Origin of the sequence: Roseococcus sp. SDR (assembly GCF_019083995.1) — a bacterium.
Taxonomy (GTDB): Bacteria; Pseudomonadota; Alphaproteobacteria; order Acetobacterales; family Acetobacteraceae; genus Roseococcus.
In genome coordinates, this window is sequence record NZ_JAHRCU010000003.1 from 273742 (window position 1) to 330098 (window position 56357).

The following is a 56357-nucleotide window of genomic DNA, read 5'->3' on the forward strand; positions in this document are numbered from 1 at the left end:
TGACTGTGGTCGAATTCCACTCGCTCACCTGCGGGAACTGCGCGCGCTTTCACAACGACATCTTCCCGCGGATCAAGGCCGAGTTCGTGGACACCGGCCTGGTGCGCTTCATCCTGCGTGACTTCCCGCTTGACCGCGTGGCGCTCGACGCCGCGGTCATGGTGCATTGCGCCGGCCCCGATCGCTTCGAGCCTCTGGTCGCGCTGGTCTATGCGCAGAAGGAAAACTGGGCGCATTCGCCCGATCCGCGCGCCGCGCTGCGGCGCTATGCGGGACTCGCTGGCGTCGGCGTCGCGCAGCTCGATGCCTGCTGGTCGGATGCGGGCTTTGCCCGCGCGGTTGTGCAGATGCGCCTGGAGGCGGAGCGGGATCATGGAGTGAGCGCGACGCCCTCCTTCCTGATCGGCGGCCGGCTGCACCGTGGCGTGCTGAGCTTTGATCAGTTCGCGAGCCTGGTTCGGCCGCTGCTGCCGGCGGGGGCACGCCGGTGATGTCGGTGCTGCGGGTGGTCCGGCGCACGCTGTGGGCTGCGGTGGGCTTTGTCGCGCTGGCGACCGTCACGGGCTGGGCTCTGGTGGATGGGCCGCTGGCACCGGCGCGCCCCGAGGTCGCGACCGGCCCCGCCTCGCTGAACATCGGCGGCCCCTTCGCGCTCACCGATCACCGCGGCCGCGCGGTGACCGAGCGCGACTTTGCCGGCCGCCCCGTGGCGGTCTTCTTCGGCTTCACCCACTGCCCGGACATCTGCCCGACCACGCTCGGCGAATTCGCCGACTACATGGCCGCTCTCGGCCCAGATGCCGACCGCATGCACTGGCTGTTCGTGACGGTGGACCCGGAGCGCGACACCACGGCGCATCTCGCCCGCTACCTGGAGCTGTTCGATCCTCGCGTGGTCGGCCTCACCGGCACCGAGGCGCAGGTGGCCGAGGCCGCGCGCCGCTTCCGCGTGTCCTACCGCCGCGTCCCGCTCGAAGGCGGGGGCTACACGATGGACCACACCGCGAGCGTCTTCCTGCTCAACGCCGCGGGCCGCTTCGCCGGAACCATCGACTTCCACGAGCCGGATGGGATCGCCATTGAGAAGCTTCGCGCGTTGCTGCGACGCCCGGGCAGCTGATGCTGGAACTGTCCGCCTTCGGGCTGCTCGTCGCCTTTGCCGGCGGCATGGTGTCCTTCCTCTCGCCCTGCGTCCTGCCGCTGGTGCCGGGCTACGTCGCGTGGGTGGCGGGCACCGACCTCGCCACGGCCCGCGCCGAGCGTTGGCGGGCGCTCAGGCTCTCGCTGTTCTTCGTGGCCGGCTTCTCGCTCGTTTTTGTGCTCCTGGGACTGGGCGCGACCGCGCTCGGCGGGCTGTTGCGCCGCTGGTCGCACGAGCTGACGGTCGCCTCGGGCCTGTTGATCATGCTCATGGGCGTTGTGCAGATGGGGCTGCTGCGGGCTGCGCCGCTGATGCGCGATCTCCGTTTCCGCCCGCCGGCCGAGGGTGGCGGGCCAGGCTCCGCCGTGCTGATCGGTGCCGCCTTCGGGTTCGGCTGGACACCCTGCATCGGGCCGGTCCTGGCCGGGGTTCTGGCGGCCGCGGCGCTGACGCCGGGTGCGGGCGCGGGGCTTCTCGCGGCCTATGCGCTGGGTCTGGGGGTGCCGTTCCTGCTGGCGGCCTTCTACCTCCCGGCGGCCATGGCAAGGCTGCGCGGCCTCGGGCGGCTTGGGCGGGCGCTGCAACTTGCCTCCGGCGCCGCGATAGTTCTCTTCGGCCTGGCCATCGCCACGGGCGAACTGACACGCTTCGCCATCTGGTTCATGGCCACCTTCCCATGGCTTGCGAGCCTCGGATGACACGCCGCAGCACGCGCCTCCTCATCGCCGGCGCTGCCGCCCTGCTGGCGTTTCTCGTTGATCAGGCCACCAAGCTCTGGGCGCTGGAGGCACTCTGGCCGCCTTATCAGGTGGTGGTTGAGGTGCTGCCGGTCTGGAATCTGCGCCTCGGCTTCAACACCGGCGTCACCTTCGGGATGTTCCGCGACAGCGCCGCCGGCGCGGTCTGGGCGCTGGTGCTGGTGAAGCTCGGCGTCGTTGCCGTGCTGCTGCGATGGCTGTGGCGCGGCGAGAGGCGACTGGAGGCCTTTGCGCTCGGCCTCGTGATCGGCGGCGCGCTCGGCAATGTGCTCGACCGCGTGCGGATCGGCGCGGTGGTGGACTTCCTCGACTGGCATTACCGCGGCTGGCACTGGCCCACTTTCAACATGGCCGATGTCGCCATCGTCTGCGGCGTGGCGCTGCTGCTGTTCGCCAGCTTGCGCGGCACCACGCCACGGACGCCCTGACCGCGTCGCGCCATCGCCTAAGGGAGCGCGCGGAACCGCTGGCCCTAAGGCTCGCGCAGCCTCAAAAAAGCCGTCACCAGCAGAAAGCCGATCACTGCCACGCCAAAGGGCGTGCGCCACCAGGTGGTGCGGGCTCCGTTCTTCATGATCCTCGGCTTGGTTTTCTCACACTGGCAGGGCGCCGCGCATGCGCAGCCAGGGGGCGCGGCTGCCATCGGCGCGCCAGGCGATCACGTCGTAGGTGTCAGGCGCGCGCCCCGGTACCTCCATCCCCGGCGTGCCGATCGGCATCTCGGGCACCGCCAGGCCGACGATCCCGGCAGGCCGCTCGGCAAGGGCCCGGCGGATCGCCATTCCTGGGACGTGCCCCTCGATGGCGAGCCAGCCGGCCGCGCGCGCCGCGTGGCAGGAGAGCAAGTCGGCGGGCGTGCCAAGCATTCGTCTGAACGGCGCCACCGACGGGACCACGCGGTCGGTCACTGCGAAACCCTCGGCGCGGAGGTGATCCACCCAGCCGCCGCAGCAGCCGCAGTACGGGTCGCGCCAGACTTCCGCCAGCTCGCGCCGCTGCGCGATCGCAGACGACGCGAGCGCAGAGCACGCCACGACGAGTTTGAAGCGACGCTGCATTGCGTCACCGCGCCGGCAGGCGGACCAGGATCGCCCGCATCTGGGCGATCTCGCGCTCCTGGTCGCGGATGATGGATTCGGCCAGCGCCCGCACCTCAGGGTCTCGGCCGTGCTCCAGGACCACGCGCGCCATATCGATGGCCCCCTGGTGGTGCGGGATCATGCCGGCCACGAAGTCGCGGTCCGCAAGGCCGCTGAAGGCGATGTTCATGTCCCGGTGCATCTTCTCGTTGGCCGCGATGAAGGCGCGGGTGGAGGGGGAGGCGCTCGCGGGCGCCTGCGTGTGATTTTGGCCACCACGCCCCTGCATCATGCCGCCGCCGTGCCCAGGGCCGTTGTGGGGTTGCGCCTGTGCGAACATGTATGCTCCGACGCCGGCGAGACCCACAGCGGCGAAGGCGATCAAAGCAAAACGGCGCATGCTGCGCTCTCCTTTTTCAATGCAGCGTGACCCTGCCCCACGCGACGCGACAAAGCTTCTTTGTCCTGTGACAAATCATGTCGGGGCCCTGCGGCGTGCGGTCTCTTCGAGCGCGCGCGCCCTGAAACCCGCCCAGCCGTAGCGACCTACCCGACGCTGACAACAAATGCGCCATGATTCGGTCTGCCCCCCGCAGCGGCCCGCCGTAACCACCATGTCATCATTTGTTATGCTCCTGACGCCATGTGACAGCGGCTTCTGGGCATACCCACTGCACGGCAATTCGCCGGACAGAAGAGGAAAGCCAGACCATGTTCCGCAGCTTGATCGTCGCCGCCACGCTCGTCTCCGGGGCCGCCCTGGCGCAACCCGCCTACGACATCCGCTCGATCCCCGGCGGCGTCCAGGGCAATGCGCCCGCCCATGTACATGAGTCGGAAGACGGCACGCCGGTCATTCATCGCCCCGAGACCCCGGCGAACCGCGCCGTGACGGCCGGTCCCGGCAGCCTCCAGGGCGGCGGGGATGATGCGTCCGTGACCCGCACCGGCCCCGGCCGCGGCACGTTCGGCGGTGACCGCGCCGCGATCGTCATCGGCAATGAGGATGGCGGGCCCGTCATCATCCGCTGAGCCGATCGTCTCCCGCGGCAGGCATCGGCCTGCCGTGGCGGGGCGCGGCGGACGCAGCAGGCCGCGCCTCATCACCACGCTGCAAATCGGTCATAGGAGCGTTCAATGATCCGAGGAATCCTTCTGGCCGCTACCGCCGTCGCGGCGATCGGCGCCACGCCACAGGCACAAGCGCAATCCGGCGACGCGACCTGGCAGTTCCGCTGCCCGGCCGCCGGCACCGCCGTCGAGCAGTCGAGCGGCACCACGCTGCGCTTCCGTGGCCCGGCATCCACCAACCCGGGCGAATGCATAATGGCGGGCAACCAGCGCCGCTTCATGGGCTACTGGCGGGTGGACGAGGGCTTCTACAACGCGGCGGGGCCACGCCTTGCCTCGGCGTTCGCCAATGGCATCAACCTCGCCAACGTCCAGCCGCTGGAATTCACCTATTTCGGCATCAATCGTTCGAATGACAGCATCCAGATCATGGAGCGCTGGACTGCGGCGGCTGGAGGCGCCGTCACGACGCCGGCCAGCACCTTCGACACGGTCCGGGTGGACCGGTATTTCAACGTCGTCGGTTCATCCTTCCAGTACACCCAGTCGGTGTGGTTCGATCGCGCGACCAATGTGCCGGTCCGGGCCAACATCGAGCACCGGAACTTCGTTCAGGCACCGACGCTGGTGAACTGGGTGGCCTTCGACGTGACGCGCCCGCAAACCCCTTCACGTTGAGTGCAACCGGCGCGCGGGCCATTCATCCGCGCGCCTTCATCCCCGCAGCTTCACCCGCACCAGCAGCCCGCCGGCCGGCGCCTGCGCCAAGGTGAGGGAGCCGCCCTCGCCCGCGGCGAAGCGCTGCGCGATGGTCAGGCCCAGGCCCACGCCGCTGCCGCCGCGCGCGGCGTCGAGACGCACGAAGGGCGAGACCGCGCGCTCGAACTCGGTCGGGGGAATGCCGGTTCCGGCATCGGCGATGTCCGTCACCCAGCCATCCGCCGTGGCGGTCAGCGTGATCGTCACGGGCGGCGCGCCATGCTGGAACGCGTTGTTCAGCAGGTTGCTGAAGGCCCGCTTCGCCGCAAGGCGCCGCAACGGCAGCACGGCCTGCGCGGGGCCGTGATAGGTCACGTCATGCCCAGCATCGGCGGCGTCATCGGCCAAGGTTTGGAGGATGGCAGCAAGGTTCGTCGGCACCGTCGGTTCGGCGTCACGGCCTTCGCGGAAGTACTCCAGCGTGCGGCTGACCATGGCCTCCATTTCCGTGATGTCGGCCTCCATCCGCGTGCGTTCCTCGCCCTCATCCAGGAAGCTGGCCCGCAGCTTGAGCCGCGCTAGCGGCGTGCGCAGATCGTGACTGAGCGAGGCCAGTGCCTCCGTCCGGTCCTCGATCAGCCGCGCGATACGCCCCTGCATGGCATTGAAGGCGATAGCGGCATGTTGGACTTCCACCGGGCCGTCGGTGGCCAGCATCACGGGTCGCGGGTCCCGCCCCACGCGGTCCGCCGCCTCGGCCAGGCGGCGCAGCGGCCTTGTCATCCAGCGCACGACAGGCACAGCGACAAGGCCGATGCCGATGGCCATCGCCAGCATCGAGAACAGGCCGCCATTGTCGACCGCAAGGCGAGGGTGCTCATGCGGCGTGAGGGAGAACACGATCCAGCCGCCGCCACTGGCCGGAACAGCACCCAGAGCGACATCCCCCGCCTGGCCGGCCCGTGCCCCTTCACCCAGCCGTGCTACCAGCTCGGCGAGGGTCGCCTGCGGTGCTTCCGCAGCCGGAGGTGCCTGCTGGACCCAATGCAGTTGCAATCCAGGCAATGACAAGCCATGGACGGCCGCGTCGCGCTCTCGCCCGTCGCGCTCAACCGCCAACGCGCGCGCGGCCTGGATGCGTTCGGCGTGGCGCGCATCGACTGCGGCCATCTCGACGCCATGCAGGGCGTGTTCATGAATGACAACGCTGCCGACATGCAGCATCGTCAGGCCACCCAGCATCACCAAGAGAGTGCGGCCCGCCAGGCTCGCCGGCCAGAGCCGCCTCACTCGCGCGTCACCGGCGGCACAAAGACATAGCCGCTGCCGCGCACCGTCTTGATGATGGCTGGGCTCGTCTCATCCGGCTCGATCTTGCGGCGCAGGCGGCTGACCTGAACGTCGACGGCGCGATCGGAAGTGTCCACGCTCATGCGGCGCTTGGCCACCTCCATCAGTTGCTCCCGACTGAGCACTCGCTGCGGATGCTCCAGGAAAGCCAGGAGCAAGTCGTGCTCGGCGCCGGAGAGATCGACGATCACCCCGGCTGGCGAAGTGAGTTCACGCGCCTTGAGATCAAGCGACCATCCCGCGAAGATCAGCCGTCGTGCCTTCGCCACGCTGTCCCCGGGGTCCATCATCGTGCGGCGCAGCAAGGCGCGCACACGAGCGACGAATTCGCGCGGCGCGAACGGCTTTGCCACGTAATCATCGGCCCCGATCTCCAGACCCACCACGCGGTCCGTCTCATCGGCCCGCGCCGTCAGCATGATGATCGGGACCTGGCTCTGCGCGCGAAGCCGGCGGCAGAGGTCGAAGCCGGAGACGCCGGGCAGCATCACGTCCAACACCACCAGGTCCGGCGGCGTGATCGCGTCGTTAATCACCTCGAACATTTCCCGACCGTCCCTTGCGGTGGAGACGCGGAAACCGGCTTCGCGCAGCAGGCGCGCGACCAGGGCGCGCATCTCGCCATCATCCTCGACGATGAGGAGGTGCGCCTCCGGGTCGAGCAAGCGCTGGTCGCGCTCCTGAATCACGGGATCGCCGCGAAACGCACCGAACGCTGGGGCTGGCCGGGCAGTGTCAACGTTGCCACCACGCGCAGACCACGGGCGGGGATGTCGCCCCGACCCACCAGGTAGGCGTCACCGGCGCCAGGTTCCAGCCGCACCGTCTGCTGCCGTCCCTGCGCCTGCACGACGACGCTGCCAGTGGCGCCACGCGCGCTAGTCGGGCGGTCCTGCTCGTCGAGCACATAGATGCGGAGCTCGCCCGCCTGCACCACCAGCTCGACATGGCGGGTGCCGACCTCCCCGATGGTCCCGCCATTCGGGCCGGGCGCGTGGGTGTGCGCGTGGGGTTGGCCTTGTGCCAGGGCGGCGCCCGGCAGAGCGAGAAGACCTGTGATGATGAGGGTGCGTCGGTTCATGAGATGATCCTCCAGGGTTCAAAAGGTTTCGGGAACGGCGCCAGCCGGGGCGGCGTGGCGCGCCGCCTCCGCCTCCGCCCGCAGCCGCTCCAGTGCCGGGCGGCCGAAGCGGTGGAACAGGATGGGCGTGACGAAAGTGTCCAGCAGGGTGGCACTGACCAGCCCGCCCAGGATGGTGACGGCGACGGGATGCAGGATTTCCTTCCCCGGCGCGTCGGCACCGATGGTGAGCGGGATCAGCGCCAGCCCGGCGGACAACGCCGTCATCAGCACCGGCGTGAGCCGTTCGGCCGAGCCGCGCAGCACCAGCGCCAAGCCCCATTTCTCGCCCTCATGCAGGGCAAGATTAAGGTAGTGGCTGATCTTGAGGATGCCGTTGCGCGCGGCGATGCCGGTCAGTGTCACGAAGCCCACCAGCGTCGCCACCGAGAGCGGCTGCCCGGCGATCCAGATCGCCACCACCGCGCCGATCAGCGCCAGCGGCACGTTGCCCATGATGATGAGCGCCAGCGTCGCCGAGCGGTAGCGCGAATACAGCACGGTGAAGATCATCGCCATCGAGAGCAGCCCCAGCAGGCCGATGGTCTGCATCGCTTCCTCCTGCGCCTGGAAGGTGCCCTCCAGGCTGGTGGAATAGCCGGGCGGCAGCTCGATGCGCGCCAGCTCGGCGCGGATGCCGGCCACGGCCTGCGCCATGTCCACCCGGCCGTCGGTGTTGGCCTGCACCACGATGCGGCGACGCGCGCCCTCGCGCAGCACCTGGTTGGGGCCGTCCGCATCCTCGACGCGGGCCAGCATGCGCAGCGGCACACGGCCGCCGGGCGTCTCGATCAGCGCGTCGGCGAGCCGGTCCGTCGTGCGGTCGGTGTCGGCGAGGCGCATCACCAGGTCATAGCGGCGCGAGCCTTCGAGGATCTGACTCACCACCACGCCGCCTGTCAGCGCCTGCATCTTCTCCAGGATCGCCGCAGTCGAAACCCCGTAGAGCGAGGCGCGCTCGTGGTCGATGGCGATGCGCAGTTGCGGCACCCGCACCTGACGCTCCAGTTGCAGGTCCACAAGGCCCGGGACATTGGCGGCCAGGCGGACGCGGATGGTCTCGGCCAGGGCACGCAGCGTGTCGAGGTCGTCGCCGAACACCTTGAGCGCGATCTGCGCCTGCACGCCGGAGAGCATATGCTCCAACCGGTGGCTGATCGGCTGTCCGATGGAGACGGCGCCGGGCAGCACCGCTAGGCGGTCGCGCAGGTCGCCCAGCACCTCGGCGCGGGAGCGCGCGCTGGGGGCGAGGTCCACATCGAGTTCCGAGCGGTGCACGCCCTCGGCATGCTCATCCAGCTCGGCGCGGCCGGTGCGGCGGCCCACACCGCGCACCTCCGGCACCTGCCGCACGATGTTCTCCGCCGCGCGGCCGAGTTCGCTGGACTGGTTGAGCGAGATGCCGGGCTGGAAGGTCAGCGAGATGAGCACGGTGCCCTCGTTAAAGGGCGGCAGGAAGAGGCGCGGCAGGAAGGGCACCGAGGCCGCAGCCGCCAGAACCGCGGCGCCCGCCACGCCCAGTACCGCCCCGCGCCGCGCGAAGGCCCAGCGCAGCAGCCGGTCGTTCAGCGCCTTCAGCTTGCGCACAAGCCAGCCCTCATGCTGGCCCAGGTTCTTCATGCGCGGCAGCAGGAAGTAGCACAGTACGGGGGTGACGGTGATGGACACGATCAGCGACGCCAGGATCGCCACGATGTAGGCGATGCCGAGCGGAGCGAAGAGCCGCCCCTCGATGCCCGTCAGGGCAAACAGCGGCAGGAACACCAGGATGATGATGGCCGTGGCGTAGACGATGCCCGAGCGGACCTCCATGCTCGCCGCGGCGATCACCTGCAGGATGGGTGCAGGCTTTTCGGCGTGCCGGTTCTCGCCGAGCCTGCGAAACACGTTCTCCACATCCACCACCGCGTCATCCACCAATTCACCCACGGCGATGGCAATCCCGCCCAGCGTCATCGTGTTGATGGAGATGCCGATCCAAGAGAACACGATCACCGAGAGCAGGATGGAAAGCGGGATCGCCAACAGCGAGATCGCCGTGGTCCGCACATTCAGCAGGAAGGCAAACAGCACGATGGCGACGACCACTGCGGCCTCGGCCAGCACGACCTGGAGGTTGCGGATCGAGGTCTCGATGAAGTTGGCCTGGCGGAACTTCACCCGGTCCGCCCGCACGCCGCGCGGCATGGCGGATTGCAGGTCCGCCAGCGCCGCCTCGACCGCCCGGGTCAGACGAATGGTGTCGGCGCCGGGCTGCTTCTGGATGCCCAGGATGACGGCATTGCCGCCATCCACGCCGGCATCGCCACGGCGGAAGCGGGCGCCGAAATCCACCTCCGCCACCTGGCGAAGAAGGATGGCCTGCCCTTCGCGGAAGCCCACGGGCGCATTGCGCAAATCCTCCAGCGAGGTGGTGCGGCCCAGATTGCGGATCAGGAATTCGCGTCCCGACTGGTCCACGTACCCACCGCCGGCATTCGTACCGAACTGCCGCAGCGCCGCCTGCAGCGCCTCGAAGTCGATGTTGAGCGCGTTGAGCCTATGCAGGTCCGGCATCACGCGGAACTGCCGCACCTCGCCGCCGATCGGGATCACCTGGGAAACGCCGGCGATGGTCAGCAGCCGCGGTCGCATCACCCAATCGGCCAGCGTGCGCAATTCCATCGCGGAGACCGAGCCATCCGCCGGCGCGGTCATCGCCACCAGCATGATCTCGCCCATGATGGAGGAGACGGGCGCCATCACCGGCTGCACCCGCGGCGGCAATTGTCCGGCGATCTGCCCCAGGCGCTCATTCACCTGCTGGCGGGCGCGCCAGATATCCGCACCCCAGTCGAATTCGACGAACACGATGGACAGGCCGACCGAGGAGACAGAGCGCACGCGCGTGACGCCCGGCAGTCCGTTCACCGCCGTTTCGATGGGGAAGGAGACGAGCTGTTCCGCCTCCTCCGGCGCCATGCCCTCGGCCTCCGTCATCAGCACGACGGTGGGCTTGTTCAGATCGGGGAAGACATCCACCGGCATGCGCGTGAGCGTCCAGGCGCCGTAGACCGTGACGAGCATTGCCGCAACCAGCACGAAGAGCCGGTTGCGGAGCGAGAAGGTGACGAGGGTGTTGAACAACATGGCTCAGCGAACCTGGGCGATGAGGCCGGCACCCTGCGTCACCACCCGCCGCCCCGGCTCGATGCCGGCCGTGATGACGACACGCGCGCCATCCAGCGGCAGCACGCGCACCGGGCGCGGCGCGAAGCGCTCGGCGCCAGTGTGCTCGAACACCACGGGCGGCCCTTCGGCCGAGCGCACCACCGCCTCGGCCGGGACGACGATGCCCTGCACGTTGCGGCGGTTGCGCACCAGCACCACCACGGGCGCCCCGACCGCCACATCGGCCGGCGGGTTCACCACGCGGAAGTTGAGTGGGACGGCCTGCTGCCGCACGGTCAGGCCGCGCCCGGCGAATTCCAGTTCCACGCTGCGGCCATCTCCCAGCACCGCGCTGGCACCGGCGATGTTGTCGAGACTGGTGCGGTCGAAGGCCAGCGCTTCCACCCACATGCGCGCCGGGTCCACGATCTCGAAGACGGCCTGGGTGTTGTCCACCAGCTGGCCCAGCGCCGCACGCACCACCGACACCACGCCGGAGACCGGCGCGACCAGCGGCTCGCGGCCCGAGAGCGCTGGTTGGATCGCGGCGCGGCGTTGCCTTGCACCGCCCAACTCGGCCTGCGCCTCGGAAATCTCGCGCTCGGACACGCTGCCGCGCAGCGCCGTCAGACGGTTCACCCGGGCGGCGAGGATGGTGATCTGCGCGTCCAGCTCGGCCGCATTCTGCACCAGCGTGCCGCGCTCGGCCGCTGTGTAGCTGGGAGTCACGAAGGCCAGCACCTGGCCCCGTTCCACACGCTGCCCAAGGGTGGGCAGGCCACGCTCGCCCGGTTCAAGCCGGCCGGACTGGCTGGGCTGTACCCGGCCCGAGGCGTTGGGGTCGGGCACCAGCGTGCCGACGATCTGCGTGGTGGCCAGCGCCTCGCCCGCCGCCGTTACCTCGGTGCGGATGGTGAGAAGGCGCTGGGAGGGCTTGGGCATGAACACGGTGCCGTCATCCATGCGGCGCGGCGGCTCGGCCACGGTGGTCTGCGCCATGGCGGGCAGGGCCAGCAGCAGCATGGCCACAGACGCGGCAACCTTGGCGGGGCTCGTCACCCGCGCGACCGCGGGCTCCGGGGGCGCGATCGCCAGTTCCGGCTCTACCATCGCAGGCAGTGGGCGGGGTGCTGAAAGCCGGCCGATGACCAGACCAAGCACCAGCAAGCCCAGGCCGCCCGCCAGCAGCATCGGCGCCTCGCGCAGCGCCTCCATCCAGCCATGCCGCTCGGCCGCGGCGTTTACGGGTTCGGGGATGTCGAGATGGCCGGTCAGCAGGTCCATCTCCTCACCGGCGGTGATCGAGAAGATCAGGTCCACGCTGCCAGGCTGAGCGAGGCGGGGATGCCTCAGTGAGAACAGGCCGATCCCTTGGCGCTCGGCCTGGATCTCCTGGTCACCCACGGTGACGGTGACAGCGCCATCCACCGGCTCGTTGCCGACCCAGCGGTCGAGATACAGCAGCAGGACACCGCCGGGCTGCAGGATGCCGACGAGCTCGAAGCTCTCGCTGTCGGCGACGATGCGGGGAAGTGCTGCGCTTGCGGCGGCGGGCTCGTCGCCATGGTCATGGCCAGGCCCGGCCAGCGCGGGGGCGGTCAACATGGCAAGGCTGAGGACGAACGCGGTGAGGATGCGTCGCAGGATCACGGTTCGACTCCCAGAATCTGGTTGATGGTGGAGGCGGCGCGATCACGCTCCACCCGCGTGCGGCGGCGCGTGGCATCGGATTGCGCGAGCTGGGCACGGACGCGCGCCACCTCGATGAACGGCAAATTGCCGGCGCGGAACGCGGTCTCGATCAGTCCAGCCTGCTCGGCCAGCGCGCGGTGCCGCTGCTCGGTGATGGTGGTCAGCGCCTCGGCATCCGCGCGCTGCGCGCGGGCGCGGCGCTCGGCGGTCTCAAAGCCCCGGGCGATGGCCGCCAACTGGGCTTCGGCCGCTATGGCTTCGGCGCGCGCGGTCGCCACGCGTTCCTCGACCTGGGGGCCATAGGAGAAGGGGATGCGGATGCCGATCTGCGGACGATCCACCCAGCGCTCGCCGAAGGCGTCGCGCTCGCGCCGCCATCCCGCGAAGATCGTGGGACTCGCGCGGTCACGCACCTGGGCGAGCCGCTCCTCGGCGCGGGCAAGCAGCAGGCTGGTGGACGCAACGGCCGCCTGAGGCAGGTCGCGCAAGGCGGCGCCAGGGACGCTCGAGCGGGCAACGGGTTCGGCGGCAACCACGGTTGGATCCCGCCCGGTGAGGGCGCGGAAGGCCAGCGCCGCATCCCTCACTTGGCCCTCCGCGATCCGCAGCGCTCCCTCGGCGTCACGTGCTTCGGATTGCGCAACCAGAAGATCCGTGCGGGGCGCATTACCACCGGCCGTCTGCCGGGCCATATCTCGTTCCAGAACGCGCGCCGCGTTGAGCCGTGCGCGCGACGCCTCGCGCTCCGCCAAGGCCAGCGCCCAACCCCAGTAGGCATCGCGGACCTCGCCGGCAACAACAATGCGGGCTTGCCGGAGCCGTGCCTCCAACTGCTGTTCCTGAGCCGTCACGGTGCCACGAAGGGCGCGCGATTCTCCGGGGAGCCAAATCGGCGCGTCCAGGCCCAATTCGAACTCCTGGTAGCCCGTGCGCTGCGGATTGACCTGCGTACGCCAAGAAGGGGCGAACGTCGGCGCGCCGGGCAGCAGCGCCTCGGAGCCCCGCCGGCGCGCGGCGATCACGTCCCGTTGTGCGGTCAGCGCACGAATCTCAGCGTTAAGTTCGATGGCAGCGGTGAAGCCCGCACGCAAATCCGCGGCCTGGAGCGGTATCGGCACCAACAGAATTGCTGAAAGTGCAAATAGCAGCCTGCGCATGCCCACGTTCTCCTGCATGCACGGCTCGTGGCACGACGTTCATGTCGGTTGGCTGCAAGTTTGTGACAAAACATTGCAGCGATCCCGTTCTGGACCAGAGAAGGTTGGATTCCGGTTCCCACCGCTGCTCCAGTATCTCCCCGAACAACCATTCACCACGTATCAGACGGCGCCGTGAACCGCAGGTTTCCTGGCGTTTTGCAGCGACGGGTTGAGGGTTGGAGAACGCAACGAACCCGGAAAACTCTCTCCGGAGGCGCGAAAATCTCCGAAGCTTGGGGGTAGCCTGATTTAAGCCTCAAGCTTTAATCTGCTGAAAAGGCACAGCTTTGGCCTGATGTATCGGCGCTGCGTTCAGCCTGCGCATCTCCCACCGGACGCAGCTGGGGACCGAATCACGCGCGTATCCGTCAACCCCTTGAGGCGCCGCACGCGGCCATCCTCGGCCACCGTTATGCTCTCTTGTTTTGCCCAGGCTATGTCTTCGGGAAACGGCACACCCATATCGTCAGCCCCCATCGAGTGATCCAGGCGGAATTTTAGTGGGCCATCGCCGCCGCGCCTGCTCCTAAGCTGCTCTGCGACCTGGCCATTGGCAGCGTCTCCGGAGCGGGCGGGCGGTACCCGAGCGACGAGTGTGGCCGGACCCGATTGTAGTGCCGCCGCCACTCCTCGATCAGCACCTGCGCCTCGCAGAGCGTGTTGAACACCTCACCGTTCAGCAGTTCGTCCCGCAGCTTGCCGTTGAAGCTCTCGACGTACCCGTTCTCCCACGGGCTCGCCTTCTCGATGTACGCCGTCCTCGCCCCGACGCCGGCGACCCAGCCCTTCACCGCCTCAGCCACGAACTCCGGTCCCTGGTCCGAGCGGATGTGCGTCGGCGTCCCATGCTTCAGGAACAGGTCGGCAAGCACGTCGATCACGTCCGACGACGTCAGCCTCCGCGCCACCCGGATCGCCAGCGCCTCGCGCGTGTACTCGTCCACCACGCACAGCATCCGGATCTTCCGACCCTCCCGCGTCCGATCCTCGACGAATTCATACGCCCAGACGTGGTTGGCGTGTTCAGGCCGCAGCCCGCAGGAGCCGTTCGCCAGCCACAGCCTCCCACGCTTCGGCTGCCGCTGCGGCACCTTCAGCCCCTCGCAGCGCCAGATCCGCTCCACCCGCTTGCGGTTTACCGCCCAGCCCGCGGCCCGCAGCAGCGCCGCGATCCGCCGGTAGCCATACCGCCCATAGCGCTTCGCCAGATCGACGATGTCCGCCGTCAGCGCGGTCTCGTCGTCGGCACCCCGTGGCGCCTTCCGCTGCGTCGATCTGTGCTGCCCCAGCACCGCGCAGGCCTTCCGCTCCGACACGCCGAACTCGCGCACGACGTGCTCGACGCAGGCCCGCCGCCGCGCAGGGCTCACCACTTTCCCTGTGCGTCAGACGCAGTGCGTCTGACCCTTCAAGATCACCTTCTCGAGCGTCAGGTCCGACACCGCCTTCCGCAGACGCGCGTTCTCCCGCTCCAACTCCTTCAGCCGCTTCACCTGGTCCAGCTTCAGACCGCCGAACTCGCTACGCCACCGGTAGTACGTCGGCTCCGTGACCCCGATCGCCCGCACTGCCTCAGCCACCGACTTGCCCTGGCCAACCAGCACCTCGACCTGTCGGAGCTTCGCCACGATCTCCTCAGGCCTGTGCGCCTTGCCCATCGCCATCCCAGATACCCCTTTGCTGCCGCCGGACTACATGACCGACGGATCGCTTCCGGGGGGTCAGGTCACTATCGCTGCTCTGTCTGCGCTCTCTCTCTCATGAAGCGCCTGAGCCTCCGCTCAGCCGCGTCGCGTTGAGCCTCGTGGGATCAGACGGCCACGCAAGATGATCGCTTCATCAGGCAAAGCCGGCTCGGCGATACGGTCCACCAACAAATCAAGTCCTCGCCGCACCATCGCAACAATCGGCTGCTCAAAGCTTGTGATGTCATAGGCAGCGCGCGCTGCCTCGGGAATGCTGTCGAACCCGGCGACGGAGATATCGGTTGGAACGGTGAGGCCCGCCTTCCGGAGTGCGTCGACCACTCCCATGGCAATAACGTCGCTTACCGCGAACACACAATCGGGCCGCCGCTCTGGCGCCATCGCGGCGATCTCGTAGCCCGCAGCATGGCCGCCCTCATAGACGGAGCGGCCATCAAAGGTCGAGGTGATGCAGCCACCTGCAGTGACGAAACGCTCGATAAAGCCGCGCTCTCGGTCAATGCCGTTGGAACTTGCACCACCGGTGTGGATGACTGCAGCGCGGCGATGTCCACTCTCAAGGAGGTGCTGCGCGATGCTGGCGCCGCCCTCAGCGTTGTCGCAGGAGACAGAACTGGCGTGCAACCGCGGCACACGGTTGATCATCACGACGGGCACGCCGTTCGCCGCGCAGATCTCGGCCGCACGTGAAGACATGTCGGCAGAAGTGATGAGGCAGCCATCCATCTGGTACTGCAATAGCGCCTCAGTGGTGCGGTCCTCGATCGGGCCGGAGCCGGCATGCAGGATGAGGAAGCGCAGCCCCCGCTCAGCGCTTTGCGCCACCACCTCCTCCAGCAGCATGGCGTAGAAGGGGTTGCTGCTCGGACCTAACACCAAGCCGAGCAGGCCACTGCGCCCGGAGGATAGGGTCCGCGCCAGCGCATTGGGCATGTAGCCGGCATCCACCGCCAGACGGGCAATGCGCTCCCGCACGGAAAGGGAGATGCGCGGATCGCCTTTCAGCGCGCGAGAGACGGTGGAGGCCGAGACGCCCGCCTGCTGCGAGAGGGTGACGATCGTGGTGCGCGGGCGGCTTGACCGAAGCTCCATCCCGTCAAGCTAGCATGGACGCCGCCCCAGGTCATCCGAGATTGTGACGGCTGCCAGCGAACATGAACGTCTAACCTACTGCATAAATTAACAAAAAAACTGCGCAATCGTTTGCGCAATTTGTCTGGACAAGAAGCCAAGTCTCTCATAGCCTCAACGACAACAATGCTCCGAGGAAACCGACCCGAATGACTGAGATGCCACGCCAGATGGCCATGGTGGGCTTTATGCAAGCCCAGAACTGCTCGATCGCTCCGGGTTCGTGGCGCCACCCCGCGAATGCACTGGACTTCCTCACGCCTGACTATTTCCAGCGCATCGGCCGTGTACTGGAGGATGGCAAGTTCCACCTAGCGTTCTTCGACGACCGGCTGGCCATGCCGGATATCTACGGCCATGACCACCGCGAGGCAGTGGAGAACGGTATCCGCGTGGTCAAGATGGACCCGATTTCCATCCTGACGGCCATCGGCTGTGCCACGAAAAATCTCGGCCTCGGCGCAACCTATTCTACCACCTATTACGAGCCCTTCCACGTGGCGCGCCTCTTCGCCACGCTGGACCTGATGACGCGCGGGCGTTCCGCCTGGAACATCGTCACCTCGCTCAACGATTCCGAAGCGGCGAATTTCGGCCGCTCGGAGCATCTGGAGCACGATCTCCGCTATGATCGCGCCGATGAATTCGTCGAGTGCGTGATGGGCCACTGGGATAGCTGGGAGGAGGGCGCCATCATCGCCGACAAGGCGAGCGGCCGCTTCGCCGATGGCGCGCGCGTGCATGCGCTGAACTATGAGGGGAAGTATTTCCGCTCCAAGGGCCCGCTCTCAGTGCCACGCTCGCCACAGGGGCATCCGGTACTTATCCAGGCGGGGCAATCCGGCCGCGGCCGCCGCTTCGCCGGGCGCTGGGGCGAGTTGATCTTCGTGGTCTATCCGAACATCGAAGCGGGCCGGAAGCAGTATGCCGACCTCAAGGCGGCCGTGGCTGAAGCGGGGCGCGACCCTGAGAGGGTCTTCGTGGCGCCAGCCTGCTATGTCTGTGTAGGCGAGACGCGCGCCATCGCGGAAGCCAAGCGCGAGGCGATCCTGGAACTCTCCAGGCCGGTGGATGGCTTGGTGCTGCTCTCCGAGGTTACGAATTTCGACTTCGCCAGCAAGGACCTGGACAGCGAGTTCACGGACGAGGAACTCCAGAAAATGTCCTGGACGGGCTTCAAGGACCGCGTGGTCATGCTGAGCGGCAAGCCCAACCCCACCGTGCGGGACTTCGTGCATTTCTCCGGCCGCGGCACGATCAAGGAGTTCCCGAACTTCGTCGGCACACCAAAGGACGTGGCCGACCAGATGGAGGAATGGTTTACCACGCGCGCCTGCGACGGCTTCGTGCTGGCCGCGACCCACACGCCTGGCGCCTTTGAGGATTTTACGCGCTTCGTGGTGCCGGAACTCCAGCGGCGCGGCCTCTATCACAAGGACTACACTGGCCCGACGCTGCGGGAAAACCTGGGCCTGAAGCGCCCGAATGCGCGCGACTGGCGCATCTGAAGCAGGGAGGAACGACATGACGAAGCTCACCCGCCGCGCCGCCCTCGGCGCATCGCTCGCCCTGCCCACGCTCGCGCGCGCGCAGGATGTCTGGCCCTCGCGCAGCGTGCGCATCATCGTGCCCTATGCGGCCGGCGGCGGCACGGATGTGACGACGCGCGCCATCGCCGAGCAACTCACCGCCCGCTTCGGGCGCAGCTTCGTGGTGGAGAACAGGCCCGGCGCCAATGGCATCGTCGGTACCGAGGCCGTTGCCCGCAGCGCGCCGGATGGCTACACGCTGGGGGCGCAGACCAGCACGCATATCATGGCGCGGCAGTTGGGGCCCCTGCCCTATGACCCGGTGACCGACTTCACCCTGCTCTCCATCACTGCGCGCTATCCGATGGTGATGATGGCGAGCATGCGCGCACCCTTCCAGGATGTCGGCGGCCTCATCCGCGCCGCGCGCGCGCAGCCGGGTGGGGTGCCGCAGGGCACCTCTGACGCACAATCCTCCTTCGCCGCGCGGCAATTCGCGCTGCGCGCCGGGATCGAACTGAACGAGGTGCCCTATCGTGGCAGCGGCGCCTATCTGGCCGATCTCACGGCGGGGCATCTCCCGGTGGCCTGGGGCAGCCCGGCCACCGCGGCGGCGCTGGTCGCCTCCGGCCAGGTGCGCGTCATTGGCGTCACATCGCCGCAGCGTTCGCCCTACCTGCCGGACGTGCCCACGCTGACCGAGGCTGGGGTACCGCAGACGGACTTCGTGGGCTGGTTCGCCATCCTCGCGCCCGCCCGCCTGCCGACGACCATCGCCATGCAGCTCAACACGGCGATCAACGAGATCATCGCCACACCCGCCATGCGCGCTCGCTACGCCACGCTCGGCAACGAAGCGGCACCGATGGACCTCGAACAACTCGCGGCGCTGATGCGCGCGGATGACGCGAAATGGGAGCAGGCGACGCGGGACGGGCTGATCCGGCGCACGCCATGACCGAGCTCCGGATGCTCTCGACCAGCGGCATCCTCGGCTATGGCTATGCCGAGGAGTCGCTGCGCATCGGCATGGCGCGGGAGCCGCATGTGATCGGCGCCGATGGCGGCAGCACCGATCCCGGCCCGCATTACCTGGGTGCCGGCACCTCCTTCACCTCGCGCCTCTCGGTGAAGCGCGACCTGAAACTGATGCTGCTCGCCGCCATGGCGGCCAGGATCCCCTGCATCATCGGCACCGCCGGCGGCGCGGGGGGCGAGCCGCATCTGCAGGCCACGGCCGAGCTGGTGCGCGAGATCGCGCGCGAGGAGAAGCTCTCCTTCCGCATGGCGCTGATCCATGCCGAGCCCGAGCGCGCCATGCTGCGCGAGGCCGTCTCGGCCGGCCGGGTGAAGGCGCTGGCGAAGCTGCCGCCGCTCGATGCCGCCACGATCGACCGCGCCGAGCGGATCGTTGCCATGATGGGGCCCGAGCCGATCGCGAAGGCCCTGGATGGCGGCGCGCAGGTCATCCTCTGCGGCCGCAGCAGCGACCCCGCGCAATGGGCCGCCGTCGCGCTCCGGCACGGCATCCCGCCCGCCGTCGGTTGGTATGCCGGCAAGATGCTGGAATGCGGCGCCGAACCCGCCGTGCCCAAGGAGCCCGACTGCCTGCTGGTGACGCTCCGCGAGGACCATCTGGTCTGCGAGCCGCCCAACCCGATCCGCCGCTGCACGCCGCTCTCCGTGGCCAATTTCGCCCTGCATGAGAATGCAAGCCCGATCCACCACACCGAGCCGGGCGGGATGCTCGACACCTCCGACGTGACCTTCGAGCCGGTGAGCGACCGGGCGGTGAAGGTCAGCGGCATGCGCTGGGTGCCGGCCGCGCAATACACCGTGAAGCTGGAGGGCGTGGAGCGCGACGGCTACCGCGCCATCACCCTCTGCGGCACACGCGACCCGGTGCTGATCGGCCAGATCGACGAGTATCTCGCCACGCACCGCGCCAAGGTCGCGGCCAAGGCTGCGGCCTTCGGCGTGCCCCCCACGGCCTGGCGCATGGCCGTGCGGGTCTATGGCAAGGATGGCGTGATGGCGGGCTGGGAACCAACACCCGCCGTCACCGGCCATGAGCTGGGCTTCGTGATCGAGGTGGTGGCGGAGACGCAGGATGTGGCGGATGCGGTGCTCGCCATGGCGCGCACCTCGCTGCTGCACGCCGATTTCCCGGGGCGGCTCTGCAAGGAGGGGAACATGGCCTTCCCCTTCTCGCCCTCCGACATCGCACTCGGCCCGCTCTACCGCTTCAGCATCTTCCACACGCTGGCGCTGGAAGATCCCTGCGCGATCTTCCCCATCGAATACGAGAGCGTCTGACATGCCCCGCATCCGCGACATCGCGCAGGTCTGCAAGAGCAAGAATGCCGGGCCCTTCGTCGTCACGATCGACGTACTCTTCGAGGACCACGCGCTCTACCGCCGCGTGAAGGCGACGGGCGTGCTGAACGCGGCCCTCTTCGCGAAGCTCTACGGCGTGGCGGAGGAGGATGTGCTCTTCACCGCCTATGATGCGGCGGCCGCCTTCAAGGCGAGCCTGCCGCGCCTCGTGCCCGCCGGCGGCTTCGGCGACACGGATGTCTATGGGGCGCAGCAGCACGCGCCGCTGCTCGATGTCGAGATTCCGCTGAACGACGCGGCCTGAGCATGATCCGCCGCGCTGGTATCGCCCCGGCGGCCAATCACCTTCTCGACAGCCCCTAAAGCGAGCTGCCGCCGCACATCATGATCTGCTGCCCGGTGATGGCTCCACCTTGCGGGCCGAGCAGGAAACCCACCAGCGCCGCCACCTCGCCCGGCTCGATGTAGCGGCCGATGGGCGGCACCTTGGGAACGTCGCCCGCGCGCGCCGGGTCGCGCAACATGGGCGTGTCGGTGGAGGCGGGAGCGACGACATTCACCATGATGCGCCGGCCGATCAGCTCGCCCGCCCAGGCCCGCGCCATGGCCACCAGCGCCGCCTTGCCTGCCGCATACTGGCTGCGGCCGGCCACGCCCATCGCCGCACGGCTGCCCAGCAGCACGATGCGGCCGCCATCGGGCATGCGCGGCGCGAGGCGATCGGCCAGTTGGAAGGCCACCTCCACATGCAGGCGCCACAGCGTCTCCCCCACCGCAGCATCGAGCTGACCGAGCGGGGCCGCGCGCATCAGCCCCGCCGCATGCACGAGCGCGAAGGGGGCGAGGCCGTCGAGCGCCGCTTCGGTCGCGGCAGGGTCCAGCAGGTCCACCGCGCGGTGGCTGTAGCCCTCCGGCAGGGTCGCGGGTGCGGTGCGGCTGAGGCCGGTGACCTGCCACCCCTCGCGCAGCAGATGCGCGGTGATGGCAGCGCCGATGCCGGAGGTGGCGCCGGTCACGACGGCATGGGGCATTTCGGGGTCTCCTCGGGGCTTCGCGTTTGACAGGCGGTTGGCCAACGGGTTATCAACTTTGGCATCAACGAACAAGTGTTCGCATTCCGAACATTTCGTTCTCAGCAAACGCTTCCCAAGGGGGCATGAAGGGTGGACGGCGCCGCGCCGCCCGGGCGCGAGGAACGCCCCGGCGACAATCCGAAGAACCAGGTCCAGTCGGTGGCGAAAGCCTTCGCCGTGCTGCAGGCCTTCTCGCCCGGCATCGCCGAGCTGACCGTGGCCGAGGTCGCGGCTCGGGCGGGGCTGGATCGCGGCACCGCGTTCCGGCTGATCCACACCCTGCTGGGCCTCGGCTATCTCCGCCAGGCCGAAGGCCGCCGCTTCCGCCTGGCGCTGAAATGCCTGCAGCTCGGCCATGCTGCGCTGGCCGGGCATGGGCTGGGCGATCACGCGCTGCCCTTGCTGCAGGGGCTGGTCCCGCAGATCGCCGATGCCGGATCGCTCGGCGCGCTGGAGGCCGGCGAGGTCATCTATCTGGCGCGGGTCGAGGCGGGGCTGGATCGCTACGGCGTCGCGCGGCCGCCGGGCACGCGCGTCGGAGCCTATGCCACGGCGCTGGGCCAGGCGATCCTGGCCTGGCTGCCGCGCGAAGAGCAGGTTGCGCAGCTCGAGGCTGTGCCACGCATCAAGCTATCCGAACGGACGCTGACAGAGCTCGATGCGCTGCTGGAGCGGCTCGCGGCGGTGCGCGCGCAGGGCTATGCGCTGTCGGATGGCGAGAATGCCTATGGGCTCTGCACCGTGGCGGCCCCCGTGCTGGGGCCAGAGGGCACGCCGCTGGCCGGCGTCAGCCTGACCATCCGCGGTGGCCGCTTGCCGGCCGAGGCGTTCGCGGCGCTCGCCGCGCCGCGCGTGCAGACAGTGGCGACGGAGCTGGCCGCGGCAATACGCCTGTCGCAGGGCGCAATTGGCGTCGCGCGGGGCGCCCGATGAGCAAACCCATGCTGCGCCTGCTGGCCGACGACCTGACCGGCGCGCTCGACACCGCGGCCGAATTCTCGGCGCTGTGCGGGCCCGTGCCGGTGCGCTGGGACGCCGCGCCCGCCACCGGCAGCCTCGCGCTCTGCTCCGACACGCGGGAGGCGCCGCGGGCGGTGGGCATCGCTGCCGTGCAGGCCATGCTCCCGGCGCTGGCCGGCGCCGAGATCGCCTATCGCAAGCTGGACAGCCTGCTGCGCGGCCCGGTCGCCGCCGAGCTCGCCGCCTGCTGGGCCAGCGGGCATTGGCGCCATTGCGTGCTGGCCCCCGCCTTCCCCGCGCAGGGGCGCATCGCGCGCGGCGGCCGGGTGCTGGCGCGGCAGCCGGAGGGCGCCTGGGCGCCCATCGCCATGCCGGACTGGGCGGCTGAGGGGCTGGAACTGCACCCCGGTGACCTGGGCGCGCCACTCGCGCCCGGCATCACCTGGTTCGACGCGGAGAGCGATGCGGATCTCGCGCGCATCGCGGCCGTGGGGCGCCGCACGACGGGCCCGGTGCTCTGGGCCGGCAGCGGCGGGCTGGCGCGCGCCCTGGCGGGTGCGGCGCAGCTGCGCCGCGAAGCGCGGCTGGAAGGGCAAGTGCTCGGCCTCTTCGGCTCGGACCAGGCCGTGACGGCGCGGCAGCTCCTGGCCTGCGGCCCGGACTGGCTGTCTATCGCAGGCGCTGGCGAAGCGCCGCGCATCGCACGGCAGTTGGAGGCGCGCGGCGCGGCGCTGGTGAGCCTCGCGCTGCCGCCCGGGCTCGGCAGGGTTGAGGCCGCGCAACGCATCGCGGCGGAATTCGCCGCCCTGCTCCGCGCCCTGCCCCGCCCCGGCACGCTGCTGGTGGCCGGCGGAGAGACGCTGCGCAACGTCTGCTCGGCCCTCGGCGCTGAGGCGCTGCGGGCCGAAGGCTTGGTCACGCCCGGCGTGCCGCGCTCGCGCCTCATGGGCGGCATCTGGGACGGCCTCCTCGTCATCTCGAAATCCGGCGCCTTCGGCGGGGACGCGCTCTGGCGCGACCTGCTGGCGGCGCATCACCCCCTCACCGCGAAGAGCCCCGCATGACAGCGCACCTCGCCATCACCATGGGCGATCCCGCCGGGATCGGTCCCGAGATCATCGTGAAGGCCTGCCGGGCCCTCGCGCCGCGCCTGGCGCGCGGCACGCTGAAGCTGCTCATCATCGGCCATGGCGGCGCGCTCGATCAGGCGCGCGCCGATTTCGCGCCGGACCTCTTCATCCCCCGCGTCAGCGCGGAGGACGACTGGCCCGTCCTCGCCTTCCTGCCGGCCGGGGAGGAGCGCGCGCCGATCACCACGGGCCAACTCTCGGCGGAGGCCGGCCGCTTCGCCTATCTCGCGATCGAGCAGGGCGTGCGCTTGGCTGAGGCGGGGCGGGTCGCCGCCCTCGTCACCGCGCCGCTGAACAAGGAGGCGCTCAACGACGCTGGCTACCATTACGCCGGCCACACCGAGATGCTCGCGGCGCTGACCGGCCGCAAGGGCAGCGTGATGATGCTGGCGCACGGCAATATGCGCGTCAGCCACGTCACCACCCATGTGGCGCTGGAGGATGTGCCGAAGCGCGTCACCCCCGAGCGCATCCGCCTCGTACTCGACCTGACGCAGGATGCGCTGCGCCGCATGGGCATCGCGCGACCGCACATCGCGGTCGCCGCCCTCAACCCGCATGCCGGTGAGGGCGGGCTCTTCGGCCGGCAGGATATCGAGGTGGTGACGCCGACCATCGCCGCCGCCGTGGCCGATGGGATGCACGTGACGGGCCCCGTGCCGGGCGACACCGTCTTCGTGAAGCTGCGCGCCGGGCAATTCGATGCCGTGGTCGCGATGTATCACGACCAGGGCCATATCCCGGTCAAGCTGCTGGGCTTCCACGTGAACCCCGAGACGGGGAAGTGGGATGCGCTCTCGGGCGTGAACATCACGCTCGGCCTGCCGGTGATCCGCACCTCGGTGGACCATGGCACCGCCTTCGACATCGCCGGCCAGGGCATCGCGAGCGAGCGCAGCCTGATCGAGGCGATCGAACTCGCCGAGCAGCTCGCCGGCCAACGGGAGACCGCCGCATGAGCGCCCTTCTGCACCCCATCGAGATCGCCCGCCCCGCGCGGCTGGAATTCGGCGCGGGCCTCGCCCGCCGCCTCGGCGCCTGGGCGCGCGAGCAGGGCATCACGCGCACCCTCGTCGTCAGCGGCCGCAGCAATGCGGCGCGGGTGGACCTGCTGGAACTGCCGGGCCGCGTCGAGGTCTTCGCCCAGGTGAAGCCCGAGCCGGACATCCCCAACCTCAAGGCCGCGCTGGCCATGGCCGAGGCGGTGGGGGCCGAGCTGGTGGTCGGCTTTGGCGGCGGGAGTGCGATGGACCTCGCCAAGCTCGTCGCCGTGCTGCCGAGCAGCGGGCAGACCATCCATGAGGTGGTGGGACCCGAGAAGGTGCTGGGCCGCCGCGTGAAGCTCGCCCAGGTGGCGACCACGGCGGGCACGGGCAGCGAGGCCGGCACGCGCGCTCTCGTCACCGACCCCGCGACGCAGAACAAGCTCGCCGTGCAGAGCCGCCACATGATGGCCGACATTGCCATCGTGGACCCGGAGCTGATGCTGAGCGTGCCGCCGGATGTGACGGCGGCGACGGGTGTGGATGCGCTGGCGCATTGCGCCGAGGCCTTCACCAGCAAGAAGGCGCATCCGCTGATCGACCTCTATGTGTTGGAGGGCATCCGCCTGGTCGGCCGCTATCTGCCGCGCGCGGTGCGCGATGGCGGCGACCTGGAGGCGCGGGCGGGCCTGGCGCTGGCCTCGCTCTATGGAGGCTATGGCCTGGGCCCGGTGAACACCACGGCCGGGCATGCGGTGGCCTATCCGCTTGGCACGCGGCACCATGTCGCCCATGGCCTGGCCTGCGCGGTGATCTTCCCGCACACGCTGGCCTTCAACGCGCCCGCCGTGCCGGAGAAGACGGCGCTGGTGCTGGAGGCGCTGGGCGTGCGGGGCGCGGCGCTGGAGGCCGCCCATGGCTGGTGCGCGGCCCTCGGCATCGAGATGCGCCTCGGCCAGCTCGGCGTGCCGCGCGACGACCTGCCCCGCATGGCGACCGAGGCGCATGCCATCCGCCGCCTGCTCGACAACAATCCGCGCGACCTCCCGCGTGAGGAAATCCTGGCCATGTACGAGGCAGCCTTCTGATGGACGGCACCATCGCGAAACCCGCCGAACTCGCCCCCGCCGTGGGCGATCCGGCCCGGCTCGAATGCTTCATCCCCACGCCCTGCGTGCAGAACCACGCGGCCTTCATCGCGCCCCTGCCCGGCGGCGATCTCGGCTGCGTCTGGTTCGGCGGCACGCAGGAGGGAATCCCGGACATCTCCGTCCATTTCTCCCGCCTCCCGGCCGGCGCCACGCGCTGGACGGAGGCGGAAAAGCTCTCGGACGACCCGACGCGCTCCGAGCAGAACCCGCTGCTCTTCACCACGCCGCGTGGCGCGCTCTGGCTGCTCTGGACGGCGCAGACTGGTGGCAACCAGGACACGGCGCTGATCCGCCGCCGAATCTCGCTGGATGGTGGGAAGAGCTGGGGCCCGATCGAGACGCTGATCCCGGAGAAGCCGGGCTTCGGCACCTTCATCCGCAGCCGCATCCATGTAAACGGCAGGGGGGATTGGCTGCTGCCCATCTGGCGCTGCACCAAGCCGCCCTCCGGCGCCTGGACCGGCGACCTCGACACCTCCTCCGTCCTCATCTCGCGCGATGAGGGCATGACCTGGGAGGAGAGCGCGGTGCCGGAGAGCACCGGCTGCTGCCACATGTCCATCGTGCCCGGGCCCGCCGGCACGCTGCTCGCCTTCTACCGCAGCCGCTGGGCGGATCACGTCTATCGCAGCGTCTCGACCGATGATGGCGAGAGCTGGAGCGCGCCGCAGCCCTCCGTGCTGCCCAACAACAACAGCTCCGTCATGGCGCTGACGCTGACAGGTGGCGCCATCGCCCTCTGCTACAATGAAAGCAGCGCGGCGGATGCCACGGGGCGCCGCACCTCCCTCTACGACGATATCGGCGGCGAGGAGCCGGCGGCTTCCCCAAGCGCGGGCCGTGCCGCCTTCTGGGGGGCGCCGCGCGCGCCGCTGCGCCTCGCCCTCTCCGAGGATGGCGGCCTCACCTGGCCGCATCGCCGCAACCTCGAAGTCGGCGATGGCTACTGCATGACCAACAACTCGAAGGACCGGCTGAACCGGGAATTCTCCTACCCCTCGCTCTGCCAGACGGCCGATGGGACCATCCACCTCGCCTACACCTATTGGCGACAGGCCATCAAATATGTCCGCGTGGACGAGGCCTGGATCCGGAGCCGCGACGCATGACCGAGCTTCACCCCCGCGGCGTCTTCTCCGCCGCGCTCACGCCGCTCGACGAAAACCTGCTGCCCGATCACGCGCGCTTCGTGGCGCATTGCCACCGGCTGCTGGCCGAGGGCTGCGACGGCATTGCCATGCTGGGCACGACGGGCGAGGCCAACAGCTTCTCCTCGGAGGAGCGCCGCGCCCTGCTGGAGGCCGCCATCGCGGGCGGCGTGGCGCCGGAGCGCCTGCTGCCCGGCACGGGTGTCGCGGCTCTGATGGAGACGGTGGCGCTGACGCGCCATGCGCTGGCCTGTGGCGTCACCACCGTCGTGATGCTGCCGCCCTTCTACTACAAAGGCGTCAGCGAGGACGGGCTCTTCGCCAGCTACGCCGAGGTGATCGAGCGCGTGGGCGACGCGCGGCTGCGCGTGGTGCTCTACCACATCCCGCAGATGTCGGCCGTGCCCATCCCCTTCCCGGTCATCGCCCGGCTGCGCGCGCGCTTCCCGGGCGTCTTCACCGGCATCAAGGATTCCGCGGGGGACCTCGCGCATATGACGGCGCTGGTGCGGGAATTCCCGGGCCTCGCGGTGCTGGCCGGCGCCGACCCGCTGATGCTGCCGCTGCTGCGCGAAGGGGGTGCCGGCTGCATCACCGCCACCTCGAACCTGGTCGCGGCCGAGCTCGCCTTCGTCTTCCGCCATTTCGCCGATGCCGGCCGCGCGGCGGAGGTGGAGGCGGCGCAGGCGCGCATCGTGGCCGCCCGCAACCAGGCCTCGCGCTTCGCCCAGATGGCCTCGCTCAAGACCATGCTGGGCGCCAGGCTGAAGGATGACGGCTGGCGCCGCATGCGCCCGCCCTTGCTGCCCCTGACGGCGGAAGAAACCGCCGCATTGCTGAACACCTGAGAGGAGGAAACCCGCCATGTTCCGTCGCACCCTGCTGGGCAGCAGCCTCGGCCTGCTCGCCGCCCCCGCCGTGCTGGCGCAGGAGGCCTGGCCGCAGCCCGGCCGCACGCTGCGCGTCATCTGCCCCTGGCCGCCCGGCGCCGCGAATGACGCGCTGGCCCGCCTCACCGCGCAGAAGCTGAACGAGAAGCTTGGCGCCCAGGCCGTGGTGGAGAACCGCACCGGCGGCGCCGGGCTGATCGGCACCAATGCCGTGCTGCAGGCCCCGCCCGACGGCTATACGCTGCTCGCCTCCGCCTTCAACACGGCGGTCATGCCCCTCGTGCTGCGCAATGCGACCTTCGATCCGCAGCGCGACCTGGAGGTGATGGCGCGCACGGCGCAGGCGCCGCTGGTGATGGTGATCTCGGCCAGCCGGCCGGAGCGCACGCTGGCCGATGTCATCGCCTCGGCCCGCGCGCGGCCGCGCGAATGGAGCATCGCCATCTCCTCGCTCGGTGCGGCCAGCCACCTCGCCACCATCGAGTTCAACCGCCGCACCGGGCTGAACCTCGAGATGGTGAGCTATCGCGGCACGCAGCCCGCGCTGACCGACCTGATGGCAGGCAATGTGCCGCTGCTGATCGACAACAGCTTTGCGCTGCTGCCGGCCACGGCCGGCGCCGAGGCCCGCGCTCGCGCGCTCGGCATCGCGACCGCCCAGCGCTCCACCCTGGCGCCGAGCGTGCCCACCATGGGCGAGGCCGGATTGCCCGGTTTCGAGTTCCAGTCCTGGTATGGCGTCTGGGCGCCCCGCGGCACGCCGGCCGCGATCAACGAGCGGGTGAATGCGCTGATGCAGGAGACGATGCGCGACCCCGCCATCGTGCAGCGCCTGACCAGCCAGGTGCTGGAGCCGGTGACCGAGAGCATCGCCGAGACGCGCCGCTTCATCGCGGCCGAGATCGCGCGCGCCACAGAGTTATTGCGCAGCGTAAACTATCAACCGGAATAGGCGGGAGGACGACCGAGGTCATTACGCTGCCGGATGTCCGCGGGCGCCCGGCACGTAACAATCAGGCAGACATCGGCGGCCTGCCGCTGACTGGTGGGAGCCTGCCTCCCGACACGTGCGCCCCCATGGCATTCGACCGATCAGCGTCGCGCAAAGGCGCGGCCGCGCGCGCAGGAAGCTTTCCGCGCACGCCGCGGAAACGGTGGGGCCCACACTCAGCCAGACCCGACAGAGTGAGGACGACCCAATGCCCGAAAACTCCGTTTGACCTCGAAGAAGAACCTTTATAGAACATAGGCGGTGTTTATGGTTTGTACCATCAGCCGGCACCGCCGCGCTGCCAACGCATGAAAGTTTTCATAGCATGCTTACCCGCAAGCAGCACGAGTTGCTCATGTTCATCCATCACCATCTCGAGACGACGGGCTTCTCGCCGTCTTTCGATGAGATGAAAGATGGCCTCGATCTGAGGTCTAAATCTGGGGTACATCGCCTCATTACCGCTCTTGAGGAGCGAGGCTTTCTGCGTCGACGCGCACATCGTGCCCGAGCACTTGAAGTTGTTCGACTGCCGCCACAGAAAATGAGCAGCGATATACCTCACAATTCGGGCCATTCACTCCGAAGCGTCAATTCTTTATCAGAACCCTTTGCTGATAGTCTGTCCCGCAAAGTTCCGCTCCTTGGGAATATTGCTGCGGGCCATCCAAAGGAGGCCATTGGGGAGACGACATCTTACATCGACGTCCCTACGGATATCCTGCACTCGGGGCCACACTACGCTGTAAAGGTCAGTGGCGACTCGATGTCCGATGCTGGGATCCTGGACGGCGACATTGCCATCATTCGTTTGGGATCTACTTTCGACAACGGGGATATCGTTGTTGCCTTGGTCGATAAGGCTGAAGCCACATTGAAAAAAATCAGGAAGAGGGGCAACTCGATCGCCCTTGAGCCCTGCAACCCTCTCTATGAGACAAAGATCTTCGGCGCGGACCGCGTTGAGGTACAGGGTACTCTTTCAGGTTTGATTCGCTCCTACAGGAAATGAGTTGATGTCGCGCTCCCCCGAAGTCGGAGGGGGGTGTTCGAAGAGCGCGCCAGACGCGGTGTATGGAGCTTACGTGCGGGCCTCCCTTTGTCGCTTTGCCCTTGACCGTTGTTTGCTTGCAGTCCCTGGGCGTTGGGCTTTCCAACCGAGGCGCGTATTGCCCACCGGCATTTGGATTCAGTCGGGCAGCAGCTCAAGGGAAAGCCGGATGTTGAGTTGGACACTGAACGTCGATCGGGAGCGGTCGTCGCATAGAGGCTCACGAACTGGGCTGGGGTTACTGCAGGGCGACACACCGGCATTGTCGACCCCTGCGCCAAGACTGGCTGCATAGCGTGGCCATGTCCCGTTCGATGCGGTCAACACCGCCGACTGCCAGGGTGAACGGAGCGCGATTCGATACCGATCCCAGCGCTGGACATGCGTGCTCGCCATGACGGCGCTTGCCAGCGTCACCTGCCAGGCGTGGCAGTTCCCGTCGCAGCGCTAACGTTCGATGTCGCCGAGCCGACGGACACCAGCGCCAAAGTGCATGAGACTGCCATCGGCGAGCTGCCTGAAGATCAGCATGGACCCGCCGGCGCAGGCGCCGCTGCGCGTTTGAAGCGGGCGAGAGGCTCCTGGCCCGGCCGCTCGGCAAAGTCGGGCACAACACCCGATAACAAAACTCAACATTTCGCATCCGGGCTGCGCTGGCAACTCTTGGTTGAGAATGATACAACCATGCCGTGTTAACTCTTCATTAATACAATCCGAGATGGCAACGCATGACTGTCGAACCCAGGCGCAGGGGCGCATCGTTGCGGTGGAACCGGCTAGGCCAAGCTGGCCTTAGCGCCCTCGTGGGCCTTGGGGTGGTGTGTTTGCTCTGGGGTGCCGCGTTTGTACCCGCGCAGGCACAGCCGGCGCCGATCCAACTGAAGATCGTCGGCGGTCTCGCAGGTGTCGCCCAGTTCGACCGCTATGAAGTGCCCTTCTGGCTGGAGCGCGTCCCTCGTCTGACGGGCGGCCGCGTTCAAGCTGAGATTGCAGCCTTCGACCGCAGCGGCATCCGCGGCAATGAGTTCATCCATCTGATGCGCGTCGGCGTCGTCCCCTTCGGCACCCTGATCCTCACGGTCGCCGGGGCTGACGAGCCTGAGTTGACGGCCTCGGATCTGGCCGCCCTCAACCCCGACATGGCCCATCTGCGCCGCAATGTGGAGGCGTTCCGGCCTGTCCTGACCCGGATCCTCCGCCAGAACCATCACCTCGAAGTCCTCGCGGTCTATGCCTATCCGGCTCAGGTGTTGTTCTGTACGAGGCCCTTTACCGGCCTGGGTGACATCGTGGGCCGCCGCGTCCGGACCTCCTCAGCCACACAGGCCGATCTTATGGAAGCGGTCGGCGCCATCCCCGTGGTCATCCCCTTCGCCGACATCGTCAGTTCGATACGCCGTGGCGCGGTGGAATGCGCCGTGACCGGCACGCTGTCGGGAAACTCGATCGGCCTGCACGAGGTCACGAGCCATGTGCATGCGATGGCGCTGTCTTGGGGCGTCAGCGTCTTCGCGGCGCATGGGGCGAGTTGGGCCGCGTTGCCGGACGAAGTGCGTACGCAGATCAGCACTGGCCTCGCGGCGCTTGAGGCGGAGATCTGGACCGCAGCGGAGCAGGACACCTTACAGGGCCTACGTTGCAACGCAGGCCAAGCGGATTGTGTGGCGGGGCAGCGTGGTCGGATGCGCATTGTCCCGGTAAGCGCCGTCGATGAGGAGATCCGGCGACGCCTCGTTCGTCAGACCGTTCTCCCGCGTTGGCTGGAGCGGTGCGGAGATGAGTGTGCGAGGACCTGGAACGAGACCCTGGGCATCAGCACCGGCATCGAGGCGGGGGTGCCGGCGCGATGACCTATGGCCGCCCCCTTCGTATCGGCATCGCTATTTGCGGCGTCCTTCTGCTTCTCACCCAGGCGCTGGCCGTGGGCGCACTTCTCGACGCATCACGCAGAACTGCCATGGAGAGTGCGACCGGGCTGACCGAACGCGCCGGGCATGCAGTGCGCGACGCCATCAATCGCACGCTCTTCCCGGTGGACGCGATGCTAGCGAGCCTGCCCGCCCTGCTCGCCCCTGTCCTTGGCAATCCAGCCGCTTCAGCGGCGGAGCGCGAACTGGAGGGGGTGAACAGCCAACTGCGCCACCTCAACAGCCAGAACTTTGCCGTCCGCGACATCCTGCTGGTCGATGGCGCGGGGCGCACCGTAGCCGCGGCGCTGCCGGCTTCGCGCCGCCGACCGCTCGTAGCGCCGATCGGACCGGGCTATGTCAGCGCGGGCCTGAGCGCAGGCGGACTCCTTGTCAGCGAGCCGGTCCGCAACCCGGCCACGGGGGAATGGTCGGTATTTTTCGCGCGGCCGATGCAGCTTCCTGGGTTGGGGAACGTGCACGGCGTGGCCGAGGTGCAGGTCCAGATGCTTGCAAACCTCATGGCACCGGGGATCGAGACCCCGGGTTTGCGCATCTGGCTCGAACGCGCGGGGGGTACGATCCTGGCGGCCACCGCCCAGAACCACGGGCTTCGTCTGCAGCCCGGCCCCGCAGAGAACATGGGCCCAGCCATCCATCCCTCGCGAATGGACGGTCGCGATGTGATCGGCACCTCATGGCAGACGCTGTATCCGGCACTGAGGTTGACAACCGAGATGGAGGTAGACGCGGCGCTCTCGGCCTGGCGAGTCAATCGCGACCGGACGGTGCTGATCTCTGCGGTTTTCGCCTTGCTGACGATAGCGCTCATGATCGCGCTGATCGTCTGGCTCACTCAGCGTGATCGTGCGGAAGCCGACCGCGTGGCGTGGCGGCGCCAGTTGGAAGATGCGTTGGACAGCATGACCGATGGCTTCGTCATGTTCGACGCGACAGACCGGCTGGTGGTGTCCAACCGCAGCTACCGCGACATGTATCGCATCTCGGCGCCCTTCATCAGGCCCGGCGCGCATTTCGACGACATCATCCGCGAGGGAGCCAGGCGTGGCCAGTATCCGCAGTTGCAGGGCGAACCGACCGACGCCGCAATCGAGGCCTTCCTGCAGGATCTCAAGCTGCGACGCCGCCGGGGCGAACTCCAGCAGTTCGAGCGTCTCCTTCCCGATGGTCGCTGGTTGCTGTTGACCGAACGCCCCATACCCGACGGCGGCGTGGTAGGCATCCGCACCGACATCACGGAACTCAAGCGCGCAATGGCAGAGCTCAGCGTTGCGCGTGACATGGCGCAGCGCGCTTCAGCTGCCAAGGGCATGTTCCTGGCCCGCATGTCGCACGAGCTTCGCACGCCGCTGAACGCCGTACTCGGCTTTGCGGAACTGCTCCTGCAGAACGCGGATCTCGGCACGGGGCAGCGCGAGCAGCTGGGCCTTGTCTACAACGCAGCCGCCCACCTGCGCGATGTGGTGAACACCCTGCTCGATCTCTCCAAGGCAGAAGCGCGGAGCCTGGACATGAAGCCCCGAGCCACAGCCCTTCGTCCCCTAGCGGAGGTCTGCGCCGCACTCGTCGCTCCAGAGGTAGAGCGCCGGCGCATCGCCCTTGCGGTTGACGTTGACGCCGCGCTTCCGGCCACAGTCCTCGTGGATCCGCTTTGCCTCCGCCAGATCCTGCTGAACCTGCTCTCCAACGCGGTAAAGTTCACCCCGGCGGCAGGACGCGTTGTCATGCGGCTGAGCCAAAGCCGACCCGGCTGGGTGCGCATTGAGGTCGAAGACTCAGGAAGCGGCATTCCGGAGGAGAAGCGCACGCTGCTGTTTCGCGATTTCAGCCAGATCGGCGCGCCGGTCGAACCCGGGGCGCCTTCCACCGGGCTTGGCCTCGCCATCTCGGCGCAGCTTGTGGCTGCGATGAACGGCCAGATCGGCTGTGATTCCGCCCCCGTGCGTGGCGCCCTGTTCTGGGTCGAATTGCCGATGCCGGCGATGAGCGAACCTGAGGTCGCCGAGGCAGTACCCGCCCCCGAGCCGCCTGCCCCGCCCGAACCCGAGACAGCGCGCCCGCTTCGGTTGCTGGTGGCGGACGATATCCTGGTCAATCGCAGCCTCGCCCGAGTCATGCTGGAAAAGGCCGGGCATGTCGTAGACTTGGTGGCGGACGGGATGGCGGCCGTGGAGGCAGTCCAACGCACCGCCTACGATGTCGTGCTGATGGACGTGCAGATGCCCGGTATGGACGGCCTGGAGGCGACGCGTCGCATCCGCGCGCTGGAGGGCCCGGCCGGCCAGGTCGTCATCATCGCCCTAAGCGCCTCGGCCATGGTGGATCAGGTGCAGTCCTGCCTCGATGCCGGCATGGATGGGCATCTGGCCAAGCCAATCAATCGCGCACAGCTGCTTGAAAAGCTGGCGGATGTCACGCGCCGCCGGGGCGGACCGCCCGAGGTGCCGGCCGAGGTGCTCGCGCAGGGCGCCGCGCGGCTGCGTGCCCGTATGGGGGCCGCAGCCGAGCCTGTCATTCGTGGGCTCATGCAGGAGATTCGGACAGGGCTTGAGGTGGTCCCCGAACACGCCGCGCGCGGCGATATGACCAACCTCGCCGCAGCCGCTCGGCGACTCGCGCCCGTACTGCGCGAGTTGGATGCTGACGCGGCAGCCGAGGCGACGATGCGGCTGGGCCACGCTGCGACGAATGGCGGCGAGTTGTCAGGCGCGCTCGCGGACTGGCAGCAGATAACGGCTGGGCTTGCACGCGAACTTCGCGAAACGGACCATGCAGTGATGGAGGAGGGGCATGCGCCGGGCGGACGGTGACGTGACCCTGGGTCGTCCGCGCCGGTCAGCCCCCTCATACCTGCCCTCCCTACCGGACGCATCGTCACAGGGCCAAAGGCCCACAGCGGCTCCGAGCCGGCACGGCCGTGGCGAGGCCACCGCGCCGTCACGGGGCTTGGCTGAACGAATTCTCTTGTTGGACCAGGATGCGGAGCACCTGCGTCGCCTCACGCAGTATCTCACGGGGCACGGCTACCGGGTCACTGCCATACAGGGCGCGGATGAACTGCCAGTGCGGCTGCAGTTGGAGTCGCCCGATCTCATCTTGCTCGAACAGCGCCTTGGAGACGTCACGGGTACCGAGGTGCTGGGCCGCATTCGTGCGGTTTCAAGCGTGCCGGTCATCATCCTCACCGCGCAATCGGATCCGGTGGATCGCATCATCAACCTCGAGATGGGCGCTGACGACCAGGTGCACAAATCCGTCCCGGAGCGGGAGATCATGGCGCGCATGCGCGCTGTGCTGCGCCGGATGCAAGGCTCTGCCTACCGCTCACAGCCTGCTTGGGTGCTCTCGGAAGGTCGGCGGGATGTGGTTCGCCCTGACGGCTCCGCCTGCGGCCTGACGACTGCCGAGTTCGGCGTGTTGCGTGCCCTCGCCTCGGCAGAAGGCCAAGCCGTCACGCGCGCTGAATTGTGCGAGAGAGTGCTCGGACGGCCGCTGCATCCTGGGGATCGGGCGGTAGACACAGTGATCTGCAAGCTTCGCCAGAAGCTTGCTCCAGGCGTCATCGTGACGGTGCGGCCCGCGGGTTACGCCTTCGCTGGCTTCCCGAGCCCAGCGGCTGGCTGACGGCGGGGCCGATCAACACAACTCAACCATTCTCCACCTCGTTGCGACTTTGCATACAACTATAGGTTGTTAATATCGAGTTAACACTCCGCCGGAACCAGATGCATGCCCGCTTCGCTTAACCGACGCGCCATCCTCTCGCTCCCAGCCCTCTCCCTCGGGCTGGCCCCGTTCGAAGCTGCGGCGGAGTTCTCCGCCTGGGGGCACTTTAAGCAACGCTTTGTCACTCCGTCGGGCCGAATTGTGGACAACGGCAACGGTGGGATCTCACACTCCGAAGGTCAGGCCTGGGGCATGCTCCTGGCAACTATCCATGACGACCGCGCAGCCTTCGAGCGCATCTTTCGATGGACCCGCTCCACCCTCGCCATCCGAGGCGACCGTCTCCTGGCTTGGCGGTTCCGCCCGATCGGTGGCGTGGATGACATCAACTCCGCGACGGATGCCGACATCTTCCACGCCTGGGCTCTGCTCCGCGCCGAGGAGCGCTGGCCTGGACAAGGCTACCGCCCCCTGGCAATCGCCATTGCGCAGGACATCCTGCGCGTATCATGCCGGCAGATCGGCGGACGAGTGGTGCTGATGCCGGGCGCCTGGGGCTTCGACCACGGGACGCATCTGGTGCTCAACCCCTCCTATTATGTTTTCCCAGCGCTCGAGGCGCTGGCCGCTGCGCATCCCCATCCCGCCTGGCCGGCCCTCATCGCGGAAGGTGACAGAATGCTGATGGAATCTCGCCATGGGCGCTGGTCGCTTCCGGCGGATTGGGTGGTGATGCGGCGGCCAGGCGCACCAGTCGAGCCAGAGCCCGTTCGCGGCGACCGCTTCGGTGACGACGCCGTGCGGCTGCCCATCTATCTGGCATGGTCAGGGCGCTGGCAGACGCCGCTGATGCAGCGAGTGGCCGGCTTCTGGGCCGACCCCAGGCATCCTTACCAGCCGGCATGGGTCACCCTGAGCGACAACCGGATTGCGCCCTTTGCCGCCAGTCGCGGCCATGCGGCCATCCGCCGCCTGGTGCAGCCGACGGCGCCGGAGGGGCTTGCGGATGCCGTCACGGACCTCGGCTATTACAGCAGCAGTCTCGCTTTGCTGGCGGAAGCCGCCGCGGCCGAAGCCCCCATGCGAGGCAGCGCGCGCGTCGCATCGCTCGCGCGCTGAGATGGCCGCGCGGGGGCGGCACACCCCGCTCCCGCGACGTCAACCCTCTTCGAAGCGCAGGTTACGGGCCCGGATCAGCGCGCTCCACTTGGCGCCCTCGGTAGCCACGAATTGCTGCGCTCGGTCAGCGCTCGTCCCCTCCGCCAGGAAGCCGAACTCCTGGATGCGCGCCTGCACATCCGCCTGGCCCAGCGCATGCAGCGCCACTTGGTTGAGGCGGCGCACCGCGGCATCCGGCGTGCGGGCCGGCACCCACCAGCTCACGAAACTATAGGCCTCGAAGCCGGGCAGGATGGTATCGCCCATCATCGGCACATCGGCGATGGCGGGCACGCGGCGGTTCGTCGTGACCGCCAGCGCGCGCAGCCCGCCCTGCCGGATCTGCCCCAGCGCGGCGGCGAGGTCGGCGAACATGAAATCGACCGTGCCGGCACGGATGTCGGTCAGCGCCGGCGCCGTGCCGCGATAGGGCACATGCGTGATCTGCGCGCCTGTGAGGTTGGCGTAGAGCTCAGCCGCCATCTGGTGCGGCGTGCCGATGCCGGCGGTCGCGTAGGTGAAACGGCCCGGATTGGCGCGCAGCGCGCGATCCCATTCCGCGACATTCTGCGCCGGGAAATTCTCCCGCACGACGAGGACGAGCGGTGTGACGGTGAGGATGGAGACGGGGCGGAAATCCTCGATGCGATAGCCCGGCTCGCGCGCCATGAAGGGCGCCAGCACGGCCGAGATGGCTGCGAGGAACACGGCATGCCCGTCAGCCGGCTGCTGCGCGGCGTAGCGTGCCCCCACCATGCCGCCGGCGCCCGGGCGGTTCTCCACCACCATGGGCTGGCCAAGCATCTGCTGCACATGCGGCGCCATGGCGCGGGCCAGGATGTCCGGGCTGCCGCCGGGCGCGAAGGGGTTGATCAGCCGCACGGGCTGATGCGGCGTCCAATCCGGAGCCTGGGCCAGGGCCGGCGCGGCGAGGAGGGTCGGCGCCAGCAGGGCGGCGCGGCGGGGGATCGGGCGCATTGATGGAGTCCATGTCATCTTACGACAGGTAGTGGGGCCAAGCCACGCAAGATGCAAGCAAGGTTTTTCGGGGGCTTGCGCCACGCCCCGCATCATGACAGTCCCGCCACATGATGACCTCGCCGGACCCCGTCACGCTCGCCATCCTGAAGGGGCGGCTCGAGCAGATCGCCGATGAGATGGACGCGACGCTCTATCGCAGCGCCTTCAATCCCATCATCGCCGAGGCGCGGGACGCCTGCCACGGCATATACCACCCGACCAATGGCGACACGCTGGTCCAGGGCACGCAGGGCCTGCCCATCTTCGTGGGCGCCATGTCCTTCGCGGTTCGTGCCGTGATCGAGAAGGTGGCGCGGGACGGCGACCTCGACCCCGGCGACACCTTCCTCTTCAACGACCCCTATGCGGGCGGCACGCATCTGAACGACTTCCGCCTGGTGCGCCCCGTCTTCCATGAGGGCCGCCTTTTCTGCTGGCTGGCGAGCGTCGGCCATTGGCTCGACATCGGCGGCAATGTGCCGGGCAACTTCAACGCCCGGGCCACGGAGAGCCACCAGGAGGGCGTGCGGATTCCGCCCGTGAAGCTGATCCGCGGGGGCCGGCTCGACCAGGACCTCCTCGACATCCTCGCCGCCAATTCCCGCGTGCCGCAATCCAATTGGGGCGACCTGAACGGCCAGCTCAACGCGCTCGACCTCGGCCAGCGGCGGCTGGATGCGCTGCTCGCCGAATATGGCGCGCCGGTGCTGGAAGGCGCCTGGTCGGCCCTGCTTGATCGTGCCGAGGCGCTGATGCGCGCCGAGATCGCATCCCTGCCCGACGGCACCTATGCCTTCGAGGATTTCCTCGACAATGACGGCATCACCGACGAACCGCTGCGGATTGCGCTCGACATGACGGTGGAGGGCGATGCGCTGCATCTGGACTTCTCCCGCAGTTCTGCAGCCTGCGCCGGGCCGCTCAACATCGCGCGCGCCACCGCCATCGCCTGCTGCTACGTGGCGCTCAAGCACGCCTTTCCGGAGGTTCCGGCCAATGCGGGCGTGCTGCGCGGCGTGCGCTTCACCCTGCCGCCAACCTCGCTCTTGAGCGCCGAGGCGCCGCGGCCCGTCGGCGGCTATACCGAGACCATCCTGCGCGTGATCGGCGTGGTCTTCGGCGCGCTCGCCAAGGCCGACCCCGCCCGCGCCACCGCCGCGCCCTTCGGCACCATCAACGCGCTCTCCATGGCGGGCAGCCGCGCCAATGGCGGCCGCTTCGTGCTGTTTTCCTTCTTCGGCGGCGGGCTCGGCGGCAATCCGGAGGGCGATGGCCTGACCCACGCCAACAACCCGATCAGCACCGCCACCATGCCGCCGGCCGAGATCCTGGAGGCCGCGCATCCCGTGATGTTCACCCAATGGGCGCTGCGCCCTGGCAGCGCGGGCGATGGGCGCCACCGCGGCGGCCTCGGCGCCATCTACGAGATCGAGACGCTTGCCCCCGGCACCACGGAGGTCTTCCTGCTCGGTGAGCGCGGGCGCTTCGCGCCCTTCGGCGTGCAGGGCGGCGGCCCTGCCGCGCTGAACCGCTTCAGCTGGACCACCGATGGCGCGACCTGGAACACGCCACCGCTGGCCAGCAAGGTCGTCGGCGTCACGCTGCCCCAGGGCGGCCGTGTGCGCCTCGAAACCCCGGGCGGCGGTGGCTGGGGCGATCCCACGGAGCGCGACCCCGCGGCCCGCGCCGAGGACCTCCGCCAGGGCTACGTGGCATGAGTGCCATCATCGGCGTGGATGTCGGCGGAACCTTCACCGACCTCTTCCTCTTCGACCCGACCACCGGCGCCTTCCGCACCGCCAAGGTCCCCTCGCAGCGCGGCGACGAGGCGGTGGGCTTCCTGCAGGGCCTCTCCGCGCTCGGCGATGTCGCGGGCTTCGGCGCCATCGTGCATGGCACGACCGTCGGCACCAATGCGCTGCTGGAGCGCAAGGGCTGCCGCCTCGGCGTCATCACCACGCAGGGCTTCCGCGACGTGCTGGAGATGCGCCGGCGGGACCGCCCGCGCGCCTGGGGCCTCTGGGGCAGCTTCACGCCCATCGCCGAGCGCGCGCTGCGCGTCGAAGTGCCCGAGCGCACGCTGGCGGACGGCACCATCCAAACGCCGGTGGACCTCGATGCCGTGCGCGCGGCGGCCAGCGCCCTGCTGGCCGAGGGGGCGCAGGCGGTGGCGCTGGTCTTCATCAACAGCTACGCCAACCCGGCCAATGAGCGCGCGGCGGCCGCGGCGCTGCGCGCCCTCTGGCCCAACGCGCATGTCAGCGTCTCCAGCGAGATCCTGCCCGAGATCCGCGAATTCGAGCGCGCGAGCACGACAGCGCTCAACGCCTATCTCCAGCCCAAGGTGGCCGACTATCTGGAGCGGCTGGAGGGCGCGCTCGCCAGCCGCCGCTTCACCGGGCGCTTCCACATCGTGCAGTCCAATGGCGGCATCATGTCCACGGCGCGGGCGCGCGCCACGCCCGCGCGCACCGCGCTCTCCGGCCCGGCGGCAGGCGTGATCGCGGCCGCCGCGATCGCGCGCGCGGCCGGCTTCCCCAATGTCATCACCGGCGATCTCGGCGGCACTTCCTTCGACGTCTCGCTGGTGGTGGAGGGCGAGATGGCGCTCGCCGCCCAGACCACGGTGGATTTCGGCCTGGTCATTCGCAGCCCGATGATCGAGATCACCACCATCGGCGCGGGCGGCGGCTCCATCGCGCGGGTGGATGCGGGCGGCCTTCTCCAGGTCGGCCCCGAAAGCGCCGGCAGCCGCCCGGGGCCCGTCTGCTACGGCCAGGGCAACACCCGCCCCACGCTGACCGACGCCAACCTCGTGCTCGGCCGCATCAACGCCGCACGACCCATCGGCGGTGCGCTCGCGCGGCTCGATTCCGCGGCCGCCGAGGCCGCGATCCTCGAACATGTCGGCCGCCCCCTCGGCCTCGATGCCGCAAGCGCCGCCGAGGCCATCATCCGCGTCGCCAATGCGCGCATGGCGGGCGCCATCCGCCTCGTCTCCATCGAGCGCGGGCATGATCCGGGCGAGTTCGCGCTGCTGCCCTTCGGCGGCGGCGGCGCGCTGCATGTGGGCGCCCTGCTGCGCGAGGTGGGGCTGCGCGCCGCGCTCGTCCCGCGCTTCCCCGGCATCACCTCGGCGCTGGGCTGCGTGCTGGCCGATGTGCGACATGATGCGACGCGCACGCTCAATCTCGACCTCGCGGGCCTCAATGCCGCCGCGCTCAGCCGCCATCTGGTCGAGACGGCAGCGGCCACGCGCGCGGTGGTGGAGGATGCGGGCCTGCCGCTCACCGGCATCGAGAGCGTCTTCGAGCTCGACATGCATTATCTCGGCCAGACGCACACGGTCGCGGTGCCCCTGCCGGGCGCCGAAGTGACGGAGGAGATCATCCGCACCGCCTTCGATGCCGCCTATAGTCGCGCCTTCTCGCGCCTGCTGCCCGGCATCGGCGTGCGCATCCTGAGCAGCCGCGTCACCGCGATCGGCCGGCGGCCGGCCTTCGACATGGCGGCCCTCGCCCCGCCCGCCACCAGCCGCACCACGCCGCTCGAGGCGCGTCAGGTCCGCTTCGACGGCGCCTGGTGGACCACGCCCGTCTTCGCGCGGCTGGAACTTCCGGCCGGCCATGTGGTCCAGGGGCCCGCATTGCTGGAGCAGCCGGACACCACCATCCTCGTCGAACCCGGCCTCGCCGCGCGCACCGACACGCTCGGCAACCTGATCCTGGAGCGCACATGAAGGACACCGCCCTGCTCCTCTGCGATCTGCAGAACGACTTCCTGCACCCCGACGGCGCCTATGGCCGCGCGGGGCAAGGCGCGGCGGCCATCGCGGCGCTGCCCGCGCGTCTGGCACCGCTGGCGCGGCAGGTGCGGGCGGCAGGCGGCGTGGTGATCTCCACCCATTTCACCCTGGTGCCGGGGCGGGACGGCGAGCCGATGATCGACCCGCATCTGCGCCGGCTACGCCCTTTTCTCGCACGGGGGGATTTCGCGGCGGGGAGTTGGGGCCATGCGCTGGTGGATGAATTGCAGCCGGCTCACTTCAGTGTCGAGAAAGTGGCATACTCCGCCTTTCACCAGACGCGGCTGGAATGGGTGCTGCGCAAGGTTGGCGTCACACGGCTCCTTATAGCGGGCATCGTCACAAATGGCGGCGTCACCTCAACCGCACGCGACGCGCATGTCCGCGAGTACGAGGTCACAGTGCTGAGTGATGGCTGCGCCGCCTTCACCCCCGCCCTGCACGAGACGGCGCTGGCGAGCCTCGCTTCTATCGCGCGCATCACCAGCCTGGCGGAGGCGATCGGGTGAGCGTGCTGCGCGAGGCGGTAGCGCCCGAGTTCACCGCGCCGGTCCTGATCGTCGGCGGCGGCGCGGCCGGCCTCGTCGCCGCACTCGCGGCCGCCGAATTCGGGGCAGAAGTCGTAGTCCTGGAGCGCGATGCACTGCCGCGTGGTTCCACCGCGCTCTCGGCGGGGCTCATCCCGGCCGCCGGCACGCGTTGGCAGGCGGCGTGTGGCATCGTCGACGATCCCGAGACCTTTGCCGCCGATGTCCAGAAGAAGGCCGGGGGCGCGGCAGACCCGCGCAGCGTGGCCGCCGTCACCAAGGGCGCCGCCGGCACCATCGAGTGGCTGGCTGACCGCCACGGCCTCGCCTTCTCGCTGGTGGATGACTTTGACTATCCAGGCCACCGTCGTCGCCGCATGCATGGGCTGCCGACACGCGCTGGAGCCGAGCTGATGGATGCGCTTCTGGAGGCAGCTCAGCGGGCCGGCGTGACCCTGGTCACCGGCGCCACAGTCACACATCTGCACGCCGATGCGTCCGATGCCGTTCGCGCCGCTACCATCGCGCGCCCGGATGGCAGCACCGAGTTGGTGGGCTGCGATGTGCTGATCCTGGCCTGCTCCGGCTATGGGGGCAATCCAGCCCTTGTCGCGCGGCACATCCCGGAACTCGCTGGGGCGGTCTACTTCGGCCATGCGGGCAATCGTGGCGATGCGCTGCGCTGGGGCGAGGCACTGGGCGCAGCGACGCGCCATCTGAGCGGGCACCAAGGCCACGGTTCGGTAGCGCATCCCGCGGGAATCCTCGTCACCTGGGCTGTCATCATGGAGGGCGGCTTCCAGGTGAACCAAACGGGCCGCCGCTTCTGGAATGAGGCGTCGGGATACTCCGAAGCAGCTGCAGCGGTATTGGCGCAGCCGAGCGGTGTCGCATGGAACATCTTCGACTCGCGGATCGCCAAAGTGGCCCGACAGTTCGAGGATTTCCGCCAAGCCGAAGCTCATGGAACCATTGTGGCCGCGGAGAGTTGGGAAGAATTGACCGAGCGCACAGGCCTACCCGCGATAGAGCGCCCGCCGACCACGGGGACCGACGCCTTTGGGCGCGACTGGTCGCTGACGCACCGCCTCGTGCCGCCATTCCATGCGGTGCGCGTGACCGGCGCATTGTTCCACACCCAGGGCGGCCTTGTCGTGGATGAGGCGGCACGTGTGTTGCGACCCGATGGCCGTCCGCTTCCCAATCTCTTGGCGGCAGGTGGAGCCGCCTGCGGCGTCTCGGGGCCGAGCGCCTCGGGCTATCTCTCCGGCAACGGATTGCTGACTGCCGTAGTGCTCGGTCGGCTGGCCGGACAGGTGGCGGCATCCGAACACGGCATGGTCTAGGCTGACCTAAGCCCCGCAGCCAGCCGCTGCGCCGGGCAGCCCATCCGAACACGGCATGGTCTAGGCTGACCTAAGCCCCGCAGCCAGCCGCTGCGCCGGGCAGCCCATCCGAGCCTGGAGCCTGCAAATGCCCCTCTCGCCCCATCCTGAAGCCCTCGAAGCGGCTGTCATGGCCCTGGCCTCCTGGCTCAAGCTCGGCATCGAGGCTGTCAGCATTGGCATCATCCTGGTCGCAATGCTGCTCGCCGTGGGGCGCCTGCTGGCCCAAGTTCTGGGCCGAACCACACCCGATGTGCGGATGGGCCTGGCGCGCGGTCTCTCCCTCGCCCTCGAATTCCAACTCGCCGCGGATATTGTAGGCACCGCCATCTCGCCCGGCTGGGACCAGATCGGCAAACTCGCGGCCGTCGCAGCGATCCGCACCTTCCTGAACATCTTCCTGCAACGCGAGATGACCGAGGCCGGAGAAAAAGGTCCGGAGGGGGCCAGATAGGGCCGCGAAGCCCGAGCATTCGGTGGCGAGGGCGGAAAAGGTCGCCCTTCAGGAGCGCGCTTTCAGGTCGCCCCGCGCCGCATGGATGGTGGCAAAACCCACGAAAGCATAGTCTTCCATGCTCCTCGCAGAACAGGATGGTGGCTGGATGCCATCTGCCTATCCAGCAAGCGAAAATACATGACTGCGCGCATGGCCTGCACGCCCCTGTCTGGGACGCGCAGGCATCGGTGCGCCCACGAGCGGCCGAGACGTGGGCATGACTGGCTTATCGGGCGTGAGAACAGGTACGCGTCCGCCTCTCGGCACCGACCGCGCACCCCTCATGCCGGATGATCCTCCGGAGTCCTCCGCACGGCGGGTAGACCCGCTATCGGCAATACGTCGAAGGGAATTCACCTGCATGGCCAATAATGGTCCACAACTGAAGCGCCTGGCATGTTCCAGGCGCTTGTTGCGCGATGGGCGGCGGCCGTCCGCGTTGCGAATGCCGGGCTTGGGGCCAGATCCGAGCCCCGGCTCCGCGTCAGGCGGCATCTCCCTCAACAGTCCAGCGGCGCCCCGTTTGAACGGGACCGCAAGGCGCGCCTAGGATAGAGTCCGCGCAGCCTGGCGAAGACGCTCTTGCTCGGCGCGTGACCACCAGGAAAAGGTGATAAGCATGCGGCTTGCGAACAAGATCCTCCTCATCACGGGCGGGGGCAGCGGCATAGGCCGTGCTACGGCCCTGCTGGCCTCGCGCGAAGGGGCCACCGTTGCCGTCGCCGACCGCAACCTGGCCGCTGCCGAGGAAACCGTTTCCATGCTCACGGGCCCCGGCCTTGCCATCGAAGTGGACGTGACCGTCAGCGACGATTGCGCGCACATGGCGACGTCAACAGTTAGGGCGTTCGGCCGCATCGACATCCTCTGCAGCAATGCGGGCTATGGCATCCAGGGCGATGTGGTGAGCACGCGCGAGGAGGATTGGGAAGCGCTCTTCGCCGTGAATGTGAAGGGGGTGTTCCTCAGCGCCAAACACGTGGTGCCGGTGATGCGCGCGCAGGGCGGTGGCGCGATTGTTAACACGGCCTCCAACATCGCGATCATCGGGCTTAAGGACCGCGTGACCTACGTGGCGAGCAAGGGCGCGGTGGACAGCCTGACACGCGCGATGGCGTTGGACCATGTGGCCGAGGGCATCCGCGTGAATGCCGTTGCCCCGGGGCCGATCGGCAGCCCTTATTTCGACCGCATGATCGCCAACGCAGCCGATCCGGAGGAGTTCAAGCGAGTACTCAATTCGCGCAGCGCCATGAACCGCATGGGGCGACCGGAAGAGGTGGCGCAGGTCATCGTCTTTCTTGCATCAGACGACGCATCCTTCGTCACCGGCGCCACCTATGTTGTGGATGGCGGTGGCGTGGTTATGTGAGACTTAGACCGACAGGAAGGGCAGCACCCTGTCCAGAAAGGCAGCCTGCCGCGTCTGCGGATAGAAGTGCCCGCCGTCAGACAGCGGAGCGAAGGCGGCGCCCGGGATAGCCTCGGCGGTAGCCCGCTGATGGTGATGTGGGACGATGAGGTCATCAGGCGTGCCCACCACCAGGGTGGGCACGGAGACACAGGGCGGCAAATCTGTCCCATTGAAGTCCAGCAGGGCGCCGATTCGTTCGGACCAGCGTTGCCGTTCCTCCACTTCGCGCCCCTCAGGCAGGCGGTCCGGTGTGGCGAAGTTTCCGGCGGCCACCAACGTCTCGGCGGGATAGCCGAGAAAGCGGCCCATCTGCTCGTAGGCCGCATAACCCGCGCGCTCCAGGATCGCGAGACGCGTGGTGAAAAGCGCTCGCAGATAAGGGTCCGGCTGCAGCCAACCGGCCGAGAGAACGATGCGCGAGACGTCGCACATGCGCCCGGCCGCCATGGTCAGCACGATGGCCGCCCCGGTGGAATGACCGCAAAGCGCGAACCGCCCGCCCAGTTCGGTAGCCACCGCTGCCGCATCCTCTGCCAGCGTCGTGATGGTGACCGGCGCTGTGCCGCGGGTGCTTGCGCCGACACCGCGCTGGTCCAGTACCGCCACGCGAAAACTTGCCGCCAATACCGGCACAATACGCGACCAGAATCCGGCCGTGCCACCCAGGCCCGAAACAAGGAGAAGGCCCGGCCCTTCGCCCGTGATGGTGACAGCGAGCTCTGCGCCATCAGGCCGGGTCAACCTCAAGCGCGAGCCTTCGCGGCCTCGATCTCCGCCAGCAGCGCGCGTCCATTTGGCGCATTGGCGAGGATGGTGTCATAGGCCGGGCGTGCAGCTGCCTTGAAGGGTGCAAGGTCGGGCTCGATGATGTTGATCCCGCGCCGGCGCACCTCCACGAAACTCTCCTCGCGGAAGCGGTTGTAGTACGCGAGACCTTCGGTGACGGCGGCCGGAACGCTTTCGCGGATGGCAGTCTGTACATCGGGCGGCAGGGCAGTGAAGCGCGAGCGCGAGGCGATGAGCACGGAGGGCAGCTGGTGCGTCCGCGTCAGAACATAGTGACGGATCACCTCGACGAAACGGTCCGCGATCATCTGATCCGGCGCAAGCTCCGCTGCATCCACCACGCCGTTCTGAAGCGCGAGGAATAGCTCCGCATAGGCAGTGGGGGTCGGCTGCATTCCAAGGCTACGATAGGCCTCCACATACCCCGGCGACTGGATCACCCGAATCTTGAGGCCACGCGCCTCCGAAAGGTTCGTGAACGGGCGATTGGTCAGAACGCTGCGCTCGAAGAGGTTGAACCAGGAAAGTCCGACCATGCCAACAGGATCGAGCAAGGTCAGCAAACGCTGGCCCATCTGGCCCTGCATCAAGCGGTTCGCCTGCTCGTAGTTGTCGAAGAGCCAGGGCAGCGAGAGCACGCCCAGATCGCGGATCGTATTCTCGAGCGATGGCTGGCTGTTGAACATCAGGTCGATCGCACCGGTACGAGCCGACTGGATCAACCGCAGTTCGCCGCCCAGGGCGGAGTTGGCGAAAACGTTAATCTTCACGCGGCCGTTGGTACGGCGCTCCACCAATTCGGAGAGCTTGGTACCCGCCACATGGTAGGAAGATTGCTCAGAAAGCACATGGCCGAGCCGCAGTTCAGTGACGGACTGCGCGCGAGCGACGAGGGGCGCGGCCAAAGGGGTTGCCACAGCGCCAAGGAGCAGGCTGCGGCGGGACATCTCGGACATCTGCGGGATTCTCCTCAGGGTTATCGCACCAACGCCAGGGACAGCGCAGGCACATAGGTGATGATGAGCAGGCACAGCACGAGAGAAGCGAGAAAGGGCAGCAGCGGCGGCATCAACTGCTCCATGCGGAGCTTGCTGATGCTGCAGGCAACGAAGAGGTTCACGCCCACCGGCGGCGTCACCATACCGACTGCGAGGTTCACCACGACGATGACGCCGAAATGGATGGGATCAATCCCGAACGCGATGGCGGCCGGGGCAAGCACCGGCGCCAGGATGATGATTGCCGCCAGCGTCTCCATGAACATGCCCACGACAAAGAGGAAGCCATTGACCAGGAGAAGAAAGATCAACGGGCTCGCGGTAATGGCGGACAGCCAAGTGGCCACTGCCTGTGGCGCCTGGTACGTTGTCAGCACATAGGCAAAGACGCTTGCGAAGGCCACGATGATCAGCACGATGGCCGACGTCTTCGCGCTGCCAGCGAGAATCTCCGGCAGGTCACGCCACGCCAACTCCCGATAGACGAAGAGGCCGAGGATCAACGCGTAGACGGCCGCGACCACGGCGGCTTCGGTCGCGGTGAAGATGCCGCCATATATTCCACCAAGCACAATCACCGGCATCAGCAGGGAGAGGGCGGCGCGCTTCGTCGCCGCCCAAACGTCGCGTCCGATCTCCCGCGGGGCGAAGCGAGTAGGGTCGCCGTAGCCTCGCATCGTGGATTGAAAGATGATGAGCGCCATCAGGCTGAAGCCGATGAGGAGCCCGGGGATGATGCCCGCAAGAAACAGCGAGCCGATGCTCTCGCTCACCGTCACCGCGTAGATGACCATGGGTATCGAGGGCGGGATGATGACCCCGATCTCGCCCGAGGCCGCAACTATCGCCGCCGCATAGGGCTTGGGATAATTCCGCTTCGTCATCTCCGGCACGAGAATGGAGCCAATTGCGGCCGCCGTGGCGGAGGAAGAGCCGCTGATGGTGGCGAAGAACATGGCTGTCAGCACGCCAGCAGCCCCCAGACCGCCACGCACCCATCCCACTAGCGCTGCAGCGAGACCGACGAGGCGTGTCGCCATGCCGCCGGCGAGCATGATGCGGCCGGCCATCACGTAGAACGGGATCGCCAGCAGGGTAAAACTATCCAGGCTCTCCAACGCTGCCTGAGCGATCACGATAAGAGGAATGCTCTGCGCCTCGAGCGCGATGAGGGGCGCCATGCCAAGCGAAAACGCGATCGGAACGGCCGCAGCGAACATGACGATCAGGGCGATGGCGGTGCCGATCATGGCTCAATCCGCCACGGCATCGAGGGCGCCACGCGGATCGCTCCCGTCGATGATGCAAGCCAACAGGAAGCCCAAGATATTCATCACCATGAGGCCCGCCCCGATGGGCAGTGACATGAAGACATACCATTTCGACAGGCCCAGCACCGGACTACGCTCGATCTCGCCGATCTCGGCGAATTCGAGGCCGATGACGATGAGCAGCATGCAGAAGGCGGCGCAGGACAGGTAAGCCAGCACCTTGATCGCGATCCCGAGCAAGCGAGGCAACGCATGCGTCAGGAGATCCAGCGCGATCAGCTCGCCATGTCGCAGGGCCCAGGCGGCACCGAGGAAGACCGTCCATATCATGGAGAAGCGCGCGACCTCTTCCGTCCAGGCGGCGGAGGCGTTGAAGCCCACGAGCGGCAGCACGAAGCGCACGATGACCTGCCCGAGCGCGCCGACTGTCATCATGAGCAGCAGCAGCGCGAGCACGTATTTCAGCAGCAGGTTCACGGCATCGATGCCGGCGAGGATGGCTCTCACGGGCGGCCCGCCTTCTCCAAGTGGCCGCGGAGCGCCGCGATGGCGCGGTCCCGCCGCTTCTGCCGCGCAGGGATCTCCGTCAGCGGCAACTGGGCACGCAGCCCGGCCTCCAGCTTGTCCACCGCCGCGTTGGTCAGCGCCTGCGCGGCCCCGCGATCCTTCGCTACGTCGTTCAGGATGTAGCCGAAGAGCTCCATATACTGCCGGATGCCGCCCAGCGCGTTCAGGTCCACGCCGGCGAAGGGGCCGATCACCGCCCAGCGCAGGCCGAAGCCATGGGTCAGCGTGGTGTCGGCATCCTCGGGGCTGATCACGCCGTCGCGCACCAGCGCCACCATCTCGTTCAGCATCGCGGCCTGGATACGATTCATGGCGAAGCCGCTGATCTCGCCATGCACGCGGATGGGCTTCTGGCCCACCGCCTGCATCACGCGATAGGCCTCGGCCAGTGTCGCCTCCGAGGTGCCGGGATGGGTCACGATCTCCGTCACCGGCAGCAGGAAGGGCGGTGTGAGGGGATGCACCACGATGAAGCGATCCGGCCGCGCCAGCACGGATGCCAAGGCCGCCTGCGAGAGGCCAGAGGTGGAGGTGGCGAGGACCGCATCGGCGCGCATCGCGGCTTCCACGCGCGGCAGCACCTCCTGCTTGACAGCCAGATCTTCCTTTACCTGCTCCTGCACCCAATCCACATCGCCGACCGCCCCGTCAAGATCCGCATGGGTTGTGATGCGGGAAAGCCCGCCCGGTAGGCCCGCAATGGCCGAGCCCTCCAGCGCCTCGAAGACAGCGGCGGCACGGGCGGGGAAGCGCTCCAGCGCGGCGGAATCCCCATCCCAGACGCGCACGGTGCAGCCCGCGCGGGCGAAGACCACGGCCCAGGCCGTGCCGATGGTGCCGGCGCCGATCAGCGCCACGCTCGGAAGCGCGCTCATTGGATCGGCGAGAAGTTGGAGGGCGTCAGGATGCGCGTATTCTGCACATCCAGGTAATCCGCCACCATGCCGAGATAGGCCTGCCATTCCGGATCGGCCAGCATGGCCGCACGGCGCCGCGCGCGGTCATCCAGTCCCTCATACCCCCAGAGCGCCACGACGTGGTTCAGTTCGCCGATCTCGGTCGTGAAATAGCCGAGGAACTTGCCGAGATGCTTGAGCTGCAGGGGCAGCCCGTGCTTCTCATAGGTGGCGACGAAGAGCCCGAGCTTGCCGGGCTTCAGGCGATAATCCCGCTCCTCGACGATCATCCGGTCAGGCCTTCGGCGGAAGCGAGCCGAAAACCGTCTCGGCCTCGATCTGCAGCACGTCCACGGGGCGCGGGAAGTTGGGCGGCTGCGGGTCACCCGGCTTCCGCTCACGACCGATGCGGGCGAAGAAGGTCTCGAGGCCGCCCGGCATCATCAGCCACATGAAGGTCATCGGCGCGTCGTCGCTCGCCTGGAAGCGGTGGGATCGGCCCTTGCCCAGGAAGATGCAGGTGCCCTTGCTCATCGGCACCTTGTCCGTGCCGTTCAGCAGCGCCTCGCCCTTGCCCTCGAGGACGAAGATCACCTCCTCATTATCGGGATGGACGTGCTCGCGGACGAAGCTGCCGGGATCCACCGTCTGCGTGCCCATGGCGAAGGGCGTCCCGGCGCCGATCTCGTTGGAAGCGAGCATGCAGCGCACGAAGCCATTGGCCGGCACGGGCTGCCAGAAGGAGCGTCCCTCGTCGGGCTGGACGATGACGAGCGGGGCTTGCGGCATTGGGGTATCGGGCATCAGGTGGTTCTCCTGCGCGGGGTGATGGGGAAGGCGCGCGCGGGCGCCAACAGGCTGGTCAGCGCCTCGGCCCGGCGGCCGATATGACGCTGGAGGATCTCTTCGCCGGCGGCGGCATCGCGCGCTACCAGCGCTTCCAGCAGCGCGTCATGCTCGTCGAAGTTCAGCTCGGGGCGCGGGCCGGTGGCATAGGCCCAGCGGATGAAGGTGGTGCGCGCATTCACCTCGCCCAGCATGCGCAGCAATTCGTGGTTGCCGCCCAGCGCACAGAGCGCCTCATGGAAGCGCACATCCTCGCCCACCATAGCCGCGCGGTCATTCATGCGATGGGACTGGCGCAGCGTTGCGCGCCAGCCTCGGCGCAGGGCCGTGATGTCCGTGGCCTTGGCCCGTTCGCAGGCGTGGCGGAAGCCCGTGACCTCCAGCGCGGTGCGCAGCTCGTAGAGGTCCATCGCCTCCTTGAGGTCGAGGTCGCGCACATAGAAGCCGTGGCCGCCGCGGGCGAGCACGAGGCGCTCGGCCGCCAGGCGGTTCAAAGCCTCCCGCACCGGCGTGCGGGAGAGGCCGAGGCGCTCGGCCAGATGCACCTCGTTCAGCCGCTCGCCGGGGCGCAGCTCGAAGAGCAGCAGCATGCCGCGCAGGGCCTCATAGGCCACGTCGCCGGCGCTGCCGCGCGCGGGCTCCGTTCGTTGCGGCAGGGTTTTCGCGGCACGCATGCGGGCAGCATTATGCACCACTGTATGCAATGCAAGCGGATTCAGGCGGCCGGCGGCACAGCCCGCAGATAGGCCACGACCATCTCGCCCAACATCTCCTCATAGGTCGCGAGGCGCGCGGGCCGGAACAGATCCCCCGCGAAGGCGGCCGAGAGCGTCCAGCGATTGGCGCAGTAGAAATAGCCGAGCCCAGACATGGCGACGTAGAGCGCCGTCACGTCCACATCCTCGCGGAACAGCCCCTGCGCGCGCCCGGCGGCCAGCAGGCGCTCCATCGTGGCGAAGAGCGGGTTGTAGAGCCGCGGGATGTTCCCCGCCGCGCGCAGGTGGCGCGCGCGGTGCAGGTTTTCCTCGTTCATCAGCGCCACGATCTCGGGATGCGCGCGAAACAGGCGGAAGGTGTCATGCGCGAGGCGCCGCATGCCCTCCACCGGGCCCAGCGCGTCCAGCGCCGCCTCGTCCTGCCCGGCGCGCAGCAGCGCATAGACATGTTCGAGCGCGGCGACCCAGAGCCCCTCCTTGGAGCCGAAGTGATGGAAGAGGAGGCCCTTCGCCACCTCCGCTCCGCGCGCGATCACGTCCATCCGCGCGCCAGCGAGGCCCTTCTCCGTGAACTCCCGCACGGCGGAGGCAAGGATCGCGGCCTTGGCGCCCTCGGCATCGCGCGTGCCGCGTTTTCGTCGTTGACGGGGAAGCTTCATCCGGATCATGCTTCCTGCTATTGACCATCCGGTCAACATAATTGCAGCTCCTTTGAGGTCGATCGGAATGCCAGCACGCATCGGCGTGGACGTCGGCGGCACCTTCACCGATGTGGTGCTGGCCCTTCCGGGCGGGCGCATCGTCGTCAACAAGACCACAACCACGCCGCAGGATCCGGGCGAGGGCGTCGCCGCCGGCATCGCCGCCGTGATCGCGGAGGCCGGGCTCGCCGCCGGCCAGGTGACGGAGATCGTCCATGGCACCACCGTCGCCTCCAACACCATCCTGCAGAAGGCCGGCGCCCGCACCGGCCTGCTGACGACGCAGGGCTTCCGCGACGTGCTGGAGATCGGCCGCATTCGCACGCCGGGCATGTTCGACATGACCTGGCGCAAGCCCGAGCCGCTGGTGCCACGCCGCTGGCGGCTGGAGGCGCGCGAGCGCACCGCCGCCGATGGCAGCGTCGTGACGCCGCTCGATGCCGAGAGCGTGCGCGAGGCCGCGGCCTTCTTCCTCGCCGAGGGCGTCGAGGCGGTGGCGATCTGCTTCATCAACTCCTACGCGCATCCGGCGCATGAGCGCGCGGCCGCCGCCCTGCTGCGCGCGGCCGCGCCACAGCTCCTCGTCACCGCCTCCTGCGAGGTGCTGCCCGAGATCAAGGAATACGAGCGCACCAGCACGGCGGTGGTGAACGCCTATCTCCTGCCCGCCATGCGCGGCTATCTCTCCCGCCTGCAGCAGCGGCTCGCCGCCATCGGCATCACCGCGCCGGTCCAGGTCATGGCCTCCAATGGCGGGATGATCGGCCTGGATGCGGCGCGCGAGCGGCCGGTCTTCGCCGTGGGGTCCGGCCCCGCCGGCGGCGTCGCGGGCGCGGCGCGGCTGGGCGATGGCATCGGCGCGGCGGATCTCATCGTCTTCGACATGGGCGGCACCACGGCAAAGGCCGCCATCATCGAGGGCGGCCAGCCCTCGCTCGTCACGGAATACGAATTCCGTGACGGCATCAGCACACCCTCCCGCTTCGTGAAGGGCGCGGGCTACATGCTGAAGGTGCCGGCGATCGACATCGCCGAGGTCGGCTCCGGCGGCGGCTCCATAGCGCGGATCGATGCGGGCGGTCTGCTCGTCGTCGGCCCGCAGAGCGCGGGGGGCGATCCGGGCCCAGCCTGCTATGGGCGCGGCAATGCCGAACCCACCGTGACCGATGCGAACATGGTGCTGGGCTATCTCAACCCCACCGCGCTCGCGGGCGGCTCGCTGCGCGTGGATGCGGCGCTCTCGCGCGAGGCCATTGCGCGCCGCATCGCCGGCCCGCTGAAGCTCAGCGTCGAGGAGGCGGCGCATGGCATCCGGCAGATCGCCAATGTGAACATGGCCCGCGCCATCCGCGCCGTGACGGTGGAACGCGGCAAGGACCCGCGCGACCTGGCGCTGATGGCCTTCGGCGGCGGCGGCCCGCTGCATGCGGTGAATGTGGCGCGGCTGCTCGGCATTCGGCGCGTGCTGATCAGCCCGGTCGCCGGCGTCTTCTCCGCCGCCGGCATGCTGGCGGCCGAGGCCGTGCACGAATTCGTCCATCCCCTGCTCATGCCTCTGGCGCAGGTGACGCCCGCGCTGCTGCAGGCCGCGCGCGCAAGCATGGCCCAGGCGGGCCACGCGGCCCTGGCCCATGAGGGCTACGCAAAGGAGACGGTGGAACTGCGCTACGCGGCCGATCTGCGCTACGCCGGCCAATCCTCGCAGCTCACCGTGCCGGTGGGCGACTTCGCCGTGGCCGCGCTGCATGCCGGCTTCGAGCGGCTCTATGGCGAGACCTTCGGCTACACCGCCGCGGGCGAGGGCGTGGAGCTCGTGAATCTCCGGCTCTCGGCCATCGGGCGGGCGGAGGGGCGGATCGACTTCCCCTCCCTCGCCCTCGATGCCCGCGCCCTGGCCGGCGCGGTGGGCGAGCGCCTCGTCTCCTTCGCGCGGGGCGAGGCCCCGGTGCCGACGCGCCTGCTGCCCCGCGCGGCCCTCGCGGATGGGCCTGTTCATGGCCCGGCGATCCTGGAAAGCTACGACACGACGATCATCGTTCCCCCCGGCTGCACGGCGCGCGCCGCGGGCTCCGGCACCGTGGTCATCGAGATGGAGGCGGCCGATGCCTGAGGATCCGATCACCTTCGCCGTCATCAAGAACGCGATGGACGCGATCGTGGATGAGGTGGCCTATACCGTCATCCGCACCGCACGCTCCGAGATCGTGAAGGACGTGATGGACTACAGCGCCGCCATCTGCGACGCGAAGGGCGAGATGGTGGCCCAGGCCAAGACCATCGCGCAGCATCTGGGCGCCATCCCCGAGGCGATGGCCGCCGTGCAGGCCCGCTGGGGTGGGCAGCTCGAGCCCGGCGATGCGGTGGTGATGAACGATCCCTATTCGGGCGGCATGCACCTGCCGGACATCTTCATGTTCTATCCGGTCTTCGAAGGCGGCGCGCTGCTCGCCTGGACCGTGGTGATCTGCCACCACACCGACATGGGCGGCCGCGTGCCCGGCTCCAACGCCGCCGACAGCACGGAGATCTACCAGGAAGGCATCCGCATCCCGCCGCTCAAGCTCTATCGCGCGGGCGTGATGGACGACACGCTCTCGGCGATGATCGGACTGAATGTCCGCGTGCCGGAGATCGTGCTCGGCGACCTGCGCGCGCAATACGCCGCCTGCCAGGTGGGCGCGCGGGAGCTGGGCGCGTTGGTGCGCCGCTACGGCGCGGATGGCATGCGTGGGCATCTCGCCGGGCTGCTCGACTACGCCGAGCGCATGGCGCGCGCCGAGATCGCCACCTGGCCGGTCGGCACCTACCGCTTTACCGACCATATCGACAGCGATGGCCTGTCAGATGACCCCGTGCCGCTCAGCGTCGCCATCACCGTGGTGGGCGACGGGACGCTGAAGGTGGATTGGGCCGGCTCCTCGCCGCAGGTGCGGGCCGCGATCAACTCCACCCTCTCCTTCACCAAGTCCAACAGCTTCCTCTCCGTGCGCTGCGCGCTCCGCGGCGACATCCCGAACAATGCCGGCGTCTTCCGCTGCATCGAGGTGACGGCGCCCGAAGGCTGCGTGCTCAATCCCATCTCGCCCGCACCGGTCGCGGCGCGCGCGCTCACCGGTTATCGCGTTATGGACACGATGTTCGGCGCGCTGGCGCAGATCGTGCCCGAGATCATTCCCGCCGCCGGCGAGGGCGGGAACACGGTGGTCTGCCTCGGCGGCCGCCACCCAGACAACCGCCCCTTCATCATCGTGGACATGATCAGCGGCTGCTGGGGCGGCCGGCCGGATCAGGACGGCATCGAGGCCATCACCAACCCCTCGCAGAACCTCTCCAACACGCCGGTCGAGGTGCTGGAGCGCCAGCATCCCGTGCGCATCGAGGAATACGCGCTGGTGCCCGACAGCGGCGGGCCCGGCCGCTTCCGTGGCGGATTGGGGCTCGCGCGCAGCTATCGCCTGCTGGCGGAGGATGCGGTGCTGCAGCTGCGCGCCGACCGGCTGCGCTTCGCCCCCTATGGGCTGGAGGGCGGCGAGCACGGCGGCGCCGCGGCGAATTGGCTCGGCGAAGGCAATGCGCGCGAGGCGATCCCTGGCAAGGTCACCATGCGCATGCAGCGCGGCCAGCTCCTGACGCATCATCAGGCGGGCGGTGGCGGCCATGGCTCGCCCCTGGCTCGGGATCCGGAGGCCGTCGCGCGCGATGTGTGGAACGGCAAGGTGAGCGTGGAGGCCGCGCGGCGAAGCTACGGCGTGGTGATCGAGAACGGCCACCTGGACAGCATCGAAACCGCGAGATTGCGCGGCCAACAGCAGGGAGAACGGGCATGACGAAGCATTTCCAGCTTTCGCGACGCAGCGCGATGATCACCGCCGGCACCCTCGCCCTGCCGGGCCTTGCCCGCGCGCAGGGGGAGCGGCTCACCGTGCGGCTCGACTTCTCGCCCTGGGGCGTGCAGGCCGCGATGCACCTGGCCGAGACGCGCGGCTGGTTCCGGGAGGCCGGCCTCACCGTGGATGTGCAGGATGGGCGCGGCAGCGGCAACACGCTGCAACTCGTGAATGCCGGCCAGGCCGATGTCGGGCAGATCCAGGTCGGCCTTATCGCCCAAGCGCGCGAGCAGGGGGCCACCGTGCGCGCCTTCGCCGGCTTCGGGCGGCGGACGGACCTCGCCGTGCTGGTGGATCGCGACAGTCCGATCCAGCGCGTGCAGGATTTCCGAGGGCGCAGCCTCGTCGTCTTCGCGGCCAGCCCCTGGGCACCCTTCATCGACGCCTTCCTGCGCGCCGGCGGGCTCGACCGCAATAGCGTGAACGTGATGTTCGTGGACCCGGCGGCGCTCTGGGGCACCTACACCGCCAAGCGCGCCGACGGGCTGATGTCCACGGCGCCCTCGGCGCTGCCCGTCGCCGAGCGCCCGCGCCCGAGCCGCGCTATCCTGGCCGAGGATGCCGGCATCAGCTTTCCGAGCTATGGCCTCATCGCGACCGAGGCGACGATCCGCGCGCGCGGCCCCGCGCTCCGCCGTCTGGTCGAGACCCAGCAGCGCGCCTGGGCGCATCTGCGCACCAACCCGGATGACGGTGTGGAGGCGATGCTGCGCCAGCGCCCCGATGCACGGCTCGACCGCAACGTGACGCGCGAGCAGATCCGCCTGACGCTCGAGTTCTTCGACACGCCCGCCAGCGCCGGCCGGCCGATCGGCTGGCAGGCGGAGGTGGACTGGACAACCGCCCTGCGTTCCCTGGAGGCCGCGGGCGCCATCCGCGCGGGTTGGCAGGCGGGCAACTACTTCACCAATGACCTGATCGGCTGAACCGGCGTGGGGCTCTGCATCGAGG

The 56357-nt window shown here is 68.6% G+C and carries 53 protein-coding genes and 1 pseudogene (2 of these 54 only partly in view); 33 read left to right on the plus strand and 21 right to left on the minus strand.

Annotation, left to right across the window (positions count from 1 at the left end; all coding sequences use genetic code 11):
- The 4 genes in view from KTR66_RS05435 to lspA are tightly spaced (each overlapping or abutting the next) and all read left to right on the plus strand, a layout consistent with a single transcriptional unit that may run on beyond the window.
- Positions 1 to 491 carry the 3' portion of a DsbA family protein gene (locus KTR66_RS05435; protein WP_249731851.1) on the plus strand. 118 nt of this gene lie to the left of the window's left edge, so only the last 491 of its 609 coding nucleotides appear in the window; its start codon lies off the left edge, out of view; its stop codon occupies positions 489 to 491.
- A complete protein-coding gene (locus KTR66_RS05440; protein WP_213611181.1) occupies positions 491 to 1120 on the plus strand; it encodes an SCO family protein in 630 nt (209 codons plus the stop codon). Before KTR66_RS05435 ends, KTR66_RS05440 begins: the two co-directional genes overlap by 1 nt.
- Positions 1120 to 1839: a cytochrome c biogenesis CcdA family protein gene (locus tag KTR66_RS05445; RefSeq protein ID WP_249731852.1), complete on the plus strand. Its 720-nt coding sequence runs from the start codon at positions 1120 to 1122 to the stop codon at positions 1837 to 1839. The genes KTR66_RS05440 and KTR66_RS05445 overlap by 1 nt, the downstream gene beginning before the upstream one ends.
- A complete protein-coding gene (gene lspA, locus KTR66_RS05450; protein WP_213611183.1) occupies positions 1836 to 2327 on the plus strand; it encodes a signal peptidase II in 492 nt (163 codons plus the stop codon). The genes KTR66_RS05445 and lspA overlap by 4 nt, the downstream gene beginning before the upstream one ends.
- 165 nt (positions 2328 to 2492) lie before the next feature.
- Here the strand turns inward: lspA and KTR66_RS05455 are convergent, their stop codons facing one another.
- Positions 2493 to 2957 carry a DUF411 domain-containing protein gene (locus KTR66_RS05455; protein ID WP_213611185.1) on the minus strand — a complete coding sequence of 155 codons (465 nt, stop codon included), beginning with the start codon at positions 2955 to 2957 and terminating at the stop codon, positions 2493 to 2495.
- A 4-nt stretch (positions 2958 to 2961) separates the two neighbouring features.
- Positions 2962 to 3378 carry a DUF305 domain-containing protein gene (locus KTR66_RS05460; protein ID WP_249731853.1) on the minus strand — a complete coding sequence of 139 codons (417 nt, stop codon included), beginning with the start codon at positions 3376 to 3378 and terminating at the stop codon, positions 2962 to 2964.
- Between the two features lie 311 nt (positions 3379 to 3689).
- Here KTR66_RS05460 and KTR66_RS05465 point away from each other — a divergent pair, with 311 nt between their 5' ends.
- Positions 3690 to 4010 carry a hypothetical protein gene (locus KTR66_RS05465; protein ID WP_213611187.1) on the plus strand — a complete coding sequence of 107 codons (321 nt, stop codon included), beginning with the start codon at positions 3690 to 3692 and terminating at the stop codon, positions 4008 to 4010.
- A 105-nt stretch (positions 4011 to 4115) separates the two neighbouring features.
- Positions 4116 to 4727 (plus strand): hypothetical protein, encoded by a 612-nt coding sequence (locus tag KTR66_RS05470; RefSeq protein ID WP_213611189.1) that lies wholly within the window; start codon positions 4116 to 4118, stop codon positions 4725 to 4727.
- A gap of 36 nt (positions 4728 to 4763) precedes the next feature.
- On the opposite strand, the gene KTR66_RS05475 is transcribed toward KTR66_RS05470, so the two are convergent.
- Positions 4764 to 5804: an ATP-binding protein gene (locus KTR66_RS05475; RefSeq protein WP_213611191.1), complete on the minus strand. Its 1041-nt coding sequence runs from the start codon at positions 5802 to 5804 to the stop codon at positions 4764 to 4766.
- Positions 5805 to 5822: 18 nt separating this feature from the next.
- Between KTR66_RS05475 and KTR66_RS05480 the strand changes: the two genes are divergently transcribed.
- Positions 5823 to 6068 carry a hypothetical protein gene (locus KTR66_RS05480; protein WP_213611193.1) on the plus strand — a complete coding sequence of 82 codons (246 nt, stop codon included), beginning with the start codon at positions 5823 to 5825 and terminating at the stop codon, positions 6066 to 6068.
- On the opposite strand, the gene KTR66_RS05485 is transcribed toward KTR66_RS05480, so the two are convergent.
- The 7 genes and pseudogenes from KTR66_RS05485 to KTR66_RS05515 form a co-directional block, all read right to left on the minus strand.
- Positions 6035 to 6787: a response regulator gene (locus KTR66_RS05485; protein ID WP_371819034.1), complete on the minus strand. Its 753-nt coding sequence runs from the start codon at positions 6785 to 6787 to the stop codon at positions 6035 to 6037. The genes KTR66_RS05480 and KTR66_RS05485 overlap by 34 nt on opposite strands.
- Positions 6784 to 7179 carry a hypothetical protein gene (locus KTR66_RS05490; RefSeq protein WP_213611195.1) on the minus strand — a complete coding sequence of 132 codons (396 nt, stop codon included), beginning with the start codon at positions 7177 to 7179 and terminating at the stop codon, positions 6784 to 6786. The genes KTR66_RS05485 and KTR66_RS05490 overlap by 4 nt, the downstream gene beginning before the upstream one ends.
- A gap of 18 nt (positions 7180 to 7197) precedes the next feature.
- Positions 7198 to 10347 (minus strand): efflux RND transporter permease subunit, encoded by a 3150-nt coding sequence (locus KTR66_RS05495; RefSeq protein ID WP_371819035.1) that lies wholly within the window; start codon positions 10345 to 10347, stop codon positions 7198 to 7200.
- Positions 10348 to 10350: 3 nt separating this feature from the next.
- On the minus strand, positions 10351 to 12018 hold the full coding sequence (locus KTR66_RS05500) for an efflux RND transporter periplasmic adaptor subunit (protein ID WP_213611197.1): 1668 nt from the start codon (positions 12016 to 12018) through the stop codon (positions 10351 to 10353).
- Positions 12015 to 13235 (minus strand): TolC family protein, encoded by a 1221-nt coding sequence (locus KTR66_RS05505; protein WP_213611199.1) that lies wholly within the window; start codon positions 13233 to 13235, stop codon positions 12015 to 12017. The genes KTR66_RS05500 and KTR66_RS05505 overlap by 4 nt, the downstream gene beginning before the upstream one ends.
- Positions 13236 to 13756: 521 nt before the next feature.
- Positions 13757 to 14917 (minus strand): annotated as a pseudogene (locus KTR66_RS05510) (IS3 family transposase).
- Between the two features lie 123 nt (positions 14918 to 15040).
- Positions 15041 to 16057 carry a LacI family DNA-binding transcriptional regulator gene (locus KTR66_RS05515; protein ID WP_213611201.1) on the minus strand — a complete coding sequence of 339 codons (1017 nt, stop codon included), beginning with the start codon at positions 16055 to 16057 and terminating at the stop codon, positions 15041 to 15043.
- Between the two features lie 188 nt (positions 16058 to 16245).
- On the opposite strand from KTR66_RS05515, the gene KTR66_RS05520 reads away from it, so the two are divergent.
- Genes KTR66_RS05520 through KTR66_RS05535 form a run of 4 tightly spaced genes read left to right on the plus strand, consistent with a single transcriptional unit; the run spans position 16246 to position 20266 of the window.
- Positions 16246 to 17604, plus strand: a complete 1359-nt coding sequence (locus tag KTR66_RS05520) for an LLM class flavin-dependent oxidoreductase (RefSeq protein ID WP_213611203.1) — start codon at positions 16246 to 16248, stop codon at positions 17602 to 17604.
- A gap of 16 nt (positions 17605 to 17620) precedes the next feature.
- Positions 17621 to 18583: a tripartite tricarboxylate transporter substrate binding protein gene (locus KTR66_RS05525; RefSeq protein WP_213611205.1), complete on the plus strand. Its 963-nt coding sequence runs from the start codon at positions 17621 to 17623 to the stop codon at positions 18581 to 18583.
- On the plus strand, positions 18580 to 19941 hold the full coding sequence (locus tag KTR66_RS05530; RefSeq protein WP_249731854.1) for an acyclic terpene utilization AtuA family protein: 1362 nt from the start codon (positions 18580 to 18582) through the stop codon (positions 19939 to 19941). Before KTR66_RS05525 ends, KTR66_RS05530 begins: the two co-directional genes overlap by 4 nt.
- 1 nt (position 19942) lies before the next feature.
- Complete coding sequence (locus KTR66_RS05535; RefSeq protein WP_213611207.1) at positions 19943 to 20266, plus strand: DUF4387 domain-containing protein; 324 nt, start codon at positions 19943 to 19945, stop codon at positions 20264 to 20266.
- A 55-nt stretch (positions 20267 to 20321) separates the two neighbouring features.
- Here KTR66_RS05535 and KTR66_RS05540 read toward each other — a convergent pair whose 3' ends face one another.
- On the minus strand, positions 20322 to 20993 hold the full coding sequence (locus KTR66_RS05540; RefSeq protein WP_213611209.1) for an SDR family oxidoreductase: 672 nt from the start codon (positions 20991 to 20993) through the stop codon (positions 20322 to 20324).
- 132 nt (positions 20994 to 21125) lie between these two features.
- Here KTR66_RS05540 and KTR66_RS25235 point away from each other — a divergent pair, with 132 nt between their 5' ends.
- The 12 genes from KTR66_RS25235 to KTR66_RS05600 all read left to right on the plus strand — a co-directional run bounded on the left by KTR66_RS25235 (position 21126) and on the right by KTR66_RS05600 (position 36052).
- On the plus strand, positions 21126 to 21968 hold the full coding sequence (locus tag KTR66_RS25235) for an IclR family transcriptional regulator C-terminal domain-containing protein (protein WP_213611211.1): 843 nt from the start codon (positions 21126 to 21128) through the stop codon (positions 21966 to 21968).
- A gap of 8 nt (positions 21969 to 21976) precedes the next feature.
- On the plus strand, positions 21977 to 23059 hold the full coding sequence (locus tag KTR66_RS05550) for a four-carbon acid sugar kinase family protein (RefSeq protein WP_213611213.1): 1083 nt from the start codon (positions 21977 to 21979) through the stop codon (positions 23057 to 23059).
- Entirely contained in the window at positions 23056 to 24084 is a 1029-nt protein-coding gene (gene pdxA / locus KTR66_RS05555; RefSeq protein ID WP_213611215.1) for a 4-hydroxythreonine-4-phosphate dehydrogenase PdxA, read from the plus strand. The genes KTR66_RS05550 and pdxA overlap by 4 nt, the downstream gene beginning before the upstream one ends.
- Positions 24081 to 25196 (plus strand): iron-containing alcohol dehydrogenase, encoded by a 1116-nt coding sequence (locus KTR66_RS05560; RefSeq protein WP_213611217.1) that lies wholly within the window; start codon positions 24081 to 24083, stop codon positions 25194 to 25196. Before pdxA ends, KTR66_RS05560 begins: the two co-directional genes overlap by 4 nt.
- Positions 25196 to 26368 carry an exo-alpha-sialidase gene (locus KTR66_RS05565; protein WP_213611219.1) on the plus strand — a complete coding sequence of 391 codons (1173 nt, stop codon included), beginning with the start codon at positions 25196 to 25198 and terminating at the stop codon, positions 26366 to 26368. The genes KTR66_RS05560 and KTR66_RS05565 overlap by 1 nt, the downstream gene beginning before the upstream one ends.
- Positions 26365 to 27255, plus strand: coding sequence for a dihydrodipicolinate synthase family protein (locus tag KTR66_RS05570; protein ID WP_213611221.1), 891 nt, complete (start codon positions 26365 to 26367; stop codon positions 27253 to 27255). Before KTR66_RS05565 ends, KTR66_RS05570 begins: the two co-directional genes overlap by 4 nt.
- A gap of 16 nt (positions 27256 to 27271) precedes the next feature.
- Positions 27272 to 28249, plus strand: coding sequence for a tripartite tricarboxylate transporter substrate binding protein (locus tag KTR66_RS05575; RefSeq protein ID WP_213611223.1), 978 nt, complete (start codon positions 27272 to 27274; stop codon positions 28247 to 28249).
- A 364-nt stretch (positions 28250 to 28613) separates the two neighbouring features.
- Positions 28614 to 29300, plus strand: a complete 687-nt coding sequence (gene lexA / locus KTR66_RS05580) for a transcriptional repressor LexA (RefSeq protein WP_213611225.1) — start codon at positions 28614 to 28616, stop codon at positions 29298 to 29300.
- 863 nt (positions 29301 to 30163) lie between these two features.
- Positions 30164 to 31189, plus strand: coding sequence for a TRAP transporter substrate-binding protein (locus tag KTR66_RS05585; protein WP_213611227.1), 1026 nt, complete (start codon positions 30164 to 30166; stop codon positions 31187 to 31189).
- On the plus strand, positions 31186 to 34077 hold the full coding sequence (locus KTR66_RS05590) for a response regulator (RefSeq protein ID WP_213611235.1): 2892 nt from the start codon (positions 31186 to 31188) through the stop codon (positions 34075 to 34077). Before KTR66_RS05585 ends, KTR66_RS05590 begins: the two co-directional genes overlap by 4 nt.
- Positions 34078 to 34234: 157 nt before the next feature.
- On the plus strand, positions 34235 to 34891 hold the full coding sequence (locus KTR66_RS05595) for a response regulator transcription factor (RefSeq protein ID WP_213611237.1): 657 nt from the start codon (positions 34235 to 34237) through the stop codon (positions 34889 to 34891).
- A gap of 105 nt (positions 34892 to 34996) precedes the next feature.
- Complete coding sequence (locus tag KTR66_RS05600) at positions 34997 to 36052, plus strand: glycosyl hydrolase family 8 (protein ID WP_213611240.1); 1056 nt, start codon at positions 34997 to 34999, stop codon at positions 36050 to 36052.
- Between the two features lie 39 nt (positions 36053 to 36091).
- Here KTR66_RS05600 and KTR66_RS05605 read toward each other — a convergent pair whose 3' ends face one another.
- Positions 36092 to 37069, minus strand: a complete 978-nt coding sequence (locus KTR66_RS05605) for a tripartite tricarboxylate transporter substrate binding protein (protein WP_213611241.1) — start codon at positions 37067 to 37069, stop codon at positions 36092 to 36094.
- 110 nt (positions 37070 to 37179) lie between these two features.
- Here KTR66_RS05605 and KTR66_RS05610 point away from each other — a divergent pair, with 110 nt between their 5' ends.
- The 6 genes from KTR66_RS05610 to KTR66_RS05635 all read left to right on the plus strand — a co-directional run bounded on the left by KTR66_RS05610 (position 37180) and on the right by KTR66_RS05635 (position 44696).
- Positions 37180 to 38829, plus strand: coding sequence for a hydantoinase B/oxoprolinase family protein (locus KTR66_RS05610; protein WP_249731855.1), 1650 nt, complete (start codon positions 37180 to 37182; stop codon positions 38827 to 38829).
- Positions 38826 to 40850: a hydantoinase/oxoprolinase family protein gene (locus tag KTR66_RS05615; RefSeq protein WP_213611243.1), complete on the plus strand. Its 2025-nt coding sequence runs from the start codon at positions 38826 to 38828 to the stop codon at positions 40848 to 40850. The genes KTR66_RS05610 and KTR66_RS05615 overlap by 4 nt, the downstream gene beginning before the upstream one ends.
- The gene (locus KTR66_RS05620) at positions 40847 to 41425 is read left to right on the plus strand and encodes a cysteine hydrolase family protein (protein WP_213611245.1); all 579 of its coding nucleotides are present in this window, start codon (positions 40847 to 40849) and stop codon (positions 41423 to 41425) included. Before KTR66_RS05615 ends, KTR66_RS05620 begins: the two co-directional genes overlap by 4 nt.
- On the plus strand, positions 41422 to 42789 hold the full coding sequence (locus KTR66_RS05625; protein WP_213611247.1) for an FAD-dependent oxidoreductase: 1368 nt from the start codon (positions 41422 to 41424) through the stop codon (positions 42787 to 42789). Before KTR66_RS05620 ends, KTR66_RS05625 begins: the two co-directional genes overlap by 4 nt.
- Positions 42790 to 42958: 169 nt before the next feature.
- Entirely contained in the window at positions 42959 to 43282 is a 324-nt protein-coding gene (locus KTR66_RS05630; RefSeq protein WP_213611249.1) for a DUF1622 domain-containing protein, read from the plus strand.
- Between the two features lie 661 nt (positions 43283 to 43943).
- Positions 43944 to 44696, plus strand: coding sequence for an SDR family oxidoreductase (locus KTR66_RS05635; protein WP_213611251.1), 753 nt, complete (start codon positions 43944 to 43946; stop codon positions 44694 to 44696).
- Positions 44697 to 44699: 3 nt separating this feature from the next.
- On the opposite strand, the gene KTR66_RS05640 is transcribed toward KTR66_RS05635, so the two are convergent.
- Genes KTR66_RS05640 through KTR66_RS05680 form a run of 9 tightly spaced genes read right to left on the minus strand, consistent with a single transcriptional unit; the run spans position 44700 to position 51477 of the window.
- A complete protein-coding gene (locus tag KTR66_RS05640) occupies positions 44700 to 45479 on the minus strand; it encodes an alpha/beta fold hydrolase (protein ID WP_213611253.1) in 780 nt (259 codons plus the stop codon).
- A 2-nt stretch (positions 45480 to 45481) separates the two neighbouring features.
- Positions 45482 to 46480 (minus strand): TRAP transporter substrate-binding protein, encoded by a 999-nt coding sequence (locus tag KTR66_RS05645; RefSeq protein ID WP_213611256.1) that lies wholly within the window; start codon positions 46478 to 46480, stop codon positions 45482 to 45484.
- 20 nt (positions 46481 to 46500) lie between these two features.
- Complete coding sequence (locus tag KTR66_RS05650) at positions 46501 to 47772, minus strand: TRAP transporter large permease (RefSeq protein WP_213611257.1); 1272 nt, start codon at positions 47770 to 47772, stop codon at positions 46501 to 46503.
- A gap of 3 nt (positions 47773 to 47775) precedes the next feature.
- Positions 47776 to 48300 (minus strand): TRAP transporter small permease, encoded by a 525-nt coding sequence (locus KTR66_RS05655; protein WP_213611259.1) that lies wholly within the window; start codon positions 48298 to 48300, stop codon positions 47776 to 47778.
- Positions 48297 to 49235 (minus strand): 3-hydroxyacyl-CoA dehydrogenase NAD-binding domain-containing protein, encoded by a 939-nt coding sequence (locus KTR66_RS05660; protein ID WP_213611261.1) that lies wholly within the window; start codon positions 49233 to 49235, stop codon positions 48297 to 48299. Before KTR66_RS05660 ends, KTR66_RS05655 begins: the two co-directional genes overlap by 4 nt.
- Entirely contained in the window at positions 49232 to 49546 is a 315-nt protein-coding gene (locus KTR66_RS05665) for an NIPSNAP family protein (RefSeq protein ID WP_213611263.1), read from the minus strand. The genes KTR66_RS05660 and KTR66_RS05665 overlap by 4 nt, the downstream gene beginning before the upstream one ends.
- Before the next feature lie 4 nt (positions 49547 to 49550).
- On the minus strand, positions 49551 to 50060 hold the full coding sequence (locus KTR66_RS05670; protein ID WP_249731856.1) for a cupin domain-containing protein: 510 nt from the start codon (positions 50058 to 50060) through the stop codon (positions 49551 to 49553).
- Positions 50060 to 50776 carry a GntR family transcriptional regulator gene (locus tag KTR66_RS05675; protein WP_213611265.1) on the minus strand — a complete coding sequence of 239 codons (717 nt, stop codon included), beginning with the start codon at positions 50774 to 50776 and terminating at the stop codon, positions 50060 to 50062. The genes KTR66_RS05670 and KTR66_RS05675 overlap by 1 nt, the downstream gene beginning before the upstream one ends.
- A 41-nt stretch (positions 50777 to 50817) precedes the next feature.
- Positions 50818 to 51477 carry a TetR/AcrR family transcriptional regulator gene (locus KTR66_RS05680; protein WP_213611267.1) on the minus strand — a complete coding sequence of 220 codons (660 nt, stop codon included), beginning with the start codon at positions 51475 to 51477 and terminating at the stop codon, positions 50818 to 50820.
- A 67-nt stretch (positions 51478 to 51544) separates the two neighbouring features.
- Between KTR66_RS05680 and KTR66_RS05685 the strand changes: the two genes are divergently transcribed.
- The 4 genes in view from KTR66_RS05685 to KTR66_RS05700 are tightly spaced (at most 6 nt apart) and all read left to right on the plus strand, a layout consistent with a single transcriptional unit that may run on beyond the window.
- Positions 51545 to 53629 (plus strand): hydantoinase/oxoprolinase family protein, encoded by a 2085-nt coding sequence (locus KTR66_RS05685; RefSeq protein WP_213611274.1) that lies wholly within the window; start codon positions 51545 to 51547, stop codon positions 53627 to 53629.
- Complete coding sequence (locus KTR66_RS05690; RefSeq protein WP_213611275.1) at positions 53622 to 55346, plus strand: hydantoinase B/oxoprolinase family protein; 1725 nt, start codon at positions 53622 to 53624, stop codon at positions 55344 to 55346. Before KTR66_RS05685 ends, KTR66_RS05690 begins: the two co-directional genes overlap by 8 nt.
- A complete protein-coding gene (locus KTR66_RS05695) occupies positions 55343 to 56332 on the plus strand; it encodes an ABC transporter substrate-binding protein (protein ID WP_213611276.1) in 990 nt (329 codons plus the stop codon). The genes KTR66_RS05690 and KTR66_RS05695 overlap by 4 nt, the downstream gene beginning before the upstream one ends.
- A 6-nt stretch (positions 56333 to 56338) precedes the next feature.
- A protein-coding gene (locus KTR66_RS05700) for an ABC transporter ATP-binding protein (RefSeq protein ID WP_213611277.1) crosses the window boundary here: on the plus strand, positions 56339 to 56357 show its 5' portion. The gene runs 755 nt beyond the window's last position; the window shows 19 of its 774 coding nt (coding positions 1-19); the start codon lies at positions 56339 to 56341; the stop codon falls past the right edge of the window.

Excerpts from the sequence above, each read along its gene's own strand:
- lspA (WP_213611183.1), top strand. The coding sequence starts at position 1,836 with ATGACACGCCGCAGCACGCGCCTCCTCATCGCCGGCGCTGCCGCCCTG.
- KTR66_RS05670 (WP_249731856.1), bottom strand. The coding sequence starts at position 50,060 with ATGCCCGATACCCCAATGCCGCAAGCCCCGCTCGTCATCGTCCAGCCC.
- KTR66_RS05495 (WP_371819035.1), bottom strand. The coding sequence starts at position 10,347 with ATGTTGTTCAACACCCTCGTCACCTTCTCGCTCCGCAACCGGCTCTTC.
- KTR66_RS05575 (WP_213611223.1), top strand. The coding sequence starts at position 27,272 with ATGTTCCGTCGCACCCTGCTGGGCAGCAGCCTCGGCCTGCTCGCCGCC.
- lexA (WP_213611225.1), top strand. The coding sequence starts at position 28,614 with ATGCTTACCCGCAAGCAGCACGAGTTGCTCATGTTCATCCATCACCAT.
- KTR66_RS05615 (WP_213611243.1), top strand. The coding sequence starts at position 38,826 with ATGAGTGCCATCATCGGCGTGGATGTCGGCGGAACCTTCACCGACCTC.
- KTR66_RS05635 (WP_213611251.1), top strand. The coding sequence starts at position 43,944 with ATGCGGCTTGCGAACAAGATCCTCCTCATCACGGGCGGGGGCAGCGGC.
- KTR66_RS05540 (WP_213611209.1), bottom strand. The coding sequence starts at position 20,993 with ATGCCCCATGCCGTCGTGACCGGCGCCACCTCCGGCATCGGCGCTGCC.
- KTR66_RS05685 (WP_213611274.1), top strand. The coding sequence starts at position 51,545 with ATGCCAGCACGCATCGGCGTGGACGTCGGCGGCACCTTCACCGATGTG.
- KTR66_RS05630 (WP_213611249.1), top strand. The coding sequence starts at position 42,959 with ATGGCCCTGGCCTCCTGGCTCAAGCTCGGCATCGAGGCTGTCAGCATT.
- KTR66_RS05560 (WP_213611217.1), top strand. The coding sequence starts at position 24,081 with ATGAGCGCCCTTCTGCACCCCATCGAGATCGCCCGCCCCGCGCGGCTG.
- KTR66_RS05690 (WP_213611275.1), top strand. The coding sequence starts at position 53,622 with ATGCCTGAGGATCCGATCACCTTCGCCGTCATCAAGAACGCGATGGAC.
- KTR66_RS05455 (WP_213611185.1), bottom strand. The coding sequence starts at position 2,957 with ATGCAGCGTCGCTTCAAACTCGTCGTGGCGTGCTCTGCGCTCGCGTCG.
- KTR66_RS05650 (WP_213611257.1), bottom strand. The coding sequence starts at position 47,772 with ATGATCGGCACCGCCATCGCCCTGATCGTCATGTTCGCTGCGGCCGTT.
- KTR66_RS05515 (WP_213611201.1), bottom strand. The coding sequence starts at position 16,057 with ATGGAGCTTCGGTCAAGCCGCCCGCGCACCACGATCGTCACCCTCTCG.
- pdxA (WP_213611215.1), top strand. The coding sequence starts at position 23,056 with ATGACAGCGCACCTCGCCATCACCATGGGCGATCCCGCCGGGATCGGT.
- KTR66_RS05645 (WP_213611256.1), bottom strand. The coding sequence starts at position 46,480 with ATGTCCGAGATGTCCCGCCGCAGCCTGCTCCTTGGCGCTGTGGCAACC.
- KTR66_RS05610 (WP_249731855.1), top strand. The coding sequence starts at position 37,180 with ATGATGACCTCGCCGGACCCCGTCACGCTCGCCATCCTGAAGGGGCGG.
- KTR66_RS05525 (WP_213611205.1), top strand. The coding sequence starts at position 17,621 with ATGACGAAGCTCACCCGCCGCGCCGCCCTCGGCGCATCGCTCGCCCTG.
- KTR66_RS05465 (WP_213611187.1), top strand. The coding sequence starts at position 3,690 with ATGTTCCGCAGCTTGATCGTCGCCGCCACGCTCGTCTCCGGGGCCGCC.
- KTR66_RS05460 (WP_249731853.1), bottom strand. The coding sequence starts at position 3,378 with ATGCGCCGTTTTGCTTTGATCGCCTTCGCCGCTGTGGGTCTCGCCGGC.
- KTR66_RS05505 (WP_213611199.1), bottom strand. The coding sequence starts at position 13,235 with ATGCAGGAGAACGTGGGCATGCGCAGGCTGCTATTTGCACTTTCAGCA.
- KTR66_RS05675 (WP_213611265.1), bottom strand. The coding sequence starts at position 50,776 with ATGCGTGCCGCGAAAACCCTGCCGCAACGAACGGAGCCCGCGCGCGGC.
- KTR66_RS05440 (WP_213611181.1), top strand. The coding sequence starts at position 491 with ATGTCGGTGCTGCGGGTGGTCCGGCGCACGCTGTGGGCTGCGGTGGGC.
- KTR66_RS05565 (WP_213611219.1), top strand. The coding sequence starts at position 25,196 with ATGGACGGCACCATCGCGAAACCCGCCGAACTCGCCCCCGCCGTGGGC.
- KTR66_RS05620 (WP_213611245.1), top strand. The coding sequence starts at position 40,847 with ATGAAGGACACCGCCCTGCTCCTCTGCGATCTGCAGAACGACTTCCTG.
- KTR66_RS05535 (WP_213611207.1), top strand. The coding sequence starts at position 19,943 with ATGCCCCGCATCCGCGACATCGCGCAGGTCTGCAAGAGCAAGAATGCC.
- KTR66_RS05660 (WP_213611261.1), bottom strand. The coding sequence starts at position 49,235 with ATGAGCGCGCTTCCGAGCGTGGCGCTGATCGGCGCCGGCACCATCGGC.
- KTR66_RS05530 (WP_249731854.1), top strand. The coding sequence starts at position 18,580 with ATGACCGAGCTCCGGATGCTCTCGACCAGCGGCATCCTCGGCTATGGC.
- KTR66_RS05550 (WP_213611213.1), top strand. The coding sequence starts at position 21,977 with ATGCTGCGCCTGCTGGCCGACGACCTGACCGGCGCGCTCGACACCGCG.
- KTR66_RS05570 (WP_213611221.1), top strand. The coding sequence starts at position 26,365 with ATGACCGAGCTTCACCCCCGCGGCGTCTTCTCCGCCGCGCTCACGCCG.
- KTR66_RS05445 (WP_249731852.1), top strand. The coding sequence starts at position 1,120 with ATGCTGGAACTGTCCGCCTTCGGGCTGCTCGTCGCCTTTGCCGGCGGC.
- KTR66_RS05600 (WP_213611240.1), top strand. The coding sequence starts at position 34,997 with ATGCCCGCTTCGCTTAACCGACGCGCCATCCTCTCGCTCCCAGCCCTC.
- KTR66_RS05590 (WP_213611235.1), top strand. The coding sequence starts at position 31,186 with ATGACCTATGGCCGCCCCCTTCGTATCGGCATCGCTATTTGCGGCGTC.
- KTR66_RS05680 (WP_213611267.1), bottom strand. The coding sequence starts at position 51,477 with ATGAAGCTTCCCCGTCAACGACGAAAACGCGGCACGCGCGATGCCGAG.
- KTR66_RS05605 (WP_213611241.1), bottom strand. The coding sequence starts at position 37,069 with ATGCGCCCGATCCCCCGCCGCGCCGCCCTGCTGGCGCCGACCCTCCTC.
- KTR66_RS05695 (WP_213611276.1), top strand. The coding sequence starts at position 55,343 with ATGACGAAGCATTTCCAGCTTTCGCGACGCAGCGCGATGATCACCGCC.
- KTR66_RS05490 (WP_213611195.1), bottom strand. The coding sequence starts at position 7,179 with ATGAACCGACGCACCCTCATCATCACAGGTCTTCTCGCTCTGCCGGGC.
- KTR66_RS05520 (WP_213611203.1), top strand. The coding sequence starts at position 16,246 with ATGACTGAGATGCCACGCCAGATGGCCATGGTGGGCTTTATGCAAGCC.
- KTR66_RS05480 (WP_213611193.1), top strand. The coding sequence starts at position 5,823 with ATGGACGGCCGCGTCGCGCTCTCGCCCGTCGCGCTCAACCGCCAACGC.
- KTR66_RS05470 (WP_213611189.1), top strand. The coding sequence starts at position 4,116 with ATGATCCGAGGAATCCTTCTGGCCGCTACCGCCGTCGCGGCGATCGGC.
- KTR66_RS05665 (WP_213611263.1), bottom strand. The coding sequence starts at position 49,546 with ATGATCGTCGAGGAGCGGGATTATCGCCTGAAGCCCGGCAAGCTCGGG.